This window comes from Photobacterium sp. DNB23_23_1, assembly GCF_052873815.1.
In genome coordinates, this window is record NZ_JBNNXT010000010.1 from 1 (window position 1) to 57,671 (window position 57,671).

Genomic DNA, 57,671 nt, shown 5'->3' on the forward strand with positions numbered 1-57,671 from the left:
ATTTTACAATGAGTTAATTACAATAAAAGTCCGATGTGTCAGGTGGTTAGGTAGCCGTTTTGATATAATGGACACCATGAAAACGACGCCTGAAATCAACCCTGACAGCCAAGATGTTGCCGCGCTCCAAGCGATGGTTAGGCAGCTTATGGCCGAGCAGCAGGTCAAAGAAGAGCAATGGAAGCAAGAGCGCCAAACGCTTCTTGAACAGTTCAAACTGGCCATTGACCGCCAGTTCGCAAAACGTGCCGAAGCACTCAAGCCTTATGACGAGGCGCAAGGTGACCTGTTCAATGAAGCAGAGCATGAAGCTCACTCTGCTGAACAGGAAAAGGTTGCCACGACGACTTCTACTAACAAGCCACGCGGGAAACGCAAGCCACTTTCCAAAGAACTGCCGCGCGAGCGCATTGTTCTGGACTTGGATGAAGAAGAAAAGCACTGTGCGTGCTGCCAGCACCCTCTTCATAAAATAGGTGAAGACTGTAGTGAAAAGCTGGAGTTCACCCCGGCAGTACTGAAGGTTCTGGAGTATGTTCGTCCCAAGTACAGTTGCCGCCGGTGCGAGAAAGAGGCAGAAAGCGTCACTATCAGTCAAAAGCCTGTACCTGCTAGCCTTATTCCCAAGAGCTTTGCTACTGAAAGCCTTCTAGCCAATATTATTCTTGGTAAATACCAGTATGCACTGCCTCTTTACCGGCAGGAAACGCTGTTCAAGCAATCCGGTATCGAGTTATCCCGGACGACGATGGCACGCTGGGTCATGCAGGCCAGCAAACACTTCATACCACTCTACCAGGCACTTCACGAACACTTACTTGGTCAGGTTGTTATCCATGCGGATGAGACACCGTTAAATGTCCTTAAGGAAAATAAACAATGCTATATGTGGGTTTACTGCTCCGGCGCTGACTCACCTTCCGCCACACTGGAGGGGACGAAAAACATTGTCTTGTTCGACTATCAGAACAGTCGTGCGAGGGCTTGCCCCGCAGCTTTCCTTGGGAAGTACGGTGGCTATCTTCAAACTGATGGCTACCAAGCCTATGATGGTCTCACTCAGGTCAAGCACCTCGGTTGCCTGGCACATGCCCGGCGTAAGTTCATGGATGCCAAAAGGCTGCAGGGTAAAGGCAAAACAGGGAAAGCCGATGTGGCCTTGGCGAAAATCCAAAAGCTCTATGCGTTGGAAACCCGGTTGAAAGGGTTATCCGCAGAAGAGCGGCTGGCCGAACGACAGAAACTGGCGAGGCCAATGCTGGATGACTTGTACCAGTGGCTGACATCACAGATGGTGGTGGCGTCCAGTCAGCTGGGTAAAGCTATCAAATATACAGTGGGTCAATGGCCCAAGCTCCAGCGGTATGTGGAGGATGGCCACTTATCAATCGACAACAACCGGGCTGAGCGCGCAATCAAACCGCTGGTCATCGGCCGGAAAAACTGGCTCTTCGCCGACACCCCAAAAGGTGCTGATGCCAGTGCTATGCTTTACAGCATCATCGAGACCGCTAAAGCTAATGGGCTTATTATGTATGACTATCTGGTTAAGTGCATGGAAGAGCTAGCCCAGCCTGAGCCGGATATCGACTCTCTACTTCCTTGGAACTTCTCTCATTAATAATCGCCCCGTGGAATCATGGGGCGGATACATACGATTTGGTCATATCTCAACTACCAAACTAACTTTACGGCCTAGTCGTAACTAAACCGCTGATGAATATGGCTGAGTGTAACTTTCAAAAAATAACAAAACTTAACCAAAGTCGCGTGTTACCTTCTCAAATTTACGCATGACTGGTGTTGGCTGAAAACCAAGTTTACGGTAATTTTCGAGGCATGACTTTAGTACAATGAAACTCTGAAATTGAAGGTCAATATCAATAATTGTGTCATCACCCTTATCATGGTGTTTGATTATGTTTCTAGACCAGTTCCTTTCTCGAAGGATTATGTTCTTTTTAGGGGAGTCCTCTCTACGCCACTCTACTATTAAGCGCCTAAACTTGACAAAGAAAGTACTATAGGGTTCGACGTCATTTGCTTCCACCAAACCCTCACTCAAACTTTCTGCACTGCCAGCTAAAGTAAGAGAACATATGTATTCTTTCTTAAGGTATAGCGAACAAGCCTTATTTATCTGACTGAGTAGTATCGTTTTTTTATCAACTCTATCTTTCATCTACTGCTCTAAAAAGGTAATTGCAATGACCCGTAATAAGTCAGAATCCGTAGAACTTACCAATGGCTGTAGCCAGCAAACTACCAGCCGCCCCTACTTTTATATCCCATGCTGTAGTCGCAGCTTTAGAGACCATCATGCCCATCCATTGCGAAACGTTTTCTCCAAATGAACCATTTTGAACTTCAGTTTCTGAGTCATTCTCTATAGCAGTTGCCAAAGTTGCGAGGTCTTCTTCAGGTACGTTGTTGTCACGAAGTATTTGTAGTAATGAAGTAAGATCATTCTTACAGACGGTATTAGTAACTTTCTGACTATTTGAGTCACCTACAACAATTGTCGCATTGTCACCAAACACCGCATTATTAAATAAATCAGACACTCCTAACTCCTTAGCCCTTTCTTTCATCTCATTTGACTCTAACTCTTCTGGAAACTGCTCGGATAGTTCCAAAACAAAGTCTAGTAGCCTAGAAGTAACCTCTGTAATTACTTGGGTCATTGCCCCAGCAGAGTGCTCGCCCCACGCACTTTCAATTTGATAACCATTACCAAGCCCTTTTGACAGTAAAGGGTAGTATTCAGGTGCAATTGTAATTTGAAGATGATCCTGTTGTGCATACTCTTCGATTACTGCAATACTTTGGTGTAAGTGAGTCGTATCTAGCCTTTCTCTAATTTCTTTTTCTAGGTGCATCAATGGCAAGGTTTGCCCTTGATATCTGTATGCCATATTACTAGCGTTGCCTCTAACTGTTACTGGTAGGGTACGATATGATGGCAAGGAACTTTTTTCTGGGTAGCCTTTAAGCTCCCCATTAACCCAGTCTAATAACTCTTTTTCACCTAACCTATGTAAAAGCACCTTAGTTTTAAACAAAGCAGTACTAAGATTGGAGTCTCCTGAACTTAATAACTCTATAATTTCTTCTATCAATTTCATTCATCAATACTCGTAAACTATGAATCACTCTTAAACAGTTTGTAAACAGTGTGCTTTGACCTTACCTCTCAACAATTAAATGAATATCTAGAGAGGAGCTTAGTGAAGACTTTTTGCGTCGATATTCATTGATAGCATGATTACTATTGGTTTTATCCTTTGGAGGAACCGGGGTCTCTGGTAACTTTTGAACCAAATATTTGCACTCTTTAGCTACTAAATTGCGGTCATCTAAGTCGCAGATATTGTCCATCAACTTTGATAGTTCATCTTGAACATCATCAATTTTTTCAACAATGTCGGAAGCAAGCATAGTGCCTTGGGCACCACTTTTTATTCTTTCTAATTGATTCAGAACCTTATGAACAGAGCCAATTATTCCAGTCCTTGCTTCTACACGAATTACATCGTGGTGTTTCGCTCTAGTCTGATATAAAGACTCTGAAATGATTGCATCTGACAACCATTTTGCATCCGAATACAGAAATTGAAGACCTTCCCTAAAGTCTTTGTATGAACTAATGCCTTGTAGTAAGAGCATTAACGTACCGATTACTGTAACTCTTGCTTTAATCGAGCCTTCTTCAAACTCAACGTTTATCTCAAGTCCATCGGACAAGAAGAACTCTGTTCGACTAAGTGCAAAAGCTCTCAGGCTATCCTTGAACGCTTCAAGCTGTTCTTCCGTCTCGATTCCCGTCGGCTCAACGTGAATATAAGCCTGACTAAGGATATTTTTATTTATGTAATCAGCCACGAAGACTCCCTAAAGATATCAAGACTTTGTAAACAAATTTGTCCTTGTTTGCATTCCGTCTATCTTGCTATCATTCGTTACTAATCTCAAGGAATATCAGACTGTTGTGTGAAACAAGAAGGTGCTTTGGGATAAAATACTGAGAATTTCCGTATTGGTCTGTCTCTGCTAAATAGATTAGCTTCTGGATCTATCGCAGCACATGCTGAGCAATTAGTTAGTACAAATGGAATGGTGATTAGAATGAAACGTAAAAAAGCTGTACGACTAGTCTGTATCTTGATTCGATAGCTTTTGCTAACTGTATCGTCCCATTTCCTGATCCAGCTTGGAAAGTTCATCAAGAGCCTCTAGTCGTGCCCCACTGTTATTTTTAGTACCCTTGCATACAGATGGCCTAGTCTGTAACTGTTTATCTGTCACACCTTTCGTGCTTGTTTCAACGTCGCCGTTGATAGGTAATTTATCTGAATTCTGTTTTTTCATTGTGATTACAGCTCTTGCAGGCCGCTCCTGACTTTGACGGTGTCGTTTATTCTAGCTCTACAGTTGCCTCAACAGATCTTTTAAGTGGCTGTTACGCTTATGAGAGTGGCTAGAAGCTTGAGTAATATACTGTATATCTTCGCTATTACCTACAATATGAATTTCGCATTCTGCTCTTGTAATCGCCGTGTAGAGCCAAGCTCTATCAACGATTCGCCCCCTCTGTAGAGCAATAACAATACGTGGAAATTGAGAGCCTTGCGCTTTGTGCAAAGTTATTGCATAACCCAGTTCCATACAATCTAGAACTGTTTGCGTCACCTCGATTTTTTCACCCGTATCTAGTATGACCTCACCGTAAAAATCGCCTGAGGATCTAACGCTGGTTAGTGTGCCAAGTGACCCATTCTGAATGCCCTTATCGTAATGGTTCTGCGTAAATAGCACCTTATCGTTCAGACGAAGAGGTAGAAAGAACCTATCACCATTGATTACGAATTCGAGACTGTCACTATTGGGGTTGATCGTTTTCTGGATTAGTTTATTGACCTCTGATACCAAGGCCTTGGTTGGAGCTATAACTCGACTAATTTCTGGCAACTCTTGGTAAAGCTCGCAACAGACTTCGGCTATATCCTCTTTACTGGTCTCGTGAAAGTGTATAGCACCTGTAGACAGTTGATCAGGCACCACACCTTGATTGATAAGCCTTGAATACTCAGGGATGCCCGTCGTTACTTCTTGTCTCATGACTACGTCTAACGTGGTATTACTAATGGTTTTTGCCTCAACAATATCTGCCAGTACCTTGCCGCAACCTATTGGTGGAAGTTGGTGTGGGTCACCTGTAAATATTAGTCTTACCGAGGGATGAATATGATTTACTAGGCGATACATTGTTGGTAGATCAATCATGCTTGCTTCATCGATAACCAGAAGGTGGTTAGGCCTTCCACCACTAGGTTCAATAGGTTGGTCATGCAGCAACTTAGCAATCGTTGAAGTAACAAAACCAATCGATTCATGCAACCTCAAAGCGGCACGCCCACTAAGTGCAACAGCATGAATTTCATAACCCAGTTGATGATATGCTCTTAGAGTCGTTCTGAGCACTGCTGTCTTACCTGTTCCTGCGCCGCCAGTAATGCAACTGACTGAGTTATCTAAACATGTAGTCACTGCCTCGATTTGCATTTTGGTTAGGTCATAGGTTGCCTCTGCTATCGCTGCACAAAAAGCAGCATTAACCTCTTCATCAAACTTGTTGTTCTGTTTAACTAGACTATTCAATCGTTTGGCAACAACACTCTCCATTAGGAGTTGAGCTGTCGGGTGATAGGTTCCTGTATCAGGGTTTAAAATATACTGAGCTTTGTCATGACCTGACTGGAATGTTTGAGTGACTAGATCCCTATCTTTCAGTAACTTATTTAGATAGGGTCGCAGGTTCGCGTGAGTGGTATAGGTGTGACCCTTTTCAATTTCCTTACGGATCGCCATTTCCAATGCTGCGCTAAGTCTTCGAGGATCGTCCTGCTCAATGTCGCTATTAAATTCCGTGACTTTAATAATATCCTCAATGGCGCTGAACGACAGGCCAAAGCCCAATAGTGCATAAGGGTTACTCTTGATCACATTTATGGAGGCTTCGCCATGATGCCTGAGTAGCCGCTGCTGCACACTGGAAGGAATTCGATTCTCACTCATCCAGTTGCAGTGGGCCAGATTTTTATATTTAGCATATCCCCTAAACAATGCGTCTACGGAATCGTCGCTCAAAATCGATTTCAGGCGTTCTCTGGAGGTAAAATCGTCCTGCCTCAATGTCGCATGAAAATCTTTACCTAAGAGCTGCCAGAGTGCTCTAGCTTTGCTTTCACCAATGCCCTTGAATTCATTTTCTCTTGAAATAAAACGGATTAGTTGTTCGCCCGTTTCGGGGAGAGTGCACTCAACATAACTCGGAGCCTCATAGGTATGTTGCTGCATCACATAATCACCAGTTTCAACATCTTTTATGGAACGAACACCTCTAACTGACCAGTGTTGCCCAATTGCAGGGTGTACTGGAATGCTGTCAGGGTCAGCTTTAATGGTGACATAGTACTTCCCGCTATTGGCTTTATAGGAGTTCTTTGCTAGAGGCACACCAGTGAATATCACACACCCTCTTGTACTATAAGGAATGCTGGTTACACGCATCTGATCGTCATACATTTCTATATTCATCGTGGCATTAACCCCATCTCTGATAGAGTTTCCGATAGCTCACCAAACCGCTCAAGTCGCTTTTCAAGCTTCTTGACCTTGGCTCGTAATTCAATGTTCTCAGCCTCCAATAACGAAACTCGCTTTGAATTGAGCAGTTTGCCATTCGCTGTATTATCGTAGACCTTGGGCTTATCAGTATTCTTCTTCGCTGAGTCATTTAGTGGAGGTAGGACACCTCTATCACGCAGCTCATCCTCTAAATCTTTGAGCGAATCTTTAAGCGTAGGATTCTGATTTAGCGCAGATTTTCCACAACCAATCCCTTTAGCTACTTCGTTACGATTGAGCTGACCTCTGAATATGATTTGCCTAAAATCATCATCGGTTAGAGTTTCCTTCCAGACCTCAAATGCTTCTAGGTTTTGCTGCGCTTTTTGCTGTCCACTTGCCATGTTTCCCTCGCTATTTCCTTTTGTGAGGTTCAGTGTCAATGTAAAGCTTAATCATTTGAAAAGTGTATTCGGATGTGAATATGTATCTTTATAGACCCAGTTTAGCTCTCAGATCGATAGGCATTCTCTCGATTGCAAGGTTCAAAACCTCCTCGGTTTGGATTGCCTTGAGTTCATTGTATTTTGTTTCAAGGCATTGATGACTACCAACAATCTCCTCTTTCGTTTTTGCCCTAAGGCCAGTTTTTTTTCGTTTTCGTTTTAATTGTTTTTTTTGTTCATTTTGATGCCGCTCTAGAAGCGCATCGTTAACACCGTTAAAGAAATTGAGAATACTGGGACTGAATGAGCTAGTGTTAAATATGCTTTGAGCCGATAACCCCACCGTTCTAGCCACACTTGCCTTTTTTAACTTATAAAACTTCGGTGTTTTTTTTGTTTCTACTTCTCCAAAATTATCAATTGCGGTCTCAGCCTGTGCCTTTAGCTCTAAGATCGCATGGTAGACTCTGTAGGTTGTATGCTCTTTGTCATCAACTACCCAAGCGGGCAGCGGATTGCTCTGATCAACCATTGAGTCATCATCCAACGATTCAAGAAAATCATCAGAAAACAATCCATCCAACTCATTCGTAGCCATACAATTCTGCCTCAGCTTTCATTTTTCCCTTTATTGAGTCAATTGCACTCTCTATTGCTGACAATATCCTATCAACACTTTCCCCATTTCTACTGTTTCGAAGCTCTTTGATTCGCCTCCAACTCGATGTCAAAGCAGGAAGATGGGCTTCCAGTAAAAAACCGATCCCCTTTGGTTGCATCGCCTCTTTAACCATTGGCTGAATCGTTTGCCAAATACCTCGAATATGCCCCTCGGTAATCCACGCATGGGTACAATCCAAGCAGAACTCGAGTCTTGCGTCTTGTGGATTCAAATTTCCCATTTTTGCGCACTTAGCACGACTCTCTCCACCATCACGAGGAATACACACGGCAAACCGACTCGGCTGAATATCTATAACTCGGCCTGTAATCCTTTCTCGCAACGCTAGTGACTCGCTCTCCGTTGCAACCTTAGTAAGTTGAGTGGCTTTACGTACAAAGCGAGAGAACCCACCTAAGTGTTTCTCAGAAAGCTGATCCGATTCAATAATTATCAGCTCAACAATTGAGTTTAAGTAACGTTGCTTTGCAGATGCCATAAGCCCCCTTGCGTCCTTATCTCTCAAGTATGCATTGAAAAACGAGTTGTCCAAGTGGCAGAATTGGTGACGTATGACTGCGCCGACATCACCCTGATAACGAGTTAATACTGCTTCAGCCCATATATGGCGAATGGCGTGAGGCGATGGGTAACGCACTCCCTCTAGTAGCTCAGAGTTTATATCTCGCATTGTTTTGATATCTTCTAGACTAACTGTGCCAGACTGAAGCAGCGCCTTTGTTTCACTCGATAAATACCTGTCGATAACTGCTTGGTGCTCATCATTTTCAACATAGTCTCTCTGAGCGTACGCCACAATAGATTGTTTAAATCTACGTTGAGCTTGAGACCCCGGAAAGGATGTAACAGATAAGCGAAGCCAGTCTCTCTTCACCTCCTTCGCAGAAGATAACAAGTGTCGATATCGCGCAGTTCCAACTGTGTATTTCAACGATAGAGCTTCTACTTCCTTTTGTTCTGAAGACGTCAACTCTGTACTCTTTTCTAACAAGTAATTTAAGCGTATAACGTCATTAAAGGGTTGATAGTTGATAAACCCAGCCCAGTTTGCCTTAACTCGCGTCTCAATGAATGCTCCCGATTTCTGCACACTTTCTTTTCTAGTTCTTGGGGATGTCAGTGCATAAAGACAGGGTTCATCATGCTTATGTTCAAACAGTTCATTTAACTGTGCAGCCACTTGATAGCACTGAGAGGTCACTTCCCTATCAATTTTTGTTTTGCCATTGGTCTTAGGAACAAACCATTTCAATTTAAAGCGAAAGGGGACATGGGCATTATCTAAAATATCCAAATTCGGCTCTGTCCGTATGGCGCTTAAGGGAAACCCATACTCGGAATGCCTATACCCAGTCCAAGCGACCACAAGCGTCGTCATCGCGTGAAGTTGAGTATCTAATGTTACTTTAAGCTCTTCATAAGTCCCATTTTCCGAGGTTGTTATCAATCCTTTGACCCATTGCTGAATTGCGGTTAAGCACTTCTCTTCTGTCAACCTTTGCTGACTCACTATTGATTGCATCTTGGCATAAACATCTTCCACGCTGCCAGCGTTCAAAGACTGCTTGTCTAAAAATGATTTGTCTAAAGAAGACAAATATCCATTCCAAACTTCATCTGGAGATTTATGTCCCTGCAATCCCAAGTATTTTTGCAACATCAGGACACGAATTACTTCAACCGCATCAAATCGAGCGCTTAATCCAAGCTCAATCGCTAGCAATTCAATATTATCATCCCTCAATGAACTTACAGAATCGAAGTGTTTACTGTACTCGGTTAAAAGCGCATTTTCTGTCATGAGCTTTAAGTCTGAGTGATCAATACCCTTCGTTTTAGACTGAGAAGAACACAACTCCTCCCCCTGCAAGCCTGCGAGGATGACATTAAAGAGTCGATTCTTTGTGCGGGTCTCCTTAATGTTAGCAATGCCAGCTTTCTCTAACACTGCTCTCACAGCCCTTTTACACGTTGAGGTATAAAGAAAATTATTCTGGTAAACATGATTCAGATAATCCACATAATACTGTCCCATCTCTAAACCTAAGAAGTTGAAGCTGCCTCCTTTTTTAAACTCAGTCAACGTCATGCTGTATTGCGATTGACACACCCGATCCAGACTTTTCTCAATTTGCTTGGTTGTTAACTTCTGTTCAATCACCCCTTTAACACCTAAAGTTATCAGATGGTTTCGTAAGTTAGAAAATGATACAGGTGCAATCGAACCTCTATACGAAGGTGCTGACACCCGATTAAAAAAGCCACTTTGATTGACTGACCTCGCCATGAACGATGTCCAGAAGGAATCAAGTAAAGAAGCTCTGAGGGCTATTTCGTGATGTTCATTAAGAAAGGCAAAAAGATGCATCGCCATTTGGTACGTAGGTATTAAAGCTCGTGTATTTTTAAATGTCAGCACAGCTCCACAAAGCAGTTTTGCGTATTCTTTACTACTTAAAGAATATTCCCTTTCATTAAGTTTAAGGCTGACGGTAGACTTAAGGTTAAGAAACGGTAAATCGAAGACTGAAAAGTCGATTGTCGTGTCTCTGCTATGCTCGACAAAGCCCCATCTATCGCAATAATAGTCACCCTGTTCACTCTTAAAAAAAGGATTAGCCAACAATTTCTCATTCTGGTCGTGCCAAAAGGAATCAATAGGGTTGTTGAATACTGTAACTGCCATCTCATCCCCTTATTATAGTGAGTGGAACACACTCATCACCACACCATGCTTAATCATCTCATCAAATTGCTCTCTGCCGTTCTTCTGAGAACATTTGCTCATTTTTCCTAATGTACCTTCGATCCATTCCACCGTTGGCATTACTGTTTTAAAAAGAAAGTCAGGGTTGGTTGCGAGTAGTTTTTTATAATGCTTCTTAAACTCATGAAGGTAGTTGTGCATTCTAAGCACGGTTAACGGACTATCTAAGACATAAATAGGAGAGAGAGGCTCATCATCAATTTTATCACTTAAAGACAGTACTCCAACCTCATTAACCATACCTCGGGCTTGTCCTGTAACAAGCCGCATCCTTGTATTCATTTCTTCCTTTCTGCATGAAATGCTCTCCGATACAGCCATGAATTCACTATTAAAGGCTTCCATTTCTGCTCTCTGCTTTGGACTAAAATCTAAATAGAATACATTTTGGATCAAGTCGAACATCACTTCACGAGTAATACGTCCAGCACTATTCATCCACTCCTCATTATCCTCCGTTAGATAACTGATTTTTTCAGTTTGATTGGTATGGGAGTTACGATTAACAAGATAATGGTACGTGTAAGGATCACTAAACGCATGAACAGCGCTATTTTTAATTGCCTGAAGTCCGAACAAGCCGTTACGGCAAGGGGACTCAGAGTTCATTGCCAAATCAATCCTCTCTGCAATGGAAATCGCTTTGGCATTTTCAATAACATTCTCTGGATGAGTACCGTTTTTGACCAATGCACAATATGCAGAAGGTAGAATTAAGGGGGTATTCTTCTTTCTATGCTTTGCCAGTAGAGAGGTCTTCATACTATGACATTGAAGTAAATGCCTTAGCACACCTGTTATTGAACGCATTCCATTACTGATAATCAAAGTGGGATGAATGTAAAGTGCCCTCCCCTCGGGCACCGCTTCAATGTAAGTCAATAGTGCTTGGCCTTCGGCTTCTCTAACAGAAAGAGAACGCGTCGTGTGGATTACTTTTGCCCGACCTTTGAAGTACTCACTTTCAATCGAAGTAACTCGCCCACCCACGATCATCTTTCTAAAAGATGAAGGGGTCAATTTCTCTATATCGTAAGGCTGAACTGTCAAGCTAGCCATTAACCAGCCAAACATCATATTTTCCACAGCAGTAACCACTTGTATCTCATCATAAAACAATGAACGTAATTCCTTGAGTGAGAATAAGTTTCCTGTAGTAAGAGTGGTGATATTACGCACGCAAAAACTAAGTTTTATTTTGTTCTTATTATCTCTTTTATTAAGAAATAGCTCATCACACGCCTCTGGAGAGGTTAATGCACCTAACAGCAATAGATAGGCCTTTTCATTGGTAGCATTAGATAACAGCAATACATCTAAAGCGGCCTTCGATAGTTCAGAGTTCTCACTATCTTGATGATACTCACTGATCATGTGATAAAGGATACTACCAATGCAATGAGCTTTTCTCGACTTTGATAAACATGATAAATCGGTCTCAATCAACTTCGACAACTTTGGTTGAGCCTTTTGAAGCAAGAGTTTTAGGGCTGATTTATACTTATTTAACTCCAAAATAATGGTTGCTGCTGTCAAGCTAAGTGATTTTACCGTTAACTTAGGCGAGGCAAGCGCAGAGTACAGATCCTTACCGATACCAATATCATCCCTTCTTAACCAGTCCAGCTCACCAAAGTAACTAGCAATTGATTTTTGCGTTTTATTTAAGTTTGGGCTTATTTTGGTTCTTCTCAGTTCTCGTATAAAGCCGTAATCAGCAGCACTAACTTCGTCTCGAAAAGCCTCCGAGTCAATCGCATAAGTTACGATTATCATTAGCTTTATTAACGGGCTGCTGCCACCATGGTTCCCCATAGCATCCATACGATCCGACTCATACTGTTTTAAAATTTCATAACGATTGTCAATAGTGTGTACATTCAACCATTCAATAAAAGGGCATACCGATGAAGCAAAAGTGTCTTTTGCACTAACCGAAGCTTCTCGGTTGAAAAAAGCAAAGTTATAAGCAGCAATCATCGCCTTGTATAACAACACTTTGTCTGGTTGAGACCAATCCGTCATTGTTAATTTATAAGAAGCACCACTAGATTTTACTATAACAAGAGACGTCGCACTAAACGGCTGCTCTAATGAAGCAACAAGTTTCTTTTGTTTGAGATCATCTAAAATTAACCCCTCGATTTCGGAGCTTGTTAATGGATGATCATGAGTGCCAACTTCATCACTATGCATCAACAAGCTCCCTCAGCAACGCCGCTCGTTCCCTACAACCATGGATATAAATTTTTGTCGTTTGATTACCATGCTTACCGCCTACCTTGTGGCCAAGACGCCGAGCAGTTTCAATGTAAACTCTGGACTCTGTCGTAATTGACTCGAAACTCTTCTTGGCAACAACACATAAATCATAAAATATATCTGTCCCAAACGAATGTCTTAAATGATGGTAAACATTTGCCTCATCTAATGTTTGGTAACCTGAGTAAGCCTCTGGATTATCATTCATCACCTTTAACAGTTTCTTAAGCGTCTTATAAAAAGTGGCACTTCCATACCGATTACTAACCACGTTTCCTTTCGTATGATTATTTGAGTTTGAAACAAGTAAGTGATTCGACGTTGATTCTGGGCGTTCCATAGTATAATAATGTTCCATCAATAGTAGATGGGTTCGAGATATATAGAGCGTTCGTGCGGAGCCGTATTTTGCATCAAAAGATGGGAGGTGATATTTGAACTCTTCTTCCGGTGATTCTTTCAGCTTATTAAATAAACTCCTAAGACCATTACGCACTTTTCCGTCTGCCTTAAAGTTATCTAGATAAAACCCTCGGTTTTCGGAGGATCGACAACCGAGTTCACCACCATTTCTAAGAACAATTTCCTCAAGTAAACTATCAGTATGCCTATAAAGAAGTTCTCTTGTAGCCGGAAGAAGGTATTTAACAATGAGGGTAGATTTGTTGTTCGATCTTGCCAACGCCCTATATTCAGCAAATACAAATACTTTCTTATAGTTATTATCAAAAAAATGGGTCAGCCAATTGTAATAACTACGCAGAGAGTTGATAGCCTTGTTGACGACCACTTCACTTTTTTGCAGTTTTACAATTAAGTACTCATTAATATATTCATTAATTAGCTCTGCTGGGAGGGCGGAATGCCAAGCAAGGGTTACTGAAGGATGGTCGTATTCCTCAACCCATTCTAAGAACAGACCAAGCTGTTGACCTCGTTCGTATTGAGCGTAATCTCCAATCTCTACTTCTTCTAATAAGAACTCGAAAGCACTCGTAGTTTCAACACGCTTCTTTTTATAAACTACCGAAAGACCTGTTACATGAGTGTATCGAGAATAGAGGCAAGGCAATAGAACAGGAACATCGTCATCATAAAGATAAACCCAATGACCGCTCTGTAAGTTATAACAAATACGTTGCATACATTTTCACCCATACATTGTCGCCCTTAGGTTTAAATGTAGTACGTATCATTCAACTTACAATTTTTTCCATAAATTAACACCTGCGAGTTAAAAAGCAATCCATATCCACATGAATGATCTTTTTCTGCGTCTTGGCTGGGTTGGGGGGGGGCAACGGAGACATACGAACTAGCACCTGATTACTGTTTTTTTATACAGTAACATTATAGAGGCTAGAGCAAACAGTGTGAAGCATAACAAAAGCCCAGCAAAATGCCGGGCTTCAAATCAGGGTAAGCGAGCCAGTCAGGGCTTGCCCGATCAGATGATCTGGTTTTTCTTCCACTCTGCAGCGCGGGCTTCGCGCGCTTCACGTTTAAGGCGCGCATCACATGGCTCAGGGCAATCACACTCTTTGGCGATACCGATCCCGTCAAGACCACCACAGCTACCACTCACGCTTTTACGCTGGAAGATATAACCGACAGCCATCGCCGCGATAACCAACAAAAACACAGCAAAGGTCGTTACATAGATAACCATTGTTCAATCTCTACTTTTGGTTCATATAAGGGGCAAAAGCATCAGAAATATATTCCTTGAAGCCTTGCTCTGTTTTCACAACCAACAACAATGGAATCTGCTCTTGGTTAGCCAATGCCAGTGCCTTTTTCTCACCCATTACAGAGAATGCCGTCGCCAATGCATCTGACGTCATACTTGATGGGTGTAGCACTGTTACCGATACCACATGGTTAGAAATCGGCATACCGCTTTTGGGATCGATCAGGTGAGAATAACGCACACCATCTTCTTCGAAGTAGTTACGGTAATCTCCTGAAGTAGCAACCGCCATATCACCCGGCTCAATCACTTCTTGAATCGCTCGGCTACCGTCTTCGGTTGGCTTCTCAATCGCGATGCGCCATGGTACGCCTTCGAGGTTATTGCCTTTCAGGCTCAGTTCACCCCCAATCTCAACCAGGTAATCGGCCACGCCTAGATCATCAAAGTAATCGGCCACGACGTCAACCCCAAATCCCTTGGCAATCGAAGACAAGTCGACATACAACTCAGGGATATCCTTGGTCAGGGTGTTACCTTCCACACTCAAGTGGTGAATACCCACTATCTCGCGGCGCTCCGCCAGCTCCTGTTCGGTCGGAGTCTTCTCCGGACGCGCTTCAGGGCCAAAGCTCCACAAATTTACAATCGGTCCAACCGTTACATCCAATGCTCCGTCAGTCAGCTTAGCAAGGCGAATGGCCTCCGTCACCACTTTAGCCGTGTCGGCTGATACCTCGAACGGCTCATTGGCACGGAATTGGTTAAATTGACTGAGCTCGGAATGCTTACGGTAAGTCGACATCTGGTCATTAACCAATTCCAGTCGACGGTCAATTTCTGCCTGGATATCCGTGGCAGACGGTAAGCCTTCCTGCTTAATCAACTTAATTGAATAGTAGGTTCCCATGGTCGAACCGTTAAGGTGAATCAATTCACGCTGATCGCTACAAGCCGATAGGGTAATAACCAGCGCAAGCATCAGCAATGCGCGGTGCAGTAACGTCTTCATCCAACTACTCCCCAAATGAAAGACAGTCATTGTTATTAGTTATGTGAAAGCGCTAAGTATGAAAAACCATATGTTACATACCGTTATTATACGCTTATTACGAAAAAAGGCTGACCCCAGAGGGGATCAGCCAGTTTTTCAGTGTGTAGCTAATTAGCCACCGAAGTCATCCAACAGGATGTTTTCGTCTTCAACACCAAGATCTTTTAGCATGCCGATAACAGCCGCGTTCATCATTGGTGGACCACACATGTAGTACTCACAATCTTCAGGCGCTTCGTGATCTTTCAAGTAGTTCTCGTAGATCACGTTATGAATGAAGCCTGTGTAACCATCCCAGTTATCTTCTGGTAGTGGATCAGACAGAGCAACATGCCACTCGAAGTTGTCGTTATCCGCTGCTAGCGTATCGAAATCTTCAATGTAGAACATTTCACGCTTAGAACGAGCACCGTACCAGTAAGTCATCTTACGCTTAGATTTCAGGCGTAGAAGCTGGTCGAAGATGTGCGAACGCATAGGTGCCATACCAGCACCACCACCGATGAATACCATTTCGTTGTCAGTTTCTTTCGCGAAGAACTCACCGAATGGACCAGAGATAGTACACGTGTCACCAGCCTTAAGCGACCAGATGTACGATGACATAATGCCAGGTGGTACATCCGGGTTGTTTGGCGGCGGCGTTGCAATACGTACGTTCAGCTTGATCAAGCCTTTCTCTTCTGGGTATGACGCCATAGAGTAAGCACGGATTGAGTGCTCTTTCACGATAGACTCGTAACGGAACAGGTTAAACTTGTCCCAATCTTCACGATATTCCTCAGGAACATCGAAGTCAGAGTACTTAATGTGATGTGGTTCAGCTTCAATCTGAATGTAACCACCTGCACGGAAAGGAACTTCCTCGCCTTCAGGGATTTTAAGCACAAGTTCTTTAATGAACGTGGCTTCGTTATCATTCGAAAGAACTTCACATTCCCACTTCTTAACACCAAAGATTTCTTCTGGAAGCTCGATGTCCATGTCAGACTTAATGTTAACCTGACACGCTAAACGCTCGCCTTCACGTGCTTCACCTTTAGTGATGTGGTCAAGCTCAGTTGGTAGGATATCGCCACCACCAGTCTTCACTTTCACACGACACTGGCCACAAGAGCCACCGCCACCACATGCAGATGATACGAAAATACCATTCGCTGATAGAGCGTTTAACAGTTTGTCACCGGCAGCGGTTGTAATCGCTTTTTCCGGATCACCATTTACTGAGATAGTAATGTCACCTGATGGTACCAGCTTAGATTTAGCGAAAAGAATCACTAAAACTAGAGCCAGGATAATCAAGGTGAACATGACTACGCCAAGAATAATATCCATTGATTTTATTCCTTATTATCCTGATTACAGCTGAACGCCGGAGAAGGACATAAAGCCCAACGCCATAAGGCCAACGGTGATGAATGTGATACCTAGGCCACGAAGACCAGGAGGTACATCTGAGTATTTCATCTTCTCACGGATACCCGCAAGAGCAACGATTGCTAGCATCCAACCGATACCAGAACCTAGACCATATACAACAGACTCAGCAAAGTTGTAATCACGCTGCACCATGAAAGATACACCACCGAAGATTGCACAGTTAACTGTGATCAGCGGTAGGAAAATACCTAGTGCGTTGTATAGCGGCGGGAAGAAGCGGTCCAGAACCATTTCCAGGATCTGTACCAATGCCGCGATAACACCGATGAACGTAATAAAGTTCAGGAAGCTAAGGTCAACACCCGCAACAATGGCGCCGTCTTTTAGCAACAGGTTGTAGATCAAGTTGTTCACCGGTACAGCAATCGTTAGTACAACGATAACCGCGACCCCCAGACCGAAAGAAGTTTTTACTTTTTTCGATACCGCTAGGAATGTACACATACCTAGGAAGAACGACAGTGCCAAGTTCTCGATAAAGATCGATCGAACCAGAAGGCTAATATAATGTTCCATGTTCCCCTTACTCCTTCGCTTCGATTTGTTCTGGACGGATGATACGGATAGCCCAGATCATGAAACCAATCAGGAAGAACGCTGATGGTGCTAGGATCATCATACCGTTTGGCTGGTACCAACCACCGTCAGACACTAACGGTAGGATTTCCACACCGAATAGTTTGCCTGAACCAAATAGCTCACGGAAGAAAGCAACTGTGATAAGTACGAAGCCGTAACCAAGACCGTTACCAATGCCGTCTACTAGAGATGGCAATGGCTCAGACTTCATCGCGTATGCTTCAGCACGACCCATAACGATACAGTTCGTGATGATCAGACCAACGAATACAGAAAGCTGCTTCGAGATATCATAAACAAATGCTTTCAATACCTGGTCTACCACAATTACCAACGAGGCGATGATCGCCATCTGTACGATAATACGCACACTGTTAGGAATGTGGTTACGGATCAGAGATACGAACAAGTTAGAGAACGCACATACGAATGTTACCGCAAGGGTCATTACGAATGCTGTTTCTAGTTTGGTTGTAACTGCCAGTGCAGAACAAACACCAAGCATCTGAAGCGCGATCGGGTTGTTGTCGAGAAACGGCGCAAACAGAATCTTCTTCATTTCTTTAGTATCAGCCATTGTTTAGGCCTCCTTCACGCACTTTAGTCAGGAATGGACCAAAGCCCATGTCGCCCAACCAGAAGTCGAAGGTGTACTGAACACCATTTGCAGTTAGGGTTGCACCAGACAGGCCATCTACACCGTGGATATCGCCTTCAGGTGCACCACCTTTAACGACACGGATAGCTGGTTTGCTGTTGCTGTCGAACAATTCTTTACCAACGAACTGGGCGCGCCAGTTCGGGTTCTCGATCTCACCACCAAGTCCAGGCGTTTCACCCTGCTCGTAGTAAGTGATACCCGCAAGCGTGTTACCGTCAGTTTCTACGGCGATAAATGCGTACATCATTGACCACAGACCACCACCGTGTACTGGCAGGATAAGTTTCTCGATGTTATCGTTCGCATCTTTCACTAGGTAAACTGTTGCAACATTTGCACGACGAATGATCTTCGCTAGATCTTGGTCACCTGATAGGCGAATAGACTGAGCTGGATCTTTCGCTGCGTCACGCTGGCTGTACTCAGATGCCGTAGCACCTTCTTCAGTTTGCTCGACAAATTCACCGGTTTCTAGGTTAACAAGCTTAGGTTCGATGAACTGGTCATACGCTTCAGTAATGTTCGTGCCATCTTGAAGAAGGCCCGCTACTGAAAGGATATTGCGCTGAACATCAAGCACCGCATTCTTCTGCTGCAGTGGACGCAGAGCAACCGCCGCTGCTGATACCACGATTGAGCACACTAGGCTCAGTGCGATAACAACAATTAGCGTCTTTTTAATGCTATCGTTATTACTTGACATGACGAGCTAGTCTCCGCTTGATATTGCCCTGAACTACTAGGTTGTCAAATAGAGGTGCGAATAGGTTAGCAAATAGGATTGCTAGCATCATACCTTCTGGGTACGCAGGGTTAACCACACGAACCATAACAGCCATTGCACCGATTAGCGCACCGTACCACCACTTACCTTTATTGGTAAATGAAGCAGACACTGGGTCGGTTGCCATGAACATCATACCGAATGCAAAACCACCAAGAACTAGGTGCCAGTGCCATGGCATGCTGAACATTGCGTTAGTATCAGAACCAATAATGTTGAATAGCGTCGCTGTCGCGATCATACCGATAAGCGTACCCGCGATGATGCGCCATGAAGCAATGCCCATGAACACGATCATTGCGCCACCAAGGATGATAGCTAGCGTTGAAACTTCACCGATAGAACCAGGGATACGGCCGATGAACGCGTCCATCCAGCTTACTGCATCGCCAGTTACAGTGTTCATCACTGACGCTTGACCACCGTTTGCCCACTGGCTTAGTGCAGTTGCACCAGAGAAGCCATCTGCCGCAGTCCATACTAGATCACCAGAGATCTGAGCTGGGTATGCGAAGAATAGGAACGCACGGCCTGCCAAAGCAGGGTTAAGGAAGTTACGACCAGTACCACCGAAGATTTCTTTAGCAACGACAACACCGAAGGTAATACCTAGTGCTGCCTGCCATAGTGGTAGTGTTGGCGGTACGATCAGTGCGAAAAGGATTGAGGTTACGAAGAAGCCTTCGTTAACTTCGTGCTTACGCACCATACAGAATAGAACTTCCCAGAAACCACCTACTGCAAATACAACAGCATAAATAGGTAGGAAGTAGGTCGCACCCAGTAGCATTTTACTACCCCAGCCAGCGTCTGCTGACATGGTGCCGCCTAGCATTTCTGTTAGCCAGTAGTGCCAGTCACCTGCAACAAGCGTTGCCAGTTGCTCACCCACATACATGTGGTTAAGCGCAGTGATAGCCTGGTGGCCTGTGTTGTACATACCCCAGAACATTGCTGGGAAAACCGCAAACCACACCATGATCATGATGCGTTTTAGGTCAACGCTGTCACGAACGTGTGCGCTTGTACGTGTTACTTGGCCTGGCGTATACATCAAAGTTGCAAACGCTTCGTAAAGCGCAAACCACTTTTCATGCTTACCACCTGGCTCAAAGTGGTGTTCAACCTGCTCGAGTAAATTCTTGAGGCTCATGAATTACCCTTCCTTCTCAATTGTGTCCAGGCACTGACGTAGCATAGGACCAAATTCATACTTACCTGGGCATACGAACGTACATAGTGCTAGATCTTCTTCATCCAGCTCTAGTGCACCTAGCTGCTGAGCACTGTCAACGTCACCTGCACACAGGTCACGAAGAAGCAGAGTCGGCTCGATATCAAGCGGCATTACTTTTTCGTAGTTGCCGATTGGCACCATCGCACGCTCAGAGCCGTTCGTCGTCGTGGTCATGTTGAATAACTGACCCGGGAAGAACTGGCTTAAGAAAGAGCGAGTAACAGAGAATTTGTTTTTACCTGGTACGATCCAGCCCAAGAATTCTTTTTCACGGCCTTCGCGAAGAGCAGAAATCTGCAGGTGGTAGCGACCAAGGTAGGCATGAGGGCCTGCGGCATTAACACCGTTCAGTACAGAACCAGAAAGAATACGCAGTTCGCCTGGCATCATTTCAGAGTCTGTGATCTGCTCGATAGACGCACCAATTTGAGTACGAACTAGACGAGGGTTGTTAACAACAGGACCAGCCAGAGATACCACACGATCAGTGAATAGCTCACCAGTCAGGAACAACTTACCGAATGCGATAACGTCCTGGTAATTGATGTGCCATGCTACGTTCTCGATGCTTGCACCGAACAACGTGTGGATGTGAGTACCGACCAGACCCGCAGGGTGCGGACCGTTGAATACATGCTCTTCCACATTGGCTTCACTGCAGCGAGGTAGGCTTGCACCAGACTTACAAACCAATACTTTACCGCTCGTTAGGCGAGACAATACTGTCAAACCTGCGATAAATGCATCGTTTTGCTCGTTGATAACAACTTCTGGGTTAGCTGCTAGAGGATTGGTGTCTAGAGCCGTTACAAAGATAGCCTGAGTCTCAGCATCGATCGCAGGGACCTTGCTGAACGGACGCGTACGAAGCGCTGTCCACATACCAGACTCAACAAGCTGATCTACTAGTACAGAGCGCTCAAGTTGAGCAATCTGACCAGCGTCATAGCTGTTGAATGTAACCTGCTCGTCGCCTTCTACATCAATCACTACGGATTGTAGAACACGCTTTGCACCACGATTGATTTCTGCAACCTTGCCACTGGCTGGAGCAGTGAACTTAACGCCTGGGTTCTTCTTGTCTTCAAAAAGAACCTGACCTTTTTTCACTACATCCCCTACGCGGGTATGCATTGTAGGACGCATACCAACATATTCTTCGCCAAGCAAGGCGACACGTGTGATGGCCTTGCCATCATTTATCGCCTGGGTAGGAGTCCCTGAAATTGGGATATCCAGACCCTTTTTTATTGTAATCATACGCACTTGCACTACATTAACGGGAAAAAAATTTTCTATTGCGCAATTTAGACACGACTTTCCTTCGTCCGAAGCCGGTTTGATCCAAAACCAGCAACGCAACATCCTATTCACTTACTCATCACACTTTAAGTGTCGAGTAATTTTGAGGCCAGAATTTTAGCACTATTTGGTTGGATTTTACCATGGCAAACAGCGCTAATCGGACTGAAAATCGGCTAACTCTTTAAACGCAATATCCTTGTTGGGTCATTATTTTGAACTGACACACAAAAGTGACAATCCTGTGCGCTTATCATTTCCATTACAGCCGCACCAATAATTCAATGAGAAACCAACAACTGTCACGATGTCACAACAATGGGGCGAAATGCCCCATTGTTATATGTTTCAAATATGTCGCAATGTTAATCATCGTTAACATCTACTAAGGCATAAATAACCCCTTGGCGGTACGACTCTTTCCACCACAAAAACGGACAATTATCCTAAATTTATTCAAGGTTAGGCTCACTTGCCTATTGGGCTTGGTCCACACTGCCGCCATTGGTTTTTCGTTATATTTTTTAATGGCAACCTTTCGCTTTGCGAACTGACAGACCCAATTATAGACAGCAGAAGTCAAGTTATAGGCTCGAGCTGTCATTGCTGGAACGAAATCAAGCCAATATCCCCAAATCACGCCTAGGTGCTTGGGTATAATAGGCGGTATCTTTGCAATAGTACGAAATTGATTGAAGAAATGATGCGCCAAGTCTCAAACTTCAGTGTGAAAAAAAGCGCAATCATTGCGGTTTCATATCTAGTTCAGCTGTCAGTCAGCCTAATTTACTGCCACCACGGCAAGCCGGTGATGCTGGCGCCCCTTCTTGCTGGCTCTGCCACTCACTTTCGGTATAGGTGTGAATCGCCAAGGCATGAATATGGTTGGCAAGCTCGTCAGCCAAGGCCGAGTTAACAGCACGATGACGGCCAATAAGACGCATCCCCGCAAACTGCTCACTGACTACAATCACTTTGAAATGGCTCTCTGAACCTTCCGGTACATTGTGCATGTAACTTTCATTGATCACTTCAAGATGAAGGGGTGAGAACGCGTGCTGTAGTTTATCTTTTATACGCTCTTGGATCATGGTGTACCTTTTACAGAGAAATATCAGTACTACTGACGGCAACTTATGTGCGGTAGTAATGTGAACTACTCAGCGACAGCATAGCTGATCACTGAGCTTCGAAGGTGGTTATGCGACCACCTTTTCTATTTCCTCAGATCCCAAAGACAACTTTGCTAACGCAAAGACTTTCGTTTTAACGCCTGATTTCTGCTGAGTGTTGGGTGATTTACTCACCCTGACGACAGTCCCATTCGCCATCAAATCTAATTCACCTTTTCTCTCCACTGCTATTGCTGAAGAGTAGTCGCGGTCGCTGACTAGACCGCAACGAGTACAGGTGAAATGTCTGTCTTTTAACGTCAACTTATGGTGCTGACCGCAACTTGAGCAGACGCCCGTTGTGCGCTCAAATCGCCCAATTTCATGATGAATACCACCTCTTAACTCCACCTTGTACCGAGTCAAATCAGAGATCTGCCCCATGATATTATCAACGACCATTTTTCCGTTAAATTTTTGCATACCAGCCACATTCAAATCTTCAAACACGACAATATCGCTTTCGTTGGCTATCCGATGAGCGGTCTTATGTGCAAAGTCCATTCGCTTTCGAGCGATGGAGCCGTGAAGATTGTTTAGACGGGATTTTGCTTTCTTCCAGCGTCCAGACCCTTTCTTTTTCCTAGAAAACTGTCGCTGTATTCTAATCAGTTTTTCTTTTTCTACCTTTAAATACTTGGGGTTGTCAACAACAAGACCATTAGAGCCAACAACCGTTTGTTTCGAGTTTATGTCATATCCAGCGATGCTCTGGAGTAGCCTTTTTGCTTCATCACCCTCAACCTCTTGTGTGAGGCTTACCTCCCACTTTCCGTGGCGCAACTGCACTGTTGCTGCCTTAATATTGCTCACTAACTTACGATGCAAAACGATAGGAACAGCACCAATTTTAGGTAGAGTGATCTTGCCATTCTCAATTCTTATGCAGTTGTTGTTGTTCACAGAGCGGTAGCTATCGTTGTGAAGCTTCTTAACGCGATAACTCACTTTAAATCGTGGGAATTTTTGGTGGGATTCTTTGGACGCCCCTTTTCTTAAAGCGGAGTCCAGATCCCGTGCGACTTGTTGCGCTGCCCCCGAATCAAGGGCTTTAACCCATGCAAATTCAGGCAGCTTCTTAATGTCTTTAATTTTTGAAGCCATTTCTTTGTAAAAAACAAATGTTTTGTCGACTTCATATTGGCGTTGATTTTCAGACAGTAGGTAGTTCCATAACCCACGAGCATATGAGCCAAACTCGATGAGTTTTGCCTCTTGCTGCACGGTCGGCTTAAGCCTGTAGTTGTATCTCAACGTCTTCTTCATATACTGTACGTTAGCACAGTATGCGCAAGCGTGCATACTTGCTCGCCCCAAAAAAGAGTCTAGTCGATTCATCCCAGCGACAGCGAAGCTGATCACTGGGTTTTCTCGGCTATTAATCTATAAAGACTGACATAAAATGTGTTTTAAGTAGTGGCTGGTTTTGCGAAAATACCAGTCAATGAGTAAACATACCGTAAAGTAACCGTTAATGAAACCAGAGCTAACCCTTCATGAGCGTACGCTGATTCTACAGCGATACCCAGTAAGGAACACCGAAACCCTGCAGGCATGGGACGCAGCAGACGAGTACCTGATCAACCATGTCAAAGAGGCTGATATCACCCTCGACCCAGCGCGTCCGATCCTGATCCTGAACGATAGCTTCGGGGCACTTAGCTGCTGGTTTGCCAACGACGGTAAGGTCACAACCGTCACTGATTCATTTATATCAGCACAAGGCTGTATGGCCAACCTTGCAGAGAATCAGCTTCCTGAAGTAAACATCATCGACGGCCTCGCGGAGTTACCAGAAAAACCACAACTGGTTTTGATGAAGTTGCCAAAAAACAACCGCTTTCTGGTATGGCAGTTACAAAAGCTTTGCCAATTACTGCCTGCTGACTGTACGGTGATTGCAGCAGCCAAAGCGAGAGATATCCATTCCTCGACCTTGAAGCTGTTCGAAAAACACCTCGGCGAAACCAAAACCTCGCTAGCCGTGAAAAAATCTCGGTTAATTTTCTGCCAAGCCAATCCTACACTTGCCCAGCCACTACCGGCTCCGCAGCAATGGGGTGTCCCAGAGCATGACATCACATTGAGCAACCATGCCAATGTATTTTCCAGTGATAGCTTAGATATCGGTGCCCGCCTGCTGCTCGAGCATATCCCAAGTGGCAATCAATATCAGGACATCGTCGATCTCGGTTGTGGCAATGGTGTGATTGGCATCAAGGCTGCTCGCCTCAACCCACAGGCAAATGTGGTATGTGTCGATGAGAGCTACATGGCTGCCGCATCTGCCCGCATGAACGCGGAGGCAAACCTTGATAATCCATCGCAACTGACAGCGAGAGTCAACAACTGCCTAGACAACTTTCCAGCCCAGAGCGCCGATTTAGTCTTGTGCAACCCTCCCTTCCACCAGCAGGCGGCTATCACTGACCATATTGCTTGGCAAATGTTTTGCGACGCCAAGCATGTGCTGCGCGGTAGCGGCAAGCTGATTGTTATTGGTAACCGCCACCTGGGATACGGTGGAAAACTCAAACGTTTATTTGGCAATGTCACCGTCATAGCCCAAAATAACAAATTTGTCGTTTATCAATCAGATAAGTAAATTACAATATCACTTTTTACGGGGAGCTTGCGCAGCCCCCGCCTATACCCAAGGATAGAATGACTATGAAGAAGCTTCTTGTTGCTGCCTCCGTGCTTGCCCTGACGGCCTGTTCTACCCCGTCTGAGCCTCAGCTGTCCATCAGCCCGGAACCGGTGATCGCCTCACAACCTCTGGTACAAGGCAAGAGCATTAATCTCGATAGCCGCGATCTTCGTACGGCGCAATTCATTGCGGTTGTCGATAATGGCCGTGAAAATGTTCAGCCGCTACACAGCAACGAAAACCTCCGTACCACAATGGAAGGTGCGCTATCACGTCAGTTGACCGCCCAAGGCTATACCATTGCTGAAGACAGCGAGGGGACCTTGCGCCTTGATATCCTTGAAGCGATGGTCAACGTCAAGCACAGCGTAGTAAGCCACGAACTGAGCAGCAAGCTCCAGCTGCAACTTGTCGTGGAAACGCCAAAAGGTAAATTTGTTAAACGCTATTCCGGCAAATCGGCCCGCAATGGTGCAATGAGCGCATCGGTTGAGGATATGGAACAGTCAATGAACAATTTAATCACAGCGGTACTTAAAGACATCTATGCTGATCCTGAGTTAAATGCTTATATGCAGGAGAACCTATAATGCGTCGCTTGCTATCTACCCTATTACTTTGCCTGGCAATTCCGGTCAGTGCTGCCACCCAAGTTTCGGTCACAACTAACCTGGGTGAGTTCGTCATTGAACTTGAACAAGAAAAAGCCCCGATTTCGAGCGAAAACTTCCTTCGTTATGTGGAGGATGGCAGCTATGAAGGAACGATTTTTCACCGTGTTATCCCGGGTTTTATGGCCCAAGGCGGTGGTTTTGACAAAGATCTCAAACGTCGTTCAGGCTATGAGCCTATTAAGAATGAGTCCACCAATGGCCTAAGCAATGCCAAAGCCACGGTCGCGATGGCCCGCACCCAAGATCCGGACTCAGCAACTCGCCAGTTTTATATCAACTACCAAAATAATACCTTCTTAGATGCACAAGGCAGCCGCCCGGGTTATGCGGTATTTGGCAAAGTTGTGAGCGGCTTCCCAGTTATTGAAAAAATGACCGAAATTCCCACGGCAACTATCCGCTCTATGGGTATGAAAGATGTTCCTGAGCAGCCTATAGTTATTGAAAGTATCAATATTATTAAAAATTAGACACAAGCTAATGTCACCTGATCATTAGTTTGTGATCAGGTGACTGCTATGCTCAAACTTGTCTCTTCCAATCATGCAACCCATGCTGAGTTAATCAGCCAGCATATTGCCGACCATGCTCCGGCGATTGCACTCAGTGCCTTGGGGACGATTAACGGCGACGTCAATTATGACGCCATGAAAACGACCATCACCGAACATCTTCATGAATGGTGGCTGCTCTCTGTCCCTTCTGGCTCCCCAGACGATCACTACGAGTCTACCTACTGGTACTTAGTCCACTTACTGGAATCGCTGGAAGAGCATGAATTGCTGGGCAATAACTTCTTGCAATACAAAGTAGCTTCGGCTGCACAGTTTCTGCTCGGGATCGGTGAACGGCAGGAAAAAATGCAGGGTATTCGTCCATAATCTACCGTCCTGCCGTCACTCCTTTCCCTCGTCTCACCCAGCCGTGTTTCAGAGATATACAAGTTTCATACTTTGCCACCACCTTTTACTGTATTTTTACTTAATTACTCGGTAGCTTGCGGGTATACCTGTATATACTACTGGCTGCTAATTCAGAAATACCTGAGGGATCCATGGAGCAATCGATTGAAAATGAAAAACTTGGCTGGCGAGTATATCTAGAGAAAAAAGTCCTGATCATGTTGGCACTGGGCTTCTCTTCCGGCCTGCCTTTGCTACTGGTATTTGGGACCTTATCTTTCTGGCTTCGGGAAGCCGAAGTGAGTCGCACCGATATCGGTTTTTTCAGCTGGGTGGCACTGGCCTACGGCTTTAAATGGATCTGGTCACCGCTTATCGACCGCTTCCCAATTCCGATCTTGTCATCACTGCTAGGAAGACGCCGAGGCTGGATGATCTTCTCGCAGCTACTGATCATTGGCTCCCTGATCGGAATGGCGGTCAGCAATCCACAGGGCGACTTGGTTCAATTGGCTATTTTTGCCGTCATCGTCGCTTTTTCTTCGGCGTCACAAGACATTGTAATTGATGCTTATCGCATTGAATTAGCTTCCGAGCGATTACAGGCGGCACTCGCTGCTGCCTACATGACCGGTTATCGTCTCGCAATGATCATGGCGGGAGCTGGGGCACTGGCATTTGCTGCTTGGTTTGGTTCGAATACCGGCTACGATCCAGAAGGCTGGAAGTATGCCTATTTTATTATGGCAAGCCTGATGTCGGTCGGTCTTATTACTGCACTATGTATTCATGAGCCGACCATTGATAGCTCAGCCATCGATAATGTCGAGAAAGAATTCCGCCAAAGCCTCATAGCCAAAGGGACCTCACCGCGCAAGGCAAGGCTCATCGCTTGGTTCTATGCCGCCGCTGTGATGCCATTTAAGGATTTCTTCGATCGCTATGGTAAACAAGCCCTGCTGATCCTGGCCCTTATCAGTTGCTACCGGATTTCCGATGTCGTCATGGGTGTGATGGCCAATGCCTTCTACGTCGATATGGGCTTTACCAAAACCGAGGTGGCCTCGGTGTCAAAAATCTATGGCGTTATCATGACACTATTAGGGGCCGGCCTTGGCGGGATCTTGGTCAGCAAATACTCCACCATGCGCATTCTTGCCTTGGGGGCAGTGCTCGCTGCTCTCACCAATTTGGCCTTCATGGTATTTAGCTATATCGGCAATAGCCTACCGATGCTGACCTTGGTCATTTCACTGGATAACCTCAGTGCCGGCATAGCGACTGCCGCTTTCATTACCTTCATGTCGAGCCTGACCAATGTGGCTTTCTCTGCCACACAATACGCGTTGTTCAGTTCCATCATGCTGTTGTTCCCGAAATTCATTGCCGGTTTCTCAGGCTTGTATGTCGACATGTACGGATACAACATCTTTTTCCTCACCACCGCCCTTATCGGTCTGCCAGTACTGGGGTTGATCTACATCGTCAACAAGCACAGTACCAGCTTCAGCACAAAGAACGACTAGCAACACAATTGCGCCTCCCCTAATATTCGGTAGCGCCTAAAGGAAGTATTCTGTTGAGCAGAAATACTTCCTTTTTTATTTTCTGCACTTTTCATCCCCATTTGAGATAGCAAAACCGCGCTTAGAGTACCCTCTTCACACTTAGTTCAGACAATTTACTTTAAAACGCACAAAAAACACGCTAAAGATCACTTTTTCTTCAGCTTGAAATCGATTACAGTCGATCGAGATCACATTTAGCAAAGGATTGCGCAATCGTTACATTCACAAAGGTGACATAAAACAATACACTCTCCGCCAACAGAACACGGACAGCCAAAAGTCCGGTCTTAAAACACAATTAGCGAGAGTTCACCCCATGCGTAAATCACTAGTAGCACTAAGCGTTCTAGCTGCCTCTGCTGTTCCAGCAGTTAATGCGGCTGATTACTCTGACGATATCCACAAAAACGACTACAGCTGGTCTCAGTTCAACCTGATGATGGCGGTTGACGAACTACCAGGCGAATCTACTCACGATTACCTAGAGATGGAATTCGGCGGTCGTTCTGGTATCTTCGACCTATACGGTTACGTTGACGTTTTCAACCTAACTAATGATTCAAGCAGCGACAAAGCAGACGCTGATGCAAAAATCTTCATGAAGCTTGCACCACGTATGTCTCTTGATGCACTAACAGGCAAAGACCTTTCTTTCGGCCCAGTTCAAGAGCTATACGTTGCAAGTGAGTTGACTTGGGATGGTAATACAGACGGCGGCAACAACTACAAAGTTGGTCTGGGTTCTGATGTGATGGTTCCATGGTTGGGCAAAATCGGCCTTAACCTATACGGTACTTATGACATGGACGTTAAAGATTGGAACGGCTTCCAGATTTCTACCAACTGGTTCAAGCCTTTCTATTTCCTAGACAACGGTACGTTCATCTCTTACCAAGGTTACATTGATTACCAATTCGGTATGGAAGATGAGTACGCATCAGCAAGCAACGGCGGTGCAATGTTCAACGGTATCTACTGGCACTCTGACCGCTACTCTGTGGGTTACGGCCTAAAAGCGTACAAAGACGTATACGGTATCAAAGACTCAAGTGGCTTTAAGTCAAGCGGCATTAGCCATTACTTCAGCCTTGGTTACAAATTCTAAGTTACTGCTCTCGTAACTGACAAAAAGCACCTTCGGGTGCTTTTTTTATGACTTTTGCATTACCCCGAACTTCCCCTCTCAAATCTAAGATAGAAATTACTTTCGAGACACCCTGTCTTTGTTATTCATTTTTGGCACATTTTTCCAGCAATAAGATTTCCGCACGCAAGAACCTTGCCGTAGTTGCAATACAGGCCGCTCCCAAAGCACTAATCCGCTAACCTTTACTTAACACTGGACTACGCCAGACAACATGGTCGTTCAGTGCCCATAAGCAATGGCAAATGGCTAGCGAGACACTATCATGCATAAAACCCTGACCGCTTTAAGTATCAGCGCAGCAGCAATGCTGCCAACTGTCAGCTTTGCTGTCGATTATTCAGATGATATCCATAAAAACGACTATAAATGGCTTCAATTCAATCTCATGTACGCCCTTGAAGAGCTCCCAAGATCACCTGACGCACATTCCGGTCATGATTATTTGGAGATGGAATTCGGCGGACGCTCCGGTATCTTTGACCTTTATGGTTACGTTGATGTTTTTGATTTAACCGATCACGATGCCAGCGATAAGAATGACGGGGTTAAAATCTTTATGAAATTTGCCCCTCGGCTTTCCCTTGATGCCATGACCAAAAGAGATCTTTCAATCGGGCCATTCCAAGAATTTTACATCGCCACCTTGTTCAATTGGGATGGTGGCTATACCAAAGAAAGTGATTTTCCCCCGGTCAACAACTCCTTCTGGGGCATAGGCTCAGACGTTCAGGTTCCTTGGTTTGGCAAAGTCGGCCTCAACCTTTATGGCCTCTATGATATTAACAACAAAGACTGGAACGGCCTGCAGTTATCAACTAACTGGTTCAAACCCTTTTATACGTTCCCCAATGATAGCTTTATTGCCTACCAAGGCTACATCGATTATCAGTTTGCAGCCGATGACACCTTCAAGGGTAATTCACAAGCCAACCATGGGGGGGTAATGTTCAACGGCTTCTACTGGCATTCTGACCGTTATGCCGTGGGCTATGGCTTCAAACTCTATAATGATGTTTACCTCATAGAAGATACCAGTAGCTTCGAGTCCACTGGTATTAGTCATTACTTCTCTGTCACCTATAAATTCTAAAGCCACACCTTTATCCGCTCAGGGAGGAGCGGACTAAATCTCTTCTTCCCCGCTTTAACGGTGTTATTATCCCGACATAGTCATCCAATACACGGAAGCAAATTGTGAACATCACCATTCTAGGAGCCGGTGCCGTCGGTAGGCTATGGGGCTGCAAACTCGCTAATCAACACAACGTCCATTTCTGGACGCGCGACAATCACCAAAAGTTAGCTATTCACCTAACAGGCACTGATGCGACTGCCAAGCTCACACCGAAATCCACCTCTCTGTTTGAGGCTAACCAACCCCCTTTATTGGCGAGCAGTGATCTGGTGTTAGCCACCGTCAAAGCCTTTCAGGTCGGTGCCGCCATTCAAGCGATCAAACCGCACCTGAATCCCGAGACTGCAGTAGTGATCATGCACAACGGCATGGGTAGCCAGCAAACCGTATTGGACCTACTGCCCAACAACCCGATCATTTATGCCACCACCGCCCAAGCCGCTTTCCGCCCTAGTCAGGATGAAGTGCACCACACAGGTATTGGCCCTACCCTGCTGGGAAGCATTACGCCACACGGCATCCAGCACCAGCAACTGGCACACTTACTTGATGATGCCCTGCCCCCTTGCCAATGGGAGGACGATATTAACCAACCGTTATGGAACAAATTGGCTATTAACTGTGCTATCAACCCGCTGACAGCACTTCATCTTTGCAAGAACGGCAAACTGGCAAGGTCAGAATTCGATACCGAACTAGACGCTATTTGCCAAGAAGTCGCTTTGGTTATGTCCGCAGAGGGATACCCAGTTACCGCCTCAGTGCTCAGACAACGGGTCGATACGGTAATAAATGCAACGGCTGACAATTTTTCTTCCATGAATCAGGATGTTTGCCATCAAAGGCAGACAGAAATCGACTATATTAGCGGGTATCTCATTGCCCGGGCGGCAACACATAACATTGAAGCCCCTCACAACCATCGCCTGTGGCAGGCTATAAAAGAATTGGAGAGAAAATACCATGACCAATGACAGCACCAGCCCGAACCCTATCAAGGTCGCTGTATGCATTGCACCAGGAACGGAAGAGATAGAAGCCATCACGACTATCGACATGTTGGTTCGCGCCAATTTTTCGGTAACGACGGCCAGCGCTGCGTCCGACGGGGCGTTGATCATGGAAGGCTCGCGAGGGATCAAACTGGTTGCCGATACAGCCTTGGTCAATATTGCCGATGAACCGTTTGACTGTGTGGTACTTCCCGGTGGGCTTGGCGGGGCGGAATGCTTTCGTGACAGCCCGCTGTTGGTTGAGTTTGTCAAACAGCACAAATACGATGGTAAGTTAGTTGCGGCTATATGTGCTGCTCCAGCCCTTGTGCTTGAACACCACCAGCTCTACCCTGAAGCCCTGATGACATCGCACCCTAGCTTCCATGACCGTATTCCGGCAGAGCGTCTTCGCACCAAACGCGTGGTCTATGATGTCAACAACCGCTTGCTAACCAGCCAAGGGCCGGGCACCGCAATGGAGTTTGCGTTTGAAATCATCAACCACCTTGCCGGCAAGGAAAAGTCGGCCGAGGTTGCAGAGCCAATGGTGGTATGGCCGAACATGCACTACACGGTGTTACCAAGAAAATAGGTAAAACATAAAACTACCGACATAAAAAAACGAGAGCCAAGGCTCTCGTTTTTATACATACAGTTTTTACTGATTTAAGGACGGTAGACCTTCACGTTGTCAAAGCCGTTCTCTTTCAGGTAAAGCGCCTGTAGGCGACTCATGACACCACGGTCACAGTACAGCAGATAGGTTTTATCCTGCGGCAAGTCACCAAACTGGGTCGCCAGTTTGTAGAACGGAAGGTGCTTCACATCGACATTGCCGAGCTCAAGCGGGTTCTCGTCTTCTTCATCCGGGCTACGGATATCCAGTACCACAGCGTCCGTTTCGATCTGGTCTACCAGCTCGATTTCCGGAGCCTGCTCTTGGCTTTCTTTCTCAATATCTCGGATATCAATCACACGCGCCTCAGAAACCACTCGCTCTAGAACAGTGTAATCGAACTTCGCTTCCTCGGTTTCCAGCTTATGCAATACCGCTTTCACCGTCGGGCTCTTGGAGATCACACCGCAGAATTCCGGCATAGTCTTGGCAAAATCTTCGGTACCGATTTTACGGGCAACATCGATGATGTCTTCTTTGTCCCAGTTGATCAGCGGACGCAGGATCAGCGTATCGGTCACGTTATCAATATGGCGCAGGTTAGTCAGAGTCTGGCTCGATACCTGACCCAAAGCTTCACCAGTCACTAATGCTTGAATACCAAAACGCTCAGCAACCATACCTGCAGCACGCATGAACATACGTTTAAGCACAACGCCCATCTGGCCGTCATCAATGTTTTCAAGGATTTCGCCAACAACAGGTTCGAAGTCGATCGCAATAAACTTCACTTTAGCGGATGAGCCATACTTCTTCCACAAGAAGTGAGAAACCTGCTTTACACCGATTTCATGAGCTGGGCCGCCCAAGTTGAAGAAGCAATAATGCACTTTACTGCCGCGCTTGATGTGAAGATAACTTGAAACACCAGAGTCAAAGCCACCAGAAATCAAGCTCAATACGTCTTCCTGAGTGCCCAACGGGAAACCACCCAAACCTTTATGGCGGGCAAGGATCTGGTTCAGCTTCTCATTTTGCACTTCGACACGGACAGTCATATCCGGGTTCTTCAGCTTCACCGACGCCGACTCAACAGCTTGGTTGAGTCCACCGCCCACATAGCGCTCAAGCTCGATCGAAGTAAAATCATGCTTACCGGTACGTTTGGCACGAACACAGAAGGTTTTGCCTTCTAGAGTGTTACCAACATGTGCGAGAGTCTGCTCGTAGATGTCGTGCAAATCGGTGAAGTCAGTCTGCTTAACTTCCAGCACATGGTGGATCCCCGGAGTCTGGGTCAAGACGGTCAGTATCGCTTCACGCTGGCTGTCGTCTTTTGGCACCACTTCAATATGGCTGCGGCGATTGATCACCGCAATAGACTCACATGAACGCTGAAGGATAATGCGAATGTTACATTCTAAGATTCTGGTAAAACGCTTACGTACAGATTCACTCTTTACGAAAATCTCAGGATGGGGTTTAACAATAAATTTCATAACACGCTTCGCTACACTGGGCCAAACAATACCAAAAAGGCTGAAAGGCGCGGATTATACAGCAAGCAGGCTGTTGCTGAAACAAGGATATTATATCTAAGTAACTTCAAGGTGCTTAAATATAGTGTAGGCATATTTTCATTTGTCGTTAGGCAGTTGCTTAACGACGGATAAAACAAAGACCGCCTCCTACTAAGGAGACGGCCTGTAAAATCACGTCAAACATGGCTTACTGAGCACTTCGGCTAGAGATTTCTTCACTGTAGTGAGGTTCGCCTTGCATGATGGAAATTTCTACCCGCCGGTTGGCTTTGCGCTCGTCCGGTGTAGCATTCTCATTCAGAGGCTGGGTACCAGCCAGCCCAACCACACGCAGACGCTGGGGATCAAACCCTTCAACCTGCTCCATTTCCTGAGCCACCGACACTGCCCGCTGGGCAGATAAATCCCAATTGGAGCGGTAGAGCTCGGAGTCCAGTTTCTGGTTGTCGGTATGGCCACTGATCCTGATTCCCCCGGGAACATCTTTCACCAAATCAGCAACCTGTCGGATCAATGGACGGAATTTGGGTTGTAGGAATGCCGAACCTTCAGGGAAGGCCCCTTTTTCCTTAACCCGAATCACCACTTGCTGGCCGAGGTTTTCCACCTCGATTGCCCCTTCGTCTATTTCACGGTTCAGGGCTTGCTTTAGCACTTCCAATACCTGCTCTTGGGCTTCGGTCATTTCCGATTCGTTATTCTGATTTTGCTGGGTCGCTACCTCAGCGCTCTGACCGCCAGTCATCTTTCCAGCATCTCGCTTGGTGCCGCCGGCACGGTCTGAATCACCGTCATGAAAATCCAACGTCCGTTGGGTCATATCAATGGTCTGCTGCATGATCACCTCAATCGGTGTCGGCTCTGGCCTGCCAGGGCGGAACTCCTGGGCGATCACACTGGTCCCTTTAGGGATGTCTTTCACTTCCAGCATGTTTTGTACACCAAAGGCGAATTTCATCGAACCGGCGATCTGCTTGAATTTCAGTACATCCATTTCGGAAAATGACAACAACAGAACAAAGAAACACATCAGCAGCGACATCAAGTCAGCAAAGGTGCCCATCCACTGTGGCTGACCCGGAGGGGGACATTTATGTTCTTCTTCCATCAGCCCTCCTTAATCATCAACGTTAATGGTACGTTTTTTCTCGTTGAGATAGTTCTTCAGGTAGCTGTCGATAACCCGGGGATTCTGACCATCCTGAATAGCCAACACCCCATCAAGGATCAGACGGCGGTTAAGTTTTTCTTCATCTTTGCGCAGACCCAATTTTGCCGCTATTGGCAACATCACCATGTTGGCCATAATGGCACCATATAAGGTTGTCAAAAGGGCAACGGCCATCGCCGGGCCGATTGATTTAGGGTCGTCCATGTTTGACAGCATGGCCACCAGACCGATCAGGGTACCGATCATCCCCATCGCAGGAGCGACATCGCCAAGCGCTTTGAAGATACCAATCCCAAGCTCATGACGTTCATTGGTCAAGGCGATGTCTTTTTGCAGTGTCGCCCTAACCACATCGGCATCATGACCATCCACCAGCAAATCGACGCCTTTGCGCAGGAAACTATTATCCACTTCCATTTCTTCAAGCGCGAGGAAACCGCCTTTACGTGCGGCATCAGCCATCTCGACAATTTTTGCAATTAAGTCTTCCGGATTGTCGTTCTTGAACATAAATGCCTTAACGGCAATTTTGGTGGCCCCCAAAAACTGGCCAACGCTGTATTGCATCAAGGCTACAAACAACGAACCACACAAAACAATCAGAATCGATTGGGTGTCAACGAACATGCCAAAGCTGCCGCCGAGCACCATGGCCATAATGACAAAAGCAAATGCCCCAATTAATCCTATAAGGGTCGCCAAATCCACTTGGTAGTCTCCAGTTCGTTGCACTTGTGAATCAGTATTGAACGGTACATTGTATCTAGCCCCTTGTGACCTTTCAAAGACACAATGCCAAAAGGGCTGCATTCGTTCATTATTCGTGCTTCAGGTGACCTCAATATGAAGCTAACACCAGCATTTTTCGTTATTGAAAGTTATTATCGGCACTTTGCTGCTTAGGTTTAGCTTTGTAAGTAGAAAAAAAGAAAAATCCTGTTTGCCACACAGATTACTGTGAGATAATTTGACCCAGATTACGCTCTACGCTATTTTTCGAGCACTTAGAAGAGAAATGACACCACTATGGCAGCCAAAAAACCTGAAAATATGGCCTTTGAAGCCGCACTGGATGAACTAGACGCAATCGTCAATGAGTTGGAATCCGGAGACATTGCGCTCGAAGATGCACTGAAAAAATTCGAACGCGGCATTGCCCTTGCTCGCACTAGTCAGCAGAAATTGACCCAAGCCGAACAGCGCGTTGAAATCCTGCTTCAGGCAGATGACGAAGCTCCCCTGACCAAGTTTGATACAAATAATGAATAACACGCCATCACTGTCGCAATCACTTCAGTTTTATCAAGCACGCAATAACCAACAGCTTGGACAGTGGATTGATGCCCAGCCTTTTGCTGAGCTACCACTTATCCAGGCCATGAAACATGGTACTCTTCTGGGTGGTAAACGTGCCCGTCCATTTCTGACTTACGTCACCGGAGAGATGCTAGGTGCCGATATTGTTGATCTAGATACGCCAGCTTCGGCGGTAGAGTGCATCCACGCTTATTCGTTGATCCACGATGATCTTCCGGCAATGGATGATGATGATCTGCGTCGCGGCCAGCCAACCTGCCACATAGCCTTTGATGAAGCTACCGCCATTTTGGCTGGTGATGCACTGCAAACTTTGGCATTTGATATTCTCGCTTCAGGCTCTCTAGGTACTGACGGTGAAGCCAATCGGGTCGCGATGATCCGCGAGCTGGCCAAAGCGTCTGGCGCCAGCGGCATGTGCATGGGCCAAGCCCTTGACCTAGATGCAGAAGGTAAACATGTCGGCCTTGAACAGCTTAAAAACATCCATCGTCACAAAACCGGTGCCCTGATCCGCTGCGCGGTCCGCCTTGGCGCATTAGCAGCTGGTGAAAAAGGCGTTGCCATTTTGCCTCAACTTAATGCCTATGCCGATGCAATTGGTTTGGCGTTTCAAGTCCAAGACGATATCCTTGACGTAATAAGTGATACCGAAACCTTGGGCAAGCCGCAAGGTTCGGATATCGAGCTGGAAAAAAGTACCTATCCTGCTCTTCTCGGGTTGGATGGCGCCAAGGCAAAAGCTCAGCAACTGTACCAACAGGCACTACACGCATTGAGTGCAATCCCTTACAATACTGAACAACTAGAAGTTTTTGCCCGATACGTCATCGAGCGCAATAACTAAAAACAGCAAAGCGCCGTGAATGTTATGACACTGGATATTTCGAAATACCCTCATTTGGCGTTGGCCAACACCCCAGATGAGTTACGCCTGCTGCCTGCAGAAAGCCTGCCAGCAGTGTGCGACGAGCTACGCACCTACCTACTGAATTCAGTCAGCCAGAGCAGTGGCCACTTTGCCTCTGGCCTGGGTGCTGTCGAGTTAACTGTCGCACTGCATTTTGTATACAACACACCGTTCGATCACCTGATTTGGGATGTCGGCCATCAGGCCTATCCGCACAAAATCCTGACTGGCCGTCGTGACCAGATGCCGACCATCCGCCAAAAGAACGGGGTGCACCCATTCCCGTGGCGTGAAGAAAGCGAATACGATGTGCTGTCTGTCGGCCACTCTTCCACCTCAATCAGTGCCGGGCTGGGGATGGCTATCGCGTCTGAAAAGGAAGGGATGGGTCGTAAGGTTGTCAGTGTCATTGGTGATGGTGCCATTACTGCTGGTATGGCTTTCGAAGCCATGAATCACGCAGGTGGCGTCCACTCAGACATGCTGGTGATCCTCAACGACAACGAAATGTCGATCTCAGAAAATGTCGGGGCGCTAAACAATCACCTAGCACGTTTGCTGTCCGGTAACCTCTATACCACTATCCGTGAAGGCGGTAAAAAAGTTCTGGCTGGTGCGCCCCCCATCAAAGAGTTGGTCAAGCGTGCCGAAGAGCATCTCAAAGGCATGGTTGTTCCGGGAACCATGTTCGAAGAGCTTGGCTTCAACTACATCGGTCCAATCGACGGCCATGATGTCGAGGAGCTGGTCAAGACCCTCAAGAACATGCGTAACCTCAAAGGCCCGCAGTTCCTGCACATTATGACCAAGAAAGGCAAAGGCTACGCCCCTGCCGAAGCGGATCCAATCAACTACCACGCAGTACCTAAGTTTGATCTAAACCAGAATCCAATCCCGAAAGCGAAAAGCCAGCCAACCTTCTCCAATGTCTTTGGCGACTGGTTGTGTGACATGGCCGAGCAGGATGAAAAGCTGATGGCTATCACGCCAGCTATGCGTGAAGGGTCGGGTATGGTGCGCTTCTCCAAAGAATACCCATCACAGTATTTTGATGTGGCAATTGCCGAGCAGCATGCTGTAACACTGGCAACCGGTATGGCCATTGGCGGCTACCACCCGGTTGTGGCAATTTACTCGACGTTCCTGCAGCGCGGCTATGATCAGTTGATCCACGATATCGCAATTATGGATCTGCCGGTGATGTTTGCCATCGACCGGAGCGGCCTGGTTGGCGCCGACGGGCAAACCCACCAAGGAGCCTTCGATATCAGCTTTATGCGCTGTATTCCAAATATGGTGATTATGGCGCCAAGCGATGAAAATGAGTGCCGCCAGATGCTCTACACCGGCCACATGCACCAAGGCCCGAGTGCGGTTCGCTACCCTCGCGGCAGTGGGACGGGGATTGTGCCTGAGCGTGAAATGACGGCCCTGCCAATCGGTAAAGGAATGATTCACCGCGAAGGTGAAAAAGTCGCTATCCTCAGCTTCGGTACCATGTTGAGCTATGCACTGGAAGCCGCAGAGAGCCTCAATGCGACTGTTGCCGATATGCGGTTTGTGAAACCCCTTGATGAAGCCTTGATCCTTGAACTGGCCGCCAGCCATGATGTGTTGGTGACGGTTGAAGAAAATGCGATTGCCGGCGGTGCTGGCAGTGGGGTCAACGAGTTCTTGATGAAACAGAAAGTACTCAAGCCGGTATTGAACCTTGGCCTACCTGACCGCTTTATTGAGCAAGGCACTCAAGCCGAGCTTCATGCAATGCTGGAAATCGACGGTCCAGGTATTGAAAAGCAGATCCGCGCTTATATCGACTAATCCTCAGCCGCACTGATTTACGTATAGACTCTGTGCCCCAAACAATGTTCTATTGTTTGGGGCACTTTCTTATACCAGTCTGGATAAGTAGTTGATCAAATTATGTCGGTTGATATTAGGTTCAGTATTTATTTTTTCTCTATCGCCCTTTTCAATATCATTCCCTGGTAGCCACTGAGCGACACTTGGCTAACCGCGGGCCCTAGACTGCCATCAGCGTTCACCTGCTGATAATAGCCGTCAAGGATAACTTCTCGCGGCTCGGTTGAAAAAAACGCCGCATTGTTACGCTCCCTTGCTCCTCGGTAAAGAACGAGTCCTTTGCTATAACGGCGGGCAATGACACCCTGTTCGGGAAGTTCACCAAACCAACCACTGCGCTGAAGCCAATACCACCCAGATGGCTGTAGCGGAATACCACCAATATTGGTTGCAGCAGAGTCAGCCTCCTTGCCTTTATCATCAAATACCACCAATTCAGCCCCTTCCGGCGCCGCTTCGGGAATGCCGATATCCACTTTAAGCATTGCCGTAGGTTGATAGGCGATATTCTTGCCGATACCGGCCTGATACCAATTATCAGGCGTAGTATTGCCACTACCATAGCGGTAACTCTGGTTCCAACTATGGTAAAAAGTCTGCCCGGGGACATTGAAGAGATAATACAATGTCAGCCCGGTTTCGATATCCTGCTGCCATGCCGCAGGCTCCGACGGTGAATACTGGCTTCGCCCTCCTTTCGTGGAGGCCATGATCAGGCTCTTGTCCTGCTGGCCCGCGAGCGCAAAACTATCCCAGTAACGCTGTAGGCGATCGAGCCCGATAGCTGGGGTCAGGTAATGCTCACGCAACCAGACATCGATCACATCTCTGAGTTCTGGCGGCCAGGGTGCGTAGTGCCAAAGATTCAGCTCGGAAATATTAGCAGCCAGCCACTGTGTCCCGGTTAACGTTTTAACTTGCTTGAGGAAGTCGGCAAGCTGCTTGGCATACTCGTATTCTACCTGCTTGCTCCCCGCCATCATTGCAAGCTCTCGAACCTCGCCACCCGATATGACCTTGAACTGATTTTCCCCCAGTAGCTTCGCCATATCATCGTTGTATGCACCAGAAAGCCCTTGCTGCAGCCAGTCTTCTTGATACCACTGGGCATGCAGCTTATTGAACGCACGATTGAGGAAGTTAACCCGATACCAGCATGTTCCCGGCCACATATAGCCTGCAGGGATCAGCCTCGCCTGATGGCGAAAGCGTGCCGATGCCTTTCGATTGGTTCTGGATGAGAACTCTCGCTGATTAATATAGCCATCACCATCAAGGTCGTTGGCAGGATCCCAGCCCGGAATGAACATGCGCTTCTGGCTTACCTCAAGCCATGGCGTTATAGCCAACGATTCAACCTCCGTGGGTTTTCGCCAAGCAAGCTCTAACATCCATACCCGCAGCCCGGCAGCGAGCCCCGGCTCGCCTGTGTTTAAATGGCGCCCTTGATACCATGCCTGGGCACTGTGCCATGCTCGCTCCAATTGGAGTTGCCCTTCATACCTGATCGCCAAATCATCTCTAGATTGTATGAGCCACTCCACATCAAGTGGAAGCCACTTTTCGACACTCCCTTCATCGTTCGTCACGTGCCGAGCAATATCAGGGGCCCCTCCGGCTTTGACCGACAATCGCTCAAACGGATAGGAAGCAAACATGACCAATTTATCATCCGGCTCTACCTTGATGGGTAAACGCGCTGTCGAGAACTGGCCGTTTCGGATCAGCAGTAAATGATAAGGTCGTCCTTCGAGCAAGTAATCCAACCCGTTATTGGGCTTATCCATTGCTAGTTGGGTATCTTCGGCAAAGTGCAGATAACCCTCTCCCACATCCATGCCTGAGTTCAAGGCTTGCTGACTCAGCCAGGCCTCTTGCTTGCTCGGCCGACAATCAAATTTATGGGCATACATGTATCCCATCGCATTCATCCGGCGGTTGATTTCAGGGTCCTGCATACTGCCAAACACCACATCAGCATGCTGACTTTCCCACGCTTTCACCTGGTCAGCAGTATGAGGCTTGCCGTCAATTACCGTCTCTTGCCAGCTGCCGGGCAACACCCACGCCGTCCCGGTAGAAGGATATACCTGGGCCAAACAGACCGGTGACAACAACATAAGCCCAACAAGCCAATAAACCCGATTCAGTACACTCAACCGCTGATCTCCCTATCTCTAGCCTCTAGCCTCTAGCCTCTAGCCTCTAGCCTCTAGCCTCTAGCCTCTAGCCTCTAGCCTCTAGCCTCTAGCCTCTTAAAGCTTAGTCCACTGAATTAGAAATAAAAAAGCCGCGCAATCGCGCGGCTTTCATCACAAGGTGTGGTAGGTAAGGTTACCAGCCCAACCAATGGCCCAAGCCCCAAAGGGCAATCATCGCCATAAAACCCGCTAGGATATCGTCAACCATGATCCCCAAGCCACCGTGAACGTGTTTGTCCAACCAGCTGATTGGCCACGGCTTGACCATATCGAAGAAACGGAACAAAACAAAGCCCGCCAGCACCCACTGCCAGCTCACCACTGGGGCAATAGCCATAGTGATCCAGAAACCAACAAATTCATCCCAGACAATACTACCGTGGTCATGGGCACCCATATCATCAGAGGTTTTCTGGCAAATGGTGATACCGATAAGAGCAGCGACCACAATGATCACGAGGTAAGCAGTAAAGGGCAATTGTGCCATCAGCAAGTATAGCGGGATCGCTGCCACTGTCCCCATGGTTCCCGGAATGACTGGAGAAAGCCCACTACCAAAGCCAGTAGCCAAGAAATGCCAAGGGTTTTTCAGGTTAATTTTATCTTTCGGGTTTGCCACAATTTACTCCGCAAAATGATCATATCCGTGCAATTTCCAGTTCAGCGGCTGGCGCTCGCGAACTAAGGTAATACCGTGTCCCGGCCGTAACTGGCCAATACAGGTTGCCCTTACGCCACTGCGAGCCAAGGCCGTGTCAACCGCGCCCCTGTTCTGCTCCGGTACGGTGAAGCACAGCTCATACTCTTCACCACTCGCCAAGGCCAACTGCAATGCTGCATCGCGCTCCGGTTCGAAGGCGATAAGCTCTGGCGAAAGCGGTAGTTTATCAACGTCAATTTCGGCTGCCACCCCAGATCGTTTCAGAATATGCCCAAGATCACTAATCAGGCCATCCGAAATATCTAACGCCGCAGATGCTAGACCTCGTAGCGCTTGGCCAGCAAGAATGCGTGGCTCTGCCTTATGATGCCGCTCAAGTAAGGTTGCTGCCAATTCAGGATCGTTGACTGTTTTCTGGCCAAGAAGCAACGCCAGACCCGCAGCGCTATCGCCGAGGTTACCTGTCACGTAAATCCAATCGCCAGACCGAGCACCACTGCGGGTCAGCGCTTTCCCTGTCGGGATAAAGCCATGCACTGTCAAGGTAATACTAAGCGGGCCCTTGGTCGTGTCCCCGCCTACCAACTGGACATTGTAGTATTCCGCCAAGGCAAAAAAGCCGTTGCAGAACCCTTCTAGCCAAGCTTCATCTGGCTGTGGCATGGTCAGTGCCAGCGATACCCAGGCAGGGGTCGCGCCCATGGCCGCCAGATCACTGAGGTTAGAGGCCAGAGCCTTGTGGGCAATCCATGATGGTTCAGCATCGGCTAAAAAATGGGTTCCTGCCACCAGGGAATCGGTGCTCACAGCCAGTTGGCTACCATTAGGAACTTCCAGCAAAGCACAGTCGTCACCAATGGCCAAAGGAACATCTTTGCGTTTCACTGCCTGGTTTTCAAAATACCGGGCTATCAAATCAAATTCGTTTGCCATGTTCTTCTTTTTATAGATAGAAAAAAGGCCAGCATTGCTGGCCTTTTATAATAGCGTTGTAATTACTTCTTGCGAAGTGATGGCGCAGCCTTATCCAGCACACCATTCACAAATTTGTGGCTATCTTCTGCACCGAAGGCTTTTGCCAACTCGATAGCTTCGTTGATAACTACCTTATATGGTACGTCATCACGCTTGGTCATCTCGTACATAGCAAGACGAAGTAGCGCTAGTTCCATCTGATCCAAGTCCTGTAGAGGACGCGACAGGTACGGACGCATTTTGCTGTCCAGTTCCTGATGGTTCAGCACTACACCTGTTAGCAGATCACGGAAATAAGCAACATCTGTATGTGGTGCTGCAAGTGCCGGAGCTTCCGCCTGGTGCTCTTCTTCTTCGAATTTATCGTCAGTAAGAAAATGTTGCTCGATATCAGCAACATTACCTTTGGTAATTTGCCATGAATAAATTGCTTGTACAGCAAAATGACGTGCATTACGACGTGCGGCTGGTTTCACACTAACCCCCATTAGGATTCAATTTGGGACAGGACATTAACCATTTCAAGCGCGCTTAGTGCAGCCTCTGCCCCTTTATTACCAGCCTTGGTACCGGCACGCTCAATGGCTTGTTCGATAGAATCTACAGTCAGAACACCGAATGCAACTGGAGTATTGTACTCTAGAGCAATCTGAGCCAGACCTTTGTTACACTCACCGGCAACATAATCAAAATGTGGCGTACCGCCACGGATCACAGAGCCAAGCGCAACAATAGCATCATAACGATCGCTTTTAGCAACTTGCTGAGCAACAAGCGGTAGCTCATATGCACCTGGGCAACGAACAACGGTGATGTTGTCTTCACTTACTTGACCCTGACGTTTCAGAGCGTCTAGCGCACCTGAAAGTAGGCTTTCGTTGATAAAGCTGTTGAAGCGTGCGATTACGATAGCAACTTTTGCATTTGGTGCCGCGATGGCGCCTTCAATTACCTTCATGGGCCTTCCTGTGACTATGTCTTTTCCGGTATGAGAAACCGCGGGAGTCTATCACACTTTATGCGTTATACCAATTGGCATCTTCAAGCTCTTTCCCGCCCCATACCGGCAATGTTTGGGGTAAATTTTGAGTTATGCGTTATTCGCAAATATATTCAACCGCTTCGAGGCCAAAGCCTGATAGTGAATGGTAGCGCTGGGTGCTGGACGACAACAGCCGCATTTTGGAAACGCCTAAATCAGACAAGATTTGCGAACCCACCCCCACCTGGCGAGACTGATCCTTCGGGTTCAGCTTCACTCCAGGTTTACCTTCTTCCTTAGCTGCCATGCTCTGGACTTTGGTGATGATCGATTCTTGGCTTTCGGCCTTGCTTAACACCACTAATACCCCGCCTTCTTCAGCAATACGCTTCATTGCCGATGGCAGTGTCCACTGGGTAGCACCCGAGTGAAGAATATCTTTAAATGTATCTTGCAGGTGAACACGTACCAAGGTTGGTTCACCTTCGACCACATCGCCTTTTTGCAACGCGTAGTGGACTTCGTTGTCGATGGTGTCACGATAGGTGATCATCTCAAAGTCACCGAATTCTGTTGGCAGAGTACACTGCGCGACACGTTCGATAGTCGTTTCGTTATTGTTACGGTACTCAATAAGATCTGCGATCGTGCCCAGTTTCAGGCCATGCTGCTCAGCAAAGAGCTCGAGATCCGGACGACGTGCCATAGTACCGTCTTCATTGAGGATTTCGACAATCACACTGGCTGGTTCTAAACCAGCAAGGCGTGCAATATCACAACCTGCTTCTGTGTGGCCAGCACGGGCCAAGACTCCACCGTCTTGCGCCATCAGCGGGAAAATGTGGCCTGGCATCACAATATCAGCCGGCGACGCATTGGCAGCAACAGCCGCCTGTACGGTAACAGCACGATCGGAAGCCGAAATGCCGGTAGTCACCCCTTCTGCCGCTTCAATCGATACGGTGAAGTTAGTGCTAAATTGTTCGGTGTTATCTTGCACCATCAATGGCAACTTCAGTTGCTGACAGCGAGATTTAGTCAAGGTCAGGCAAATCAACCCACGGCCATGGCGGGCCATAAAGTTAATTGCTTCAGGCGTGATTTTTTCCGCCGCAATGATCAGATCGCCTTCATTTTCACGATCTTCGTCATCCATTAGGATAACCATCTTTCCTAGGCGGATATCTTCGATGATGTCCTTTGCGCTGCTTAGAGCCATATCGCTACCTTATTCTTGTTTATATTCTGTCTGTTTATCCAAGGAACCCGCTGCGGGCCAGCAAATCCATAGACACTTCAGTTTTTGGCTCCGCCGCCTTGTCACCCAGCATCAAGCGCTCGAGATAACGGGCGATCACATCCACTTCCAGATTGATCTTACGACCCGGCGTAAATGCTTCCATCGTGGTTTCCGATGCCGTATGTGGCACGATGGTTAGCTTGAACTCATCACCACGGATAGCGTTAACCGTTAGGCTGATCCCATCAACCGACACTGAACCCTTCTCCGAAATATATTTCGCCAAATGGGCCGGTGCCTTCAACCAAAACTCAATCGCACGACCGGTTTGATTGCGTTCAATGACTTCTGCCACATCATCAACATGACCAGACACCATATGGCCACCGAAACGTGTGGTCGGCAACATGGCTTTTTCTAGGTTTGCCTTCTGTCCCGCACGGTATTCCACAAATGCGGTACGCTTGAGTGTTTCCAATGACAAATCGGCTACGTAGCCTGATCCAGTCAGTGCAACAACGGTCAAACACACGCCGTTGGTTGCAATGCTATCCCCCAATTTTACATCGGATAGGTCTAGCTTGCCGGAGTCCACCGTCACAGAAATGTCTTTGCCTTTAGGGGTCAGGGCAGTAATTGTACCCACGGCTTCAATAATGCCTGTAAACATGTCAAACCTTTTGCTTTGTCTGATTGAGTATATCTGTTTGGATATGGGCTTGGACACGGGATGTGATACGAATATCCCCTCCTACCATACGCACATCCGTCACGCTCAGTTCGGGAACCTGATCCATCGACACCAAGCCATTGAGATCAATTAACCCGCGGCTATCGCTGCCCATCAATTTAGGCGCTTGGTATAGGATCAGCTCATCGACCAATCCAGCTTGCAACAAACCGCCCGCAAGGCCAGCTCCAGCTTCAACCCAGATATGGTGAATATTGTTCTTTACCAACTCAGCCATCAAGGCAGGAAGGTCAACGCCCTCCCCTTCTTTAATGACCAGTTGTTCAACATCTTGCGGCCATTGTTGCATGTCAGCCTGTTTTCTCGCCAGTACCGTTTTGCCCGGCAGGCTAACCAAATGATGCTGCGGTGTCACTCTATTCCGGCTGTCAATCACAACCCGAACCGGTTGGCGCAATTCTGCCTGCGGGTAGGCTTGCTGGACCTTATCACCCAGCTCTATCCAACGTACATTCAGCGATGGGTCATCAGCAAGTACTGTTGCACTGGTTGACAATATAGCGCCAGCTCTGGCGCGATAGCGTTGAACATCAGCCCTTGCTGCAGGGCCGGTGATCCATTTGCTTTCGCCATTCGCCAACGCGGTACGGCCATCAAGGCTTGCGGCCAGTTTCAGCTGGACAAACGGGAGGCCGGTTTTCATCACTTTGATGAAGCCGGGGTTTAGTGCTTCGGCATCTTGCTCGAGCAGGCCTGTTTGCACTTCGATGCCCGCTTGCTGCAGCATCGTAATACCACGACCAGCCACTTTCGGGTTGGGGTCAACCATGGCGCAAACTACGCGCTTCACTCCAGCTTTTACCAACGCTTTAGCGCATGGCGGGGTGCGGCCATAGTGAGAGCAAGGCTCCAAAGTGACATAGGCAGTCGCCCCCGCAGCTTTGCTACCAGCGGCGCGAAGGGCGTAGACTTCAGCGTGAGGTTCGCCTGCACGGTAATGATAGCCTTCACCGACAACTTCATCGCCATGAGCGATGACACAGCCAACATTGGGGTTTGGGGTAGTCGTGTACTGACCGTTCTTCGCCAACGTAATAGCACGTAGCATCATGGCGTGGTCGATAGATGAGAACATGAGACTTCAGTATTGGTTAGAAAAGCCGGCACATCACGTCCGGCCTCAATTATTTTTCTAGTTTAGCGATTTCTTCACCAAACTCACGAATGTCTTCAAAACTACGGTAAACAGAAGCAAACCTGATATAGGCGACTTTATCTAGCTCTTTCAGTGCTTCCATCACCAAATTACCAATCATTTCCGATGGTACTTCTCGCTCACCGGTCGCACGCAGGCGCGACTTGATAGTATTGATAGCACTCTCGATATCATCGGCGCTGACTGGGCGTTTTTCCAACGCACGCTGGATCCCACCGCGCAATTTATCTTCATTGAACGGATCACGGTTACCATTTGTCTTGATCACCCGTGGCATCACCAACTCAGCGGTTTCAAACGTTGTATAACGTTCACTACATGCTAGGCACTGACGGCGACGACGAACCTGATGACCATCGGCCACCAATCGAGAATCTATTACTTTGGTGTCATTAGCACCACAAAAAGGACAATGCATCTTGCCTCCTCAACTTCGTCGCACCAGTGTAACCCATTTCAATAACAGGGGGAGACTATTACCATAAAATTTCTCCTTTATATTCCGCCAAAAAATACATAAAAAAGGGCCTGCAGTCTGCAGGCCCTTTTTATATTGGGTTATCGTCGCCAAATGGCATTGGAGATTACGCGTAAACAGGTAGGCGTTTACAGATTTCCAGCACCTTGACTTTAGTCGCTTCAATCACTTCTGGGTTGTCGATGTTATCCATCACATCACACATCCAGTTAGCCAGTTTCTTGGCATCTTCAACCGTAAAGCCACGGCGAGTGATCGCTGGCGTACCAACACGGATACCAGAAGTAACAAACGGGCTACGCGGGTCGTTCGGTACACTGTTTTTGTTCACCGTAATATTCGCTGCGCCCAGTGCCGCATCCGCTTCTTTACCTGTAATACCTTTGTCAATCAGGTCGACCAAGAATAGGTGGTTCTCAGTGCTACCAGACACGATCTTATAACCGCGATCAAGGAATTCACCCACCATCGCCTTGGCATTTTCAACCACGCGTGCTTGGTAATCTTTGAACTCAGGCTCCATCGCTTCTTTGAAGGCCACCGCTTTTGCTGCAATCACGTGCATCAGTGGGCCACCCTGGCCGCCAGGGAATACCGCAGAGTTCAGTTTTTTGTATAGGTCTTCGCCCGCCGTTGATAGGATCAGGCCACCACGAGGACCTGCCAGTGTCTTGTGCGTCGTTGTTGACACAACGTGTGCATGTGGCACCGGGTTAGGATAAACGCCTGCGGCAATCAAACCGGCAACGTGCGCCATATCAACAAAGAAGTACGCACCGACTTTATCTGCGATTTCACGCATGCGCTTCCAGTCAACAATCTGAGAGTAGGCAGAGAAACCACCGATGATCATTTTTGGCTTGTGCTCAAGCGCCAGCGCTTCCACTTCGGCATAATCAATCTGGCCAGCTTCATCAATACCGTAAGGAATGATGTTGTACAGTTTACCCGAGAAGTTGACTGGAGAGCCGTGAGTCAGGTGGCCACCGTGTGCCAGGCTCATACCCAATACAGTATCGCCGGCATTCAATAGCGCCATGTAAACAGCGTTGTTCGCCTGAGAGCCTGAGTGAGGCTGAACGTTGGCGTACTCAGCACCAAATAGTTCGCAAGCACGGTCAATAGCTAGTTGCTCAGCCTTGTCGACGTACTCACAACCACCGTAGTAACGCTTGCCCGGGTAGCCTTCCGCATACTTATTGGTTAGCTGGGAGCCCTGGGCTTCCATCACGCGTGGGCTGGTATAGTTCTCAGAAGCAATCAACTCGATGTGCTCTTCCTGACGCGCCGTTTCTTCCTGAATCGCTGCAAATAGTTCAGCATCGTAATCGGCAATATTCATGTCGCGCTTTAGCATCTGTCTCTCCTGACTCAGATTGTTTTTAGTCCTTTTTGTCTCTGTAAACCCGTTAATAGCCGCGCTGACAAAAAGGCAGTAAACACACAAAATTGGCGAAGAACGGAAAAGCCTCAAAGCTAGGCGCCACGGGGACGCAAACGTTTTCGTCTCGCCTGTAGATAACGCAGTATTTTACATAATTTGATCTAAATCAGATACCCCTAATGTGACTTTTTATTGGTATTTATTTCATTTTTGATATGAATTGTTTTCAAGTTGTTCACCTCCCCCGCATGGACAACCAGAGTTAAAATACCCACATTACAAGTAATACATGAAATTAAATTTTTACGACTGCGTAATATATTTTGTACACCTTCGAGTAAACAGATTTGCCTCCTTCTATCACGCTCGTCAGCAATGGTCTATATCATGCGCGTATAAACATAAGGAGTGTTGTCTTGAGCGGTTATCATCATTCACTGAAAGAAAATATCATTGCTATTCTTACCGGTACTTTCATCGTTGCCCAAGGGGTTTTTTTTCTCCAACAAGCCGACCTTCTTACCGGAGGTACAACCGGTCTGGCCCTGCTGGTCAGTCAGTTTGTCGATCTGTCTTTTGGCCAGCTGTACTTTATGATGAACTGCCCGTTTTACCTGATGGCCTGGTTCAGAATGGGTAAAAGCTTTGCTATTACCAGCATTATTTCTGGTGGACTGGTTTCGATTATTACCGACAACATGCACCATGTGCTGGAGATCAGCCGTCTCGAACCACTTTACTGCGCATTGATCGGCGGTTTATTGATGGGGCTGGGTATGCTGATCCTATTTCGCCACAAAACCAGTCTTGGCGGCTTTAACGTCTTGGTACTGTTTCTACAGGAAAAAATGGGGTGGTCAGCCGGCAAATTGCAGATGGGCATTGATATGACCATCCTGGTCGCCTCCTTCTTCCTTGTCAGTCCTATGGTATTGCTGTTCTCGATCGTCGGCGCATTCGTGCTGAATTTGGTTTTGGCGATGAACCACAAACCGGGTCGTTACAGTGGCGAACTGAAGCCGCAAGCAAGTTAAGATCTCGGCTAGAGGCTAGAGGCTAGAGGCTAGAGGCTAGAGGCTAGAGGCTAGAGGCTAGAGGCTAGAGGCTAGAGGCTAAAAATAAAAAAAGAGGTCGCTTCCTGCGACCTCTTTTTTGTGTTTATTTAATGGCTGTATGCATTAAGTATCCACATCAACTTTTCTTGCTCGCGGATATAATCGCCCATGATTGCGGCAGTCCCCTCATCACAGCGATGGGCGACTCAGGATTGTGGAATAACTTTCCCCAGTCAAGCTCTTGCTCCTGCCCTTTGCTCTTCCACTGGCCGATAGCCACCTGCCAATGGCCAATTGAGATGAGGGCAAAGGGATTTCGCTCAAGAACGCAGAGGGAGCGCGGAGTTTATACGCATAAATGAGCACTTCCGATACCGCCAGAGGATGAAACTGTGACGACAGAGAGGATTTTAGATGGCGTCCTCGTCCTCTTCGCCAGTCCTGATCCGCACCACGCGCTCAACATCAAATATGAAGATCTTACCGTCACCGATCTTGCCGGTTTGTGCGGTTTCGATAATGGTATCGACACACTGCTCGGCAACGTCATCGGCGACAACAATTTCCAGCTTCACTTTCGGCAAGAAGTCGACCATGTACTCTGCGCCGCGGTATAGCTCGGTATGGCCTTTTTGACGGCCGAAACCTTTGACTTCGGAAACGGTCATGCCGCTAATACCGACATCGGCTAGCGCTTCACGAACATCATCAAGCTTAAACGGCTTGATAATGGCTTCAATTTTTTTCATTCTCATCATCCTTTGCTGAGCATGGTGCTGTTGGCAGAAATAAGATTGGGGCTCTGCCAGCGACCTGATTAATTTAAGTGAAGTATATCAAAAGCCTGATGCTGAAAGATCAGCGTTTCAGTATTTTTCTATCGAGAATATGACATCATTGTCCATCATTTTCAGTAACAGCAGAACAGAAAAAACTAGCACACTGCTATTGAGGAAAAAGATCGCCATTCCCCTAAACTCAGGGCTAAACAACTGAGGCAGATAGGGGATTATGCTGTAGTTGAAGAACATGGTGATTGCGGGAATAAAAAAGTAGAGCGGGATAAATCCCCAGCGATTTCCACGGCCAAGACCGAGTATCGCACCGACACCAGAAAGCAGAACCAAGATAGCGATATAGCTTGGTACAATTCCGACCTGATTTAAGCTAAAAATCAGGGCAAAACTGTCGGCATATCTTACTAGGCAGATCATTACTAGTACTGCGAGGCCCTTGGCAGCCAGGAGCAGTCCACGACGTGTTACATCCATTATTGTCTCTCTTCCATGAAAGCGGTAATGATAGTCTGAAAAAATAAGCGCATATTCTATGCGGGTATTTTATCCAGTACAACAACTATTCAATTTTTGAACGATTGAGTTTTTTTCCTCCATATTTTAGACCCTGTTATAGCAATAGGTTCCCAGTAAACCCGAGATGGTCCTAACCCTACTGGCTGCAGTGGCAGCATGGGTGATTGCCGATATGCCAGTACGCTAGGCGGCTCCGACCTGCTCTTCACTGAGCGGGCAACGGAACAAGGCACTGACCCTTGCCCGGTGCGGGCCTTCAATATTGAGTGCTACAGTCCACCTTTGGGCTTATGCCAAATGAATAAATCACCGGGTGGATAACTTCAGCTTAATCATACAATTGCATTTAGTACTAACTTTTTTTCCTAAAAATGATACCGACAATAAAAAACCGCTCACTGGGAGCGGTTTTTTTCATCAATATTAAGCGATTAGCTTAGCCGATATTCACTCGGGCATTGCGGAACATGCGCATCCATGGGCTGTTCTCGCTCCACTCATCTGGGTGCCAAGAGTTCGCTACAGTGCGGAATACACGCTCTGGGTGAGGCATCATGATAGTCACACGACCATCTTGCGTTGTCAGACCGGTAATCGCATTCGGTGAACCATTCGGGTTATTCGGGTACTGCTGCGTTGGGTTACCGTGATTGTCCACGTAACGCACCGCGACTGTACCAGATGCTTCAATCGCTGCTAGGTGGTCTGCATCACGAACTTCTACACGCCCTTCACCGTGAGATACCGCGATTGGCATGCGAGAGCCGGCCATGCCGTCGAAGAAGACAGAATCAGACTTCTGTACTTCAACCAGGCTGAAGCGTGCTTCAAAACGCTCTGATTCATTGCGAACGAATCGTGGCCATAGGTCAGCGCCTGGGATCAGCTCTTTCAGGTTCGACAGCATCTGACAACCATTACACACACCTAGCGAGAAGGTGTTGTCACGGTTGAAGAATGCCTGGAACTGGTCGCGAGCTTGTGCGTTGAACAAGATAGACTTCGCCCAACCTTCACCTGCACCCAGTACGTCACCATAAGAGAAGCCACCACAAGCCACTAGGCCGTGATACTCATCAAGGGCGGCTTGACCAGTCAGGATATCGCTCATGTGGATATCGGTTGCTTCGAAGCCTGCACGGTCAAAGGCTGCTGCCATTTCAACGTGTGAGTTAACACCCTGCTCACGCAAGATTGCCATCTTAGGCTTGGCACCGGTGTTTACCATCGAACCGGCAATGAACGGCGCGGCAACATCTTCGTTGATATCAAAGCTTAGCTTAGCGTTCAGACCTGGATCGGTGTTGTCTTTCTTCGCCGCGAACTCTTGGTCAGCACAAGCTGGATTGTCACGCAGGCCTTGCATCTTGTGTGTGGTTTCAGCCCAAATAGTGCGTAGCTCGATACGTGAACGTTCTAGTACCACAGCGTCGCCCGAGGTGATCACTACGTTATCCGATGCTTCTACGCTACCGATAACGTGAGTACATGTCGCCAGACCGTTCGCTGCCAATACCGCTTTCACCGCGTCTAGGTCGTCATTCTTAACTTGAACAACGGCACCTAGCTCTTCGTTAAACAGCGCCGCTAGCGTGTCTTCGCCAAGACCCGCAATATCAGCTTTCACACCACAGTGACCGGCAAATGCCATCTCTGCCAGCGTGACGAATAAGCCGCCATCGCCTTTATCGTGGTAAGCAACCAGCTTGTCATCACGAACCAGTGTTTGCATTGCATCAAAGAAGCCTTTTAGCTGCTCTGCGTTATCAACGTCTGCTGGCTTGTCGCCAAGCTGCTTGTAAACCTGTGCCAGTGCAGTCGCACCCAAACGATTCTTACCGTTACCCAGGTCAACCAGAACCAGTGAAGAGTCACCTTTATCGGTACGCAGCTGAGGCGTGACCGTTTTGCGGACATCTTCAACACGGCCAAAGGCAGTGATAACAAGCGAAAGTGGAGACGTCACTTCTTTGTTTTCGCCGTTCTCTTCCCACTTGGTCTTCATCGACATGGAGTCTTTACCCACAGGGATAGTCAGACCCAATGCTGGACAAAGCTCTTCACCGACCGCTTTAACAGCTTCGTAAAGGCCAGCATCTTCACCTGGGTGACCCGCTGGCGACATCCAGTTGGCAGACAGTTTAATGTGCTTGATATCACCGATATCAGTACCAGCGATGTTGGTTAGCGACTCACCGACAGCTAGGCGTGCAGACGCACCAAAGTCTAGTAGTGCAACTGGCGTACGCTCACCCATCGACATTGCTTCGCCGTGGTAAGAATCGTAGCTGGCCGCGGTTACAGCACAGTTAGCGACCGGCACCTGCCATGGACCAACCATTTGATCGCGAGCCACAAGACCCGTTACGGTACGGTCACCGATAGTAATAAGGAATGTTTTCTCAGCAACGGTAGGAAGGCGCAGTACGCGTTCAGCCGCTTCGTTGATTTCAATACCATCGCGAACAATCGCCGGGCTATCAACTTTTAGCGTCGTTGCATCACGGTGCATCTTCGGCGTTTTGCCCAATAGGATGTCCATTGGCATGTCGATTGGCGTGTTGTCGAAGTGTGAATCTTCAAGTTTCAGCTCACGCTCTTCGGTGGCAACACCCACAACGGCGTACGGTGCACGTTCACGCTTACAGATAGCATCGAATGCTGCCATATGCTCTGGCGCAACAGCCATTACATAACGCTCTTGCGATTCGTTACACCAGATCTCGAGTGGGCTCATGCCCGGCTCATCGTTTGGTACGTCACGCAGTTGGAAGATACCACCACGCTCGCCATCGTCGACAAGCTCAGGCAGTGCGTTAGAGATACCGCCCGCACCTACATCGTGGATAAATGCGATTGGGTTATCATCACCCAGCTGCCAACAACGGTCGATCACTTCCTGACAACGGCGTTCCATCTCTGGGTTTTCACGCTGTACAGATGCGAAATCTAGGTCTTCTGCAGATTGACCTGACGCCATTGACGATGCAGCGCCGCCACCAAGGCCGATGTTCATCGCAGGACCACCCAGAACGATTAGGCTTGCACCTACTGGGATCTCTTTCTTTTGCACGTGCTCGTCACGAATATTACCCATACCACCAGCAATCATGATTGGCTTGTGGTAACCACGTACTTCGACACCGGCGTGAGAGTTCACTTTTTCTTCGTAGGTACGGAAGTAACCCAGCAGGTTTGGGCGACCAAATTCGTTGTTGAACGCAGCACCACCCAATGGGCCTTCTAGCATAATGTCTAGTGCGTTAACGATACGACCCGGCTTACCGAAATCCGTTTCCCATGGTTGTTCGAAACCAGGGATGCGTAGGTTAGAAGTCGTAAAACCAACAAGACCGGCTTTTGGCTTACCACCGATACCTGTTGCGCCTTCATCACGGATTTCACCGCCAGAACCAGTAGAAGCCCCCGGCCATGGAGAAATAGCCGTTGGGTGGTTGTGCGTTTCAACCTTCATCAGGATGTGCGCATCTTCGTTATGGTAGTTGTACTGACGAGTCTCAGGATCTGGGAAGAAACGACCCACTTTAGAACCCGTCATTACGGCGGCGTTATCTTTGTAAGCAGACAGAACATGGTCCGGCGTGGTTTCGAACGTGTTCTTGATCATCTTGAACAGAGACTTTTCTTGCTTAACGCCGTCAATTGTCCAATCTGCGTTGAAAATCTTGTGACGGCAGTGCTCTGAGTTCGCTTGGGCAAACATCATCAGTTCGATGTCTGTCGGGTTGCGTTCAAGCTTAGTCACAAAGCTTTCTAGTAAGTAGTCAATTTCATCTTCAGCAAGGGCAAGGCCTAGCGTCACGTTGGCCTCTTCAAGTGCTTTACGGCCGCCAGAAAGGAGATCGACATCAGCAACAGGCGCTGGTTCAGCAACTTGGAAAAGGGCGACTGCTGAATCAAATTCAGTAAAAACAACTTCCATCATGCGGTCATGAATCAGGCCTTTTAGCACGACCACTTGCTCAGCTGATAGCTCAACCGAGGTTTCGATGTAGTAAGCCGTACCACGCTCCAGGCGCTTGATCTGCTCAAGGGCACAGTTGCGGGCGATATCAGTGGACTTCGATGACCATGGGGAGATTGTTCCCGGACGAGGGGTAACCAGCAGCAATAGGCCAGACGGCTCGTGCTCTGCAATCGTAGGGCCGTAAGTCAGCAAGCTTGTTAGCTTTTCTTGCTCTTCCGCACTCAGTGGCGAAGACAAGTCTGCAAAGTGCATGAACTCAGCATAAATACCTGACACAGGCAGATCCAATTCACGGCAACGCTCTAGTAGCTTATTAACGCGAAACTCAGACAGTGCGGGTGAACCACGCAAAATTTCCATGTGCGAACGTCTCTCGATTAGCAGTTGAAGAAAGGTGATATTGGCCTAACCCCCGGCCAGATGCCGAGACAATTACGTCAATGTCACCTCATTTGCCATTACCCGTTTAAGGCGAGCAGCTCATGATGGGGCGTAGTATAAGGGAATTTTTTTTGTGACGTAACACCTGACGCAACCGTTTGCGTGTTTTTTTTTCAATCCGAGCCAAAAACAGAGAGATATGAGGGGCAGCAGATCCGTTATGGTTCTTTTTGCAGCGGTTTGTGGTCATATTCTGACAAGTCGGCCTTGTTATGAGAGTGCCGCGCTGACGTCAGTAAGCGGTAATGCCGACGAAAAGCGCCACGAGAACCGCCCGTTGTAATTACATTTTTTTACGATTTATGATTTAAGAAATGTGCCATACCACGGAAAACCTGCCGCCAAAACACTGTGATTATTTTGCGGATCGGACGAGCTTTGGTATAAAGGACGTCCTGTTTTTATCAAGAGCATACATCGTTGAGCACTCTTCGACCGAATCCAAGTTTTAAACAATTCATTGCCTTACTATTGAGCCTCTTCATGCTCAACGGTTGCTTGTGGCAGGAAGATCCCCGCACGGAACTAGAACGGATCCGCGAAGAAGGCGTCTTGCGCGTCGGAACACTCAACAACCAACTTTCTTATTATATTGGTAATGAAGGTCCAACCGGGTTGGATTACGAACTGGCCCACCGCTTTGCCGACAAGCTTGGCGTCAAGCTGGAAATGAAGGCCATGTTCACCCTATCCGGCCTGTTTCCTAACCTCAATCGTGGTGATGTTGATATCCTGGCCGCTGGCCTGACCATGACCGATGAGCGCTTGGCGCACTTTCGCGCCGCACCGGCATACTATTATGCCAGTCAGAAAGTGGTCTACAAAAAAGGCCAATGGCGCCCTCGCAGTGTAGAAGATCTGGCCGAAAACAAAGGTTCGCTAGCTGTGGTCAGCGGCTCTAGCCATGAGAAAACATTACAAGCACTCAAGCAAGAACACCCTACCCTTGAATGGCAGTCGCTTGAAGAAATCGACAGCGACGAGTTACTGCGCCAAGTGGCTATCGGTGAGCTCGACTATACCTTGGCCGATTCAGTCGATATTGCTCTTAACCAGCGGATCTTGCCGGATGTCACCACTGCACTGGAACTGACCGAAGATGAGCCTATCGCTTGGTTCGTCAACCAGAATAGTGATGACAGCCTGTATGCTCTGCTGATCGAGTTCTTCGGTGAAATCCAGCAAAACGGTGAGCTGGCCAAGTTGGAAGAGAAATACCTTGGCCACGTCGACAAGTTCGACTATGTCGATACTCGAGCCTTCCTGCGTGCTGTAGAAGGCAAGCTGCCAAAGTGGGAAGGTTTGTTCAAACAATATGCCAACGAATTTGACTGGCGTTTGATTGCAGCCCTGTCGTATCAGGAGTCACACTGGAATCCACGCGCAGTATCACCAACAGGGGTTCGCGGGATGATGATGCTGACCTTGCCGACAGCACGCTCGGTTGGGGTAAAAAACCGACTGGATCCGGAACAGAGTATCCGCGGCGGTACCGAGTACCTGCGTAAGATGATAAACAGGATCCCGGACAGTATCGAAGAGCACGAAAAGGTATGGTTTGCCCTGGCGTCATATAACGTCGGCTTCGGCCACTTAATGGACGCCCGCCGCCTCACCCTGTCACAGGGCGGTAACGCAGATGCCTGGAGTGATGTGAAGCAACGCCTGCCACTGCTGCGCCAGCGCAAATACTACAAACAAACCCGCTATGGCTATGCCCGTGGTGATGAGGCGCTACATTATGTCGAGAATATCCGTCGTTACTACCAGAGCATTATCGGCTACGAGCAAGCCCACAGCCAAGAGCCGCAGCTTGATGACATCGAATTGATTGATGGCTTGCATACCATAACG

The 57,671-nt window shown here is 47.3% G+C and carries 50 protein-coding genes and 1 pseudogene (1 of these 51 running past the window's edge); 16 read left to right on the forward strand and 35 right to left on the reverse strand.

What is annotated here, in order from left to right:
- The first annotated feature begins 76 nt into the window (after positions 1-76).
- On the forward strand, positions 77-1,621 hold the full coding sequence (tnpC, locus tag ACVA53_RS08530) for an IS66 family transposase (protein ID WP_255045511.1): 1,545 nt from the start codon (positions 77-79) through the stop codon (positions 1,619-1,621).
- Positions 1,622-2,222: 601 nt separating this feature from the next.
- Here tnpC and ACVA53_RS08535 read toward each other — a convergent pair.
- From ACVA53_RS08535 to ACVA53_RS08620, 18 genes are all read right to left on the reverse strand, one after another.
- On the reverse strand, positions 2,223-3,125 hold the full coding sequence (locus tag ACVA53_RS08535) for an AbiTii domain-containing protein (protein ID WP_446504890.1): 903 nt from the start codon (positions 3,123-3,125) through the stop codon (positions 2,223-2,225).
- A gap of 61 nt (positions 3,126-3,186) precedes the next feature.
- Positions 3,187-3,882, reverse strand: a complete 696-nt coding sequence (locus ACVA53_RS08540; protein WP_446504891.1) for a hypothetical protein — start codon at positions 3,880-3,882, stop codon at positions 3,187-3,189.
- A 543-nt stretch (positions 3,883-4,425) separates the two neighbouring features.
- Entirely contained in the window at positions 4,426-6,597 is a 2,172-nt protein-coding gene (locus ACVA53_RS08545) for an AAA family ATPase (RefSeq protein ID WP_446504892.1), read from the reverse strand.
- A complete protein-coding gene (locus ACVA53_RS08550; RefSeq protein WP_446504893.1) occupies positions 6,594-7,031 on the reverse strand; it encodes a VPA1267 family protein in 438 nt (145 codons plus the stop codon). Before ACVA53_RS08550 ends, ACVA53_RS08545 begins: the two co-directional genes overlap by 4 nt.
- Positions 7,032-7,119: 88 nt before the next feature.
- Positions 7,120-7,671, reverse strand: a complete 552-nt coding sequence (locus tag ACVA53_RS08555; protein WP_446504894.1) for a hypothetical protein — start codon at positions 7,669-7,671, stop codon at positions 7,120-7,122.
- Positions 7,658-10,441: a hypothetical protein gene (locus ACVA53_RS08560; protein WP_446504895.1), complete on the reverse strand. Its 2,784-nt coding sequence runs from the start codon at positions 10,439-10,441 to the stop codon at positions 7,658-7,660. The genes ACVA53_RS08555 and ACVA53_RS08560 overlap by 14 nt, the downstream gene beginning before the upstream one ends.
- A gap of 12 nt (positions 10,442-10,453) precedes the next feature.
- Positions 10,454-12,718, reverse strand: coding sequence for a hypothetical protein (locus tag ACVA53_RS08565; protein WP_446504896.1), 2,265 nt, complete (start codon positions 12,716-12,718; stop codon positions 10,454-10,456).
- The gene (locus ACVA53_RS08570) at positions 12,711-13,928 is read right to left on the reverse strand and encodes a site-specific integrase (protein WP_446504897.1); all 1,218 of its coding nucleotides are present in this window, start codon (positions 13,926-13,928) and stop codon (positions 12,711-12,713) included. Before ACVA53_RS08570 ends, ACVA53_RS08565 begins: the two co-directional genes overlap by 8 nt.
- A gap of 303 nt (positions 13,929-14,231) precedes the next feature.
- A complete protein-coding gene (gene nqrM, locus ACVA53_RS08575; RefSeq protein WP_107350587.1) occupies positions 14,232-14,453 on the reverse strand; it encodes a (Na+)-NQR maturation NqrM in 222 nt (73 codons plus the stop codon).
- Between the two features lie 10 nt (positions 14,454-14,463).
- On the reverse strand, positions 14,464-15,474 hold the full coding sequence (locus ACVA53_RS08580; protein WP_255040732.1) for an FAD:protein FMN transferase: 1,011 nt from the start codon (positions 15,472-15,474) through the stop codon (positions 14,464-14,466).
- Positions 15,475-15,639: 165 nt separating this feature from the next.
- Positions 15,640-16,863 (reverse strand): NADH:ubiquinone reductase (Na(+)-transporting) subunit F, encoded by a 1,224-nt coding sequence (gene nqrF, locus ACVA53_RS08585; RefSeq protein ID WP_255040699.1) that lies wholly within the window; start codon positions 16,861-16,863, stop codon positions 15,640-15,642.
- Positions 16,864-16,887: 24 nt separating this feature from the next.
- Complete coding sequence (gene nqrE / locus ACVA53_RS08590) at positions 16,888-17,484, reverse strand: NADH:ubiquinone reductase (Na(+)-transporting) subunit E (RefSeq protein ID WP_255040698.1); 597 nt, start codon at positions 17,482-17,484, stop codon at positions 16,888-16,890.
- Between the two features lie 7 nt (positions 17,485-17,491).
- Positions 17,492-18,124, reverse strand: a complete 633-nt coding sequence (locus tag ACVA53_RS08595) for an NADH:ubiquinone reductase (Na(+)-transporting) subunit D (protein WP_255040697.1) — start codon at positions 18,122-18,124, stop codon at positions 17,492-17,494.
- Positions 18,117-18,911 (reverse strand): Na(+)-translocating NADH-quinone reductase subunit C, encoded by a 795-nt coding sequence (locus tag ACVA53_RS08600; RefSeq protein ID WP_255040696.1) that lies wholly within the window; start codon positions 18,909-18,911, stop codon positions 18,117-18,119. The genes ACVA53_RS08595 and ACVA53_RS08600 overlap by 8 nt, the downstream gene beginning before the upstream one ends.
- A complete protein-coding gene (locus tag ACVA53_RS08605; RefSeq protein ID WP_255040695.1) occupies positions 18,901-20,145 on the reverse strand; it encodes an NADH:ubiquinone reductase (Na(+)-transporting) subunit B in 1,245 nt (414 codons plus the stop codon). Before ACVA53_RS08605 ends, ACVA53_RS08600 begins: the two co-directional genes overlap by 11 nt.
- A 3-nt stretch (positions 20,146-20,148) precedes the next feature.
- Entirely contained in the window at positions 20,149-21,489 is a 1,341-nt protein-coding gene (locus ACVA53_RS08610; RefSeq protein ID WP_255040694.1) for a Na(+)-translocating NADH-quinone reductase subunit A, read from the reverse strand.
- An 818-nt stretch (positions 21,490-22,307) separates the two neighbouring features.
- Positions 22,308-22,622, reverse strand: coding sequence for a transcriptional regulator BolA (gene bolA / locus ACVA53_RS08615; protein ID WP_446504898.1), 315 nt, complete (start codon positions 22,620-22,622; stop codon positions 22,308-22,310).
- A 108-nt stretch (positions 22,623-22,730) separates the two neighbouring features.
- Complete coding sequence (locus tag ACVA53_RS08620) at positions 22,731-23,969, reverse strand: RNA-guided endonuclease InsQ/TnpB family protein (RefSeq protein ID WP_446504899.1); 1,239 nt, start codon at positions 23,967-23,969, stop codon at positions 22,731-22,733.
- Between the two features lie 208 nt (positions 23,970-24,177).
- Here ACVA53_RS08620 and ACVA53_RS08625 point away from each other — a divergent pair, with 208 nt between their 5' ends.
- From ACVA53_RS08625 to yajL, 9 genes are all read left to right on the forward strand, one after another.
- The gene (locus ACVA53_RS08625) at positions 24,178-25,308 is read left to right on the forward strand and encodes a methyltransferase (RefSeq protein WP_446504900.1); all 1,131 of its coding nucleotides are present in this window, start codon (positions 24,178-24,180) and stop codon (positions 25,306-25,308) included.
- Between the two features lie 65 nt (positions 25,309-25,373).
- Positions 25,374-25,943 (forward strand): YajG family lipoprotein, encoded by a 570-nt coding sequence (locus tag ACVA53_RS08630; RefSeq protein WP_446504901.1) that lies wholly within the window; start codon positions 25,374-25,376, stop codon positions 25,941-25,943.
- On the forward strand, positions 25,943-26,497 hold the full coding sequence (locus ACVA53_RS08635) for a peptidylprolyl isomerase (protein WP_446504902.1): 555 nt from the start codon (positions 25,943-25,945) through the stop codon (positions 26,495-26,497). Before ACVA53_RS08630 ends, ACVA53_RS08635 begins: the two co-directional genes overlap by 1 nt.
- Before the next feature lie 48 nt (positions 26,498-26,545).
- Complete coding sequence (locus ACVA53_RS08640) at positions 26,546-26,908, forward strand: hypothetical protein (protein ID WP_446504903.1); 363 nt, start codon at positions 26,546-26,548, stop codon at positions 26,906-26,908.
- A gap of 173 nt (positions 26,909-27,081) precedes the next feature.
- Positions 27,082-28,455, forward strand: a complete 1,374-nt coding sequence (locus ACVA53_RS08645) for an AmpG family muropeptide MFS transporter (protein WP_255040688.1) — start codon at positions 27,082-27,084, stop codon at positions 28,453-28,455.
- A 358-nt stretch (positions 28,456-28,813) separates the two neighbouring features.
- Positions 28,814-29,602, forward strand: a complete 789-nt coding sequence (locus tag ACVA53_RS08650; protein ID WP_446504904.1) for a nucleoside-specific channel-forming Tsx family protein — start codon at positions 28,814-28,816, stop codon at positions 29,600-29,602.
- 304 nt (positions 29,603-29,906) lie between these two features.
- Positions 29,907-30,734, forward strand: coding sequence for a nucleoside-specific channel-forming Tsx family protein (locus ACVA53_RS08655; RefSeq protein WP_446504905.1), 828 nt, complete (start codon positions 29,907-29,909; stop codon positions 30,732-30,734).
- 104 nt (positions 30,735-30,838) lie between these two features.
- Positions 30,839-31,753, forward strand: a complete 915-nt coding sequence (panE, locus tag ACVA53_RS08660; RefSeq protein ID WP_255040684.1) for a 2-dehydropantoate 2-reductase — start codon at positions 30,839-30,841, stop codon at positions 31,751-31,753.
- Positions 31,743-32,366, forward strand: a complete 624-nt coding sequence (gene yajL / locus ACVA53_RS08665; protein WP_255040683.1) for a protein deglycase YajL — start codon at positions 31,743-31,745, stop codon at positions 32,364-32,366. Before panE ends, yajL begins: the two co-directional genes overlap by 11 nt.
- A 74-nt stretch (positions 32,367-32,440) precedes the next feature.
- Here the strand turns inward: yajL and thiI are convergent, their stop codons facing one another.
- The 3 genes from thiI to pomA form a co-directional block, all read right to left on the reverse strand.
- Complete coding sequence (gene thiI / locus ACVA53_RS08670) at positions 32,441-33,889, reverse strand: tRNA uracil 4-sulfurtransferase ThiI (protein ID WP_255040682.1); 1,449 nt, start codon at positions 33,887-33,889, stop codon at positions 32,441-32,443.
- Positions 33,890-34,118: 229 nt separating this feature from the next.
- Positions 34,119-35,039: a flagellar motor protein MotB gene (locus tag ACVA53_RS08675; protein WP_446504906.1), complete on the reverse strand. Its 921-nt coding sequence runs from the start codon at positions 35,037-35,039 to the stop codon at positions 34,119-34,121.
- A 9-nt stretch (positions 35,040-35,048) separates the two neighbouring features.
- Positions 35,049-35,810, reverse strand: coding sequence for a flagellar motor protein PomA (pomA, locus tag ACVA53_RS08680; RefSeq protein ID WP_255040731.1), 762 nt, complete (start codon positions 35,808-35,810; stop codon positions 35,049-35,051).
- A gap of 318 nt (positions 35,811-36,128) precedes the next feature.
- Here pomA and xseB point away from each other — a divergent pair, with 318 nt between their 5' ends.
- From xseB to dxs, 3 genes are read left to right on the forward strand one after another with little or no spacing between them, the layout of a single operon-like run.
- On the forward strand, positions 36,129-36,371 hold the full coding sequence (gene xseB / locus ACVA53_RS08685) for an exodeoxyribonuclease VII small subunit (RefSeq protein ID WP_255040680.1): 243 nt from the start codon (positions 36,129-36,131) through the stop codon (positions 36,369-36,371).
- The gene (ispA, locus tag ACVA53_RS08690) at positions 36,364-37,266 is read left to right on the forward strand and encodes a (2E,6E)-farnesyl diphosphate synthase (RefSeq protein WP_446504907.1); all 903 of its coding nucleotides are present in this window, start codon (positions 36,364-36,366) and stop codon (positions 37,264-37,266) included. The genes xseB and ispA overlap by 8 nt, the downstream gene beginning before the upstream one ends.
- Before the next feature lie 24 nt (positions 37,267-37,290).
- A complete protein-coding gene (gene dxs / locus ACVA53_RS08695) occupies positions 37,291-39,150 on the forward strand; it encodes a 1-deoxy-D-xylulose-5-phosphate synthase (RefSeq protein WP_446504908.1) in 1,860 nt (619 codons plus the stop codon).
- Between the two features lie 128 nt (positions 39,151-39,278).
- Here the strand turns inward: dxs and ACVA53_RS08700 are convergent, their stop codons facing one another.
- The 10 genes from ACVA53_RS08700 to glyA all read right to left on the reverse strand — a co-directional run bounded on the left by ACVA53_RS08700 (position 39,279) and on the right by glyA (position 48,993).
- Positions 39,279-41,351: a hypothetical protein gene (locus ACVA53_RS08700; RefSeq protein ID WP_446504909.1), complete on the reverse strand. Its 2,073-nt coding sequence runs from the start codon at positions 41,349-41,351 to the stop codon at positions 39,279-39,281.
- Between the two features lie 175 nt (positions 41,352-41,526).
- Complete coding sequence (gene pgpA, locus ACVA53_RS08705; RefSeq protein WP_373689534.1) at positions 41,527-42,012, reverse strand: phosphatidylglycerophosphatase A; 486 nt, start codon at positions 42,010-42,012, stop codon at positions 41,527-41,529.
- A 3-nt stretch (positions 42,013-42,015) separates the two neighbouring features.
- Positions 42,016-42,987: a thiamine-phosphate kinase gene (thiL, locus tag ACVA53_RS08710; RefSeq protein ID WP_446504910.1), complete on the reverse strand. Its 972-nt coding sequence runs from the start codon at positions 42,985-42,987 to the stop codon at positions 42,016-42,018.
- A 62-nt stretch (positions 42,988-43,049) separates the two neighbouring features.
- Positions 43,050-43,517: a transcription antitermination factor NusB gene (gene nusB / locus ACVA53_RS08715; RefSeq protein WP_255040675.1), complete on the reverse strand. Its 468-nt coding sequence runs from the start codon at positions 43,515-43,517 to the stop codon at positions 43,050-43,052.
- The gene (gene ribH / locus ACVA53_RS08720) at positions 43,517-43,987 is read right to left on the reverse strand and encodes a 6,7-dimethyl-8-ribityllumazine synthase (protein ID WP_006646664.1); all 471 of its coding nucleotides are present in this window, start codon (positions 43,985-43,987) and stop codon (positions 43,517-43,519) included. Before ribH ends, nusB begins: the two co-directional genes overlap by 1 nt.
- Positions 43,988-44,126: 139 nt before the next feature.
- Positions 44,127-45,230, reverse strand: a complete 1,104-nt coding sequence (gene ribBA, locus ACVA53_RS08725) for a bifunctional 3,4-dihydroxy-2-butanone-4-phosphate synthase/GTP cyclohydrolase II (protein WP_255040670.1) — start codon at positions 45,228-45,230, stop codon at positions 44,127-44,129.
- Positions 45,231-45,264: 34 nt separating this feature from the next.
- The gene (locus tag ACVA53_RS08730; protein WP_255040669.1) at positions 45,265-45,921 is read right to left on the reverse strand and encodes a riboflavin synthase; all 657 of its coding nucleotides are present in this window, start codon (positions 45,919-45,921) and stop codon (positions 45,265-45,267) included.
- 1 nt (position 45,922) lies between these two features.
- Positions 45,923-47,077, reverse strand: a complete 1,155-nt coding sequence (gene ribD / locus ACVA53_RS08735; RefSeq protein WP_255040668.1) for a bifunctional diaminohydroxyphosphoribosylaminopyrimidine deaminase/5-amino-6-(5-phosphoribosylamino)uracil reductase RibD — start codon at positions 47,075-47,077, stop codon at positions 45,923-45,925.
- Between the two features lie 49 nt (positions 47,078-47,126).
- Entirely contained in the window at positions 47,127-47,576 is a 450-nt protein-coding gene (gene nrdR, locus ACVA53_RS08740; protein ID WP_255040667.1) for a transcriptional regulator NrdR, read from the reverse strand.
- A 166-nt stretch (positions 47,577-47,742) separates the two neighbouring features.
- Positions 47,743-48,993 (reverse strand): serine hydroxymethyltransferase, encoded by a 1,251-nt coding sequence (glyA, locus tag ACVA53_RS08745; protein WP_446504911.1) that lies wholly within the window; start codon positions 48,991-48,993, stop codon positions 47,743-47,745.
- A 443-nt stretch (positions 48,994-49,436) separates the two neighbouring features.
- On the opposite strand from glyA, the gene ACVA53_RS08750 reads away from it, so the two are divergent.
- Entirely contained in the window at positions 49,437-50,054 is a 618-nt protein-coding gene (locus ACVA53_RS08750; protein ID WP_255040665.1) for a YitT family protein, read from the forward strand.
- Between the two features lie 128 nt (positions 50,055-50,182).
- Here the strand turns inward: ACVA53_RS08750 and ACVA53_RS08755 are convergent.
- The 4 genes and pseudogenes from ACVA53_RS08755 to purL form a co-directional block, all read right to left on the reverse strand.
- Positions 50,183-50,266 (reverse strand): annotated as a pseudogene (locus tag ACVA53_RS08755) (DNA starvation/stationary phase protection protein); the annotation flags it as partial.
- A gap of 219 nt (positions 50,267-50,485) precedes the next feature.
- Complete coding sequence (gene glnB, locus ACVA53_RS08760) at positions 50,486-50,824, reverse strand: nitrogen regulatory protein P-II (protein WP_255040664.1); 339 nt, start codon at positions 50,822-50,824, stop codon at positions 50,486-50,488.
- A 117-nt stretch (positions 50,825-50,941) separates the two neighbouring features.
- The gene (locus ACVA53_RS08765; RefSeq protein WP_255040663.1) at positions 50,942-51,346 is read right to left on the reverse strand and encodes a hypothetical protein; all 405 of its coding nucleotides are present in this window, start codon (positions 51,344-51,346) and stop codon (positions 50,942-50,944) included.
- 478 nt (positions 51,347-51,824) lie between these two features.
- The gene (gene purL, locus ACVA53_RS08770) at positions 51,825-55,736 is read right to left on the reverse strand and encodes a phosphoribosylformylglycinamidine synthase (protein ID WP_446504912.1); all 3,912 of its coding nucleotides are present in this window, start codon (positions 55,734-55,736) and stop codon (positions 51,825-51,827) included.
- Between the two features lie 241 nt (positions 55,737-55,977).
- Here purL and ACVA53_RS08775 point away from each other — a divergent pair, with 241 nt between their 5' ends.
- Together ACVA53_RS08775 and mltF are read left to right on the forward strand one after the other, a co-directional pair.
- A complete protein-coding gene (locus ACVA53_RS08775) occupies positions 55,978-56,100 on the forward strand; it encodes a hypothetical protein (RefSeq protein WP_255040661.1) in 123 nt (40 codons plus the stop codon).
- Between the two features lie 200 nt (positions 56,101-56,300).
- On the forward strand, positions 56,301-57,671 hold the 5' portion of the coding sequence (mltF, locus tag ACVA53_RS08780) for a membrane-bound lytic murein transglycosylase MltF (RefSeq protein ID WP_255040660.1). It continues 93 nt past the right edge of the window; the window shows 1,371 of its 1,464 coding nt (coding positions 1-1,371); it begins with the start codon at positions 56,301-56,303; its stop codon lies beyond the right edge, outside the window.

What these genes read in the sequence shown, in the direction of transcription:
- ACVA53_RS08730 (WP_255040669.1), bottom strand. Translation starts at nt 45,921, where the DNA reads ATGTTTACAGGCATTATTGAAGCCGTGGGTACAATTACTGCCCTGACC.
- purL (WP_446504912.1), bottom strand. Translation starts at nt 55,736, where the DNA reads ATGGAAATTTTGCGTGGTTCACCCGCACTGTCTGAGTTTCGCGTTAAT.
- nqrE (WP_255040698.1), bottom strand. Translation starts at nt 17,484, where the DNA reads ATGGAACATTATATTAGCCTTCTGGTTCGATCGATCTTTATCGAGAAC.
- ACVA53_RS08645 (WP_255040688.1), top strand. Translation starts at nt 27,082, where the DNA reads ATGGAGCAATCGATTGAAAATGAAAAACTTGGCTGGCGAGTATATCTA.
- tnpC (WP_255045511.1), top strand. Translation starts at nt 77, where the DNA reads ATGAAAACGACGCCTGAAATCAACCCTGACAGCCAAGATGTTGCCGCG.
- ACVA53_RS08640 (WP_446504903.1), top strand. Translation starts at nt 26,546, where the DNA reads ATGCTCAAACTTGTCTCTTCCAATCATGCAACCCATGCTGAGTTAATC.
- ACVA53_RS08550 (WP_446504893.1), bottom strand. Translation starts at nt 7,031, where the DNA reads ATGGCAAGTGGACAGCAAAAAGCGCAGCAAAACCTAGAAGCATTTGAG.
- ACVA53_RS08555 (WP_446504894.1), bottom strand. Translation starts at nt 7,671, where the DNA reads ATGGCTACGAATGAGTTGGATGGATTGTTTTCTGATGATTTTCTTGAA.
- ribH (WP_006646664.1), bottom strand. Translation starts at nt 43,987, where the DNA reads ATGAAGGTAATTGAAGGCGCCATCGCGGCACCAAATGCAAAAGTTGCT.
- nusB (WP_255040675.1), bottom strand. Translation starts at nt 43,517, where the DNA reads ATGGGGGTTAGTGTGAAACCAGCCGCACGTCGTAATGCACGTCATTTT.
- ACVA53_RS08620 (WP_446504899.1), bottom strand. Translation starts at nt 23,969, where the DNA reads ATGAAGAAGACGTTGAGATACAACTACAGGCTTAAGCCGACCGTGCAG.
- ribD (WP_255040668.1), bottom strand. Translation starts at nt 47,077, where the DNA reads ATGTTCTCATCTATCGACCACGCCATGATGCTACGTGCTATTACGTTG.
- ribBA (WP_255040670.1), bottom strand. Translation starts at nt 45,230, where the DNA reads ATGGCTCTAAGCAGCGCAAAGGACATCATCGAAGATATCCGCCTAGGA.
- ispA (WP_446504907.1), top strand. Translation starts at nt 36,364, where the DNA reads ATGAATAACACGCCATCACTGTCGCAATCACTTCAGTTTTATCAAGCA.
- ACVA53_RS08675 (WP_446504906.1), bottom strand. Translation starts at nt 35,039, where the DNA reads ATGGAAGAAGAACATAAATGTCCCCCTCCGGGTCAGCCACAGTGGATG.
- ACVA53_RS08565 (WP_446504896.1), bottom strand. Translation starts at nt 12,718, where the DNA reads ATGCATAGTGATGAAGTTGGCACTCATGATCATCCATTAACAAGCTCC.
- ACVA53_RS08655 (WP_446504905.1), top strand. Translation starts at nt 29,907, where the DNA reads ATGCATAAAACCCTGACCGCTTTAAGTATCAGCGCAGCAGCAATGCTG.
- ACVA53_RS08605 (WP_255040695.1), bottom strand. Translation starts at nt 20,145, where the DNA reads ATGAGCCTCAAGAATTTACTCGAGCAGGTTGAACACCACTTTGAGCCA.
- ACVA53_RS08625 (WP_446504900.1), top strand. Translation starts at nt 24,178, where the DNA reads ATGAAACCAGAGCTAACCCTTCATGAGCGTACGCTGATTCTACAGCGA.
- ACVA53_RS08535 (WP_446504890.1), bottom strand. Translation starts at nt 3,125, where the DNA reads ATGAAATTGATAGAAGAAATTATAGAGTTATTAAGTTCAGGAGACTCC.
- ACVA53_RS08765 (WP_255040663.1), bottom strand. Translation starts at nt 51,346, where the DNA reads ATGGATGTAACACGTCGTGGACTGCTCCTGGCTGCCAAGGGCCTCGCA.
- ACVA53_RS08570 (WP_446504897.1), bottom strand. Translation starts at nt 13,928, where the DNA reads ATGCAACGTATTTGTTATAACTTACAGAGCGGTCATTGGGTTTATCTT.
- ACVA53_RS08545 (WP_446504892.1), bottom strand. Translation starts at nt 6,597, where the DNA reads ATGAATATAGAAATGTATGACGATCAGATGCGTGTAACCAGCATTCCT.
- thiL (WP_446504910.1), bottom strand. Translation starts at nt 42,987, where the DNA reads ATGGCAAACGAATTTGATTTGATAGCCCGGTATTTTGAAAACCAGGCA.
- glyA (WP_446504911.1), bottom strand. Translation starts at nt 48,993, where the DNA reads ATGCTAAAGCGCGACATGAATATTGCCGATTACGATGCTGAACTATTT.
- ACVA53_RS08650 (WP_446504904.1), top strand. Translation starts at nt 28,814, where the DNA reads ATGCGTAAATCACTAGTAGCACTAAGCGTTCTAGCTGCCTCTGCTGTT.
- ACVA53_RS08775 (WP_255040661.1), top strand. Translation starts at nt 55,978, where the DNA reads ATGGTTCTTTTTGCAGCGGTTTGTGGTCATATTCTGACAAGTCGGCCT.
- ACVA53_RS08635 (WP_446504902.1), top strand. Translation starts at nt 25,943, where the DNA reads ATGCGTCGCTTGCTATCTACCCTATTACTTTGCCTGGCAATTCCGGTC.
- xseB (WP_255040680.1), top strand. Translation starts at nt 36,129, where the DNA reads ATGGCAGCCAAAAAACCTGAAAATATGGCCTTTGAAGCCGCACTGGAT.
- ACVA53_RS08600 (WP_255040696.1), bottom strand. Translation starts at nt 18,911, where the DNA reads ATGTCAAGTAATAACGATAGCATTAAAAAGACGCTAATTGTTGTTATC.
- ACVA53_RS08595 (WP_255040697.1), bottom strand. Translation starts at nt 18,124, where the DNA reads ATGGCTGATACTAAAGAAATGAAGAAGATTCTGTTTGCGCCGTTTCTC.
- dxs (WP_446504908.1), top strand. Translation starts at nt 37,291, where the DNA reads ATGACACTGGATATTTCGAAATACCCTCATTTGGCGTTGGCCAACACC.
- nqrM (WP_107350587.1), bottom strand. Translation starts at nt 14,453, where the DNA reads ATGGTTATCTATGTAACGACCTTTGCTGTGTTTTTGTTGGTTATCGCG.
- thiI (WP_255040682.1), bottom strand. Translation starts at nt 33,889, where the DNA reads ATGAAATTTATTGTTAAACCCCATCCTGAGATTTTCGTAAAGAGTGAA.
- ACVA53_RS08630 (WP_446504901.1), top strand. Translation starts at nt 25,374, where the DNA reads ATGAAGAAGCTTCTTGTTGCTGCCTCCGTGCTTGCCCTGACGGCCTGT.
- nqrF (WP_255040699.1), bottom strand. Translation starts at nt 16,863, where the DNA reads ATGGATATTATTCTTGGCGTAGTCATGTTCACCTTGATTATCCTGGCT.
- ACVA53_RS08610 (WP_255040694.1), bottom strand. Translation starts at nt 21,489, where the DNA reads ATGATTACAATAAAAAAGGGTCTGGATATCCCAATTTCAGGGACTCCT.
- yajL (WP_255040683.1), top strand. Translation starts at nt 31,743, where the DNA reads ATGACCAATGACAGCACCAGCCCGAACCCTATCAAGGTCGCTGTATGC.
- nrdR (WP_255040667.1), bottom strand. Translation starts at nt 47,576, where the DNA reads ATGCATTGTCCTTTTTGTGGTGCTAATGACACCAAAGTAATAGATTCT.
- bolA (WP_446504898.1), bottom strand. Translation starts at nt 22,622, where the DNA reads ATGATCCAAGAGCGTATAAAAGATAAACTACAGCACGCGTTCTCACCC.
- ACVA53_RS08560 (WP_446504895.1), bottom strand. Translation starts at nt 10,441, where the DNA reads ATGGCAGTTACAGTATTCAACAACCCTATTGATTCCTTTTGGCACGAC.
- glnB (WP_255040664.1), bottom strand. Translation starts at nt 50,824, where the DNA reads ATGAAAAAAATTGAAGCCATTATCAAGCCGTTTAAGCTTGATGATGTT.